Source organism: Sabulicella flocculans, assembly GCF_045449635.1.
In the GTDB taxonomy this organism is placed as follows: domain Bacteria; phylum Pseudomonadota; class Alphaproteobacteria; order Acetobacterales; family Acetobacteraceae; genus Roseococcus.
This window is the reverse complement of record NZ_JBJJBR010000022.1, coordinates 1-53142: the sequence shown is the minus strand read 5'-3', so window position 1 is coordinate 53142 and position 53142 is coordinate 1. Positions and strand designations below refer to the sequence as shown.

Genomic DNA, 53142 nt, shown 5'->3' with positions numbered 1-53142 from the left:
GGCGGAGTTCGGCCTGTGCGACAGCGAGCTGCGCATCCTGCCCCACCGCGACCAGGCGCTGGCCAACATGGCGCGGCGCACCGGGCTGGAGACGATGGCGCGCCTGTCCGTCACCCTCGCGCAGTCGCTGCGCTACGGCACGCCGCTGGTGCAGGCCCTGCGCACCTTGGCGGCGGAACTGCGCGGCGAGCAGCTGACCCGGTTCGAGGAGCGCGCGGCGCGCCTGCCGGTGCTGCTCACCCTGCCGATGATCGGCTTCATCCTGCCGACCCTGGTCATCGTGGCGGCCGGGCCGGCGCTCATCGAGGTGATGAAGCTGTGGCGCTGAGGAGGGACCGCCGGGGCGCCACGCTGGTGGAGCACGCGCTGGTGCTGCCGCTGTTCCTGTTCTTGCTGCTCACCGTCATCGAGGGGGCGTGGCAGGCCGCCACCGCCTTCGCGGTGGAGCATGGCGCGCGCCGCGCCGCGCGCTGGGTGACGCTGGGCAGCGCGCCGCCGGCCGGTTCCACCGCGCAGCAGCACGTGGCGCGGGTGGTGCTGGAATCGGCGGGGCTGCGGCTGGACCCCTCGCGGCTGGGGGTGTCCGCCGTCGCCTATGGCGGCCACGCGGCGATGGCGGCCGGGCAGGGCGGGCGGGCCGGCTTCGGCGGGCCCAACGACCTCGTCGTGCTGCGCGTCACCTACGACAGTCCCCTCGTCACGCCGCTGCTGCGGGCGGGCGCGCCGCGCCCCATCCTGCCGCTGCGGACCCAGGTGGTGGTGCAGAATGAACCTTACCCGGGCCCTTGAGCGCGACCGCCGCGGCATCGCGGCGGCGGAGTTCGCCCTCATCCTCCCGTTCCTGCTGGTGCTGGCGCTGGGCGCGGCGGAGGCGACGGCGCACCTGCGCGCCTGGTACCGGCTGGAGCGCGCGGCCGCCGCCGCCGCCGACGCCGGCGCGCGGGCGGAGGCGATGACGCGCGACGCCGTGGGCAGCCTGTTCGAGGTGGCGCGCCTCACCGCCGCCCCCTATGCCGCCTGGAGCCGGCCCGGCGACGCCACCGCGGCGCGCATGGTGGTGTCCGTCATCGCCGGCAGCGGCGGGCGCAACGTCGTGAGCTGGAGCTGCGGCCGCGGCGCCGCCGCCCCGGCCGCCACGCTCGCCGCCGGCGGTGCGCTGCCCGGCGGCCTGTCCGTGCCCCCGGGCGAATCCCTGCTGGTGGTGGAGGTGGCGAACGCCACCGCGCCCTGGCGCATCCTGTCCGCCCGCGCCTTCTTCGGCACCGCCGGGCCGCCGGTGATCCGCGCCCACGCCGTGGCGCGGCCGCGCACGGCGGAGCTCGCGGTGCTGCAGGGCGGCTGCCCGTGACGCGGCGCGGCACCGTGTCCGTCATGGCGGCGCTGGCCGCCGTGCCGCTGGTCTTCCTGGCCGGCGTGGCGGTGGACGGCGCGCGGGCCTGGACGCTGCAATCGCGCCTCGCCACCGCGCTGGACGCCGCGGCGCTCGCCACCGCGCGCAACATCGGCGCGCCGCCGGCCGAGCGCGACGGGCAGGCGGCCGGGCTGTTCTGGGCGCATTTCGCCGCCGCCGGCCCGGCGCCCGCCGCGCCGGCCATCGGCGGGCGCCGGCCGGGCTTCCTCAACTCGGCGGCGGTGTTCGAGCCGCCGATGCAGGTGGATGAGCGCACGGTGCGCGTCAGCGCCACCGCCACCATCCCTGCCACGCTGACCCGCGTGCTGGGCTACCGCGAGCTGACCGCGCGCGCCAGCGCCGAGGCCCGCCGGGCCGAGATGGGGCTGGAGGTGGCGCTGGTGCTGGACGTCACCGGCTCCATGGACACGCTCTGCCCCAAGCCGAGCGACCGGCGCAACGCCAACTGCCAGTTCACCACGCCGCTGCCGCGCGATTCCACCGCCGCCGTCACCTCGCCCAACGACAACAACCTGAACCTGCTGCGCCTCGCCGCGGCGGACCTGGTGAACCTGCTGTTCGGCAACCGCGAGAGCGTCCCCAACCTGTGGGTGTCGGTGGTGCCCTTCACCACCACGGTCAACATCGGGCCGCAGCGCGCCTCCTGGCTGACGCCGGCGGCGCAGGCCAGCCTGGCGCAGGATTTCGCCCCAGCCACCTGGCGCGGCTGCGTGGAGGCGCGCGTGGGCTACCCCGGCGCGCCGCCGGAAGGCGACACCACCGACCTGCCGCCGCGCGACGCGCCGTTTCGTCCCTTCCTCAACCGCTCCACCCTGGACGACTACACGCTCAACACCCAGCCGATGGCCGGCGACAACGACTGGGCCCGGCGGGCCTGGACGGCGGCGGGCGGCGCCCACGCCATCACCGAGGGGCGGGGCCTCTACCGCGGCGACCACCAGGTGGGGCCCAATGTCGGCTGCCCGGTGAACCAGGTGCTGCCGCTCACCGCCTCGCGCAGCGCCGTGCTGGCCGCCATCGATGCGCTGCGCCCCTCCTTCCGGGGCGGCACCATGTCGCACATCGGGCTGCTGGGCGGCTGGTTCACCCTGTCGCCGCGCTGGCGGGAGGCCTGGGCGCTCGGCCCGCCCCCCGCCGGCCACGCGAGTGCGTTGCCCCTTGACTACAACGCCAGGTTGATGCGCAAGGCTGTGGTGATGATGACGGACGGGGACAACACGTGGAACGACGTGGCGCACGGCCTGCCGGGCAGCTGCACCACCACGGGCACCGATGCCGCCTCCTTTCCCACCGCCGCCGCGGCCGAGCCGCCGCCCGGCCCGGCCATGCCCATCCGCCCGCGCCCCTGCCCGGCCAGCAGCCAGGTCAACAGCGTGGTGCTGGCGCCCGGCGCCGCGCCGGTGCGCAACAACAGCGACTACACCGGCTACGGCCGCCGGCTGGAGAACCGCATCACGGTGAGCGAGCTGAACGCCCGCACCGCGGCGCTGTGCACGCAGCTCAAGGGGCTCGGCATCCAGATCTACACCGTGGTGCTCTCGCCCGGCGGCACCGTCAGCGACGCAACGCGCCAGCTCTACCAGCAATGCGCCACGGTGCCGGGCAACTACTTCCTCGTCTCCCAGCCCACGCAGCTGCGCGCCGCCTTCCGGCAGATCGGCGGCTCGCTGGCCAATGTGAGGCTGACCCAATGAGGACCTGGCTGCTCCTGCTCCTTCCCCTGCTCGCCGCCTGCGCGCAGGACCAGCCCCGGCTGACCCTGGAAGGGCGGCTGCGGCTGGCCGACGCCGTGGGCGGGCCGGCCGGCGCGGCGGAGGCGCGGCTGGCCGTGCTGCAGGCCGAGCCGGGCGCGGCGCGCGACCCGGCGCTGCTGGAGCGCATCGCCGCCGAGGCGGAGCGCGCCGGCCGCCCCGCCGAAGCCCTGGCCGCCCACCGCGCCCTGCTGGAGCGCGAGCGCCCCTCGGAGCGGCGCCTCGTCGCCATCGGGCGGCTGCAGCTGGCGCAGGAGGACGTGGCCGGGGCGGCGGACAGCTTCGCCCAGGCGGCCACGGCCGCGCCGCGCTCCGTCGCCGCCCTGGCCGGGCTCGGCCTGGCACGCGACCTGGGCGGGGACCGCGCGGCGGCGCAGGCGGCCTACCGCCAGGCGCTGGCGGTGATGCCGGGCAACTGGCCCGTGCGCTCCAACCTCGCGGTGTCGCTGGTGGCCTCCGGCCGCGCCCCGGAGGCGCAGGAGGTGCTGGCCGCGGCGGAATGGAGCGCCGAGGCCCCCTCCTACGCGCGGCACAACCTGGCCATGGCCTTCGCGGCGCAGGACCAGACGGACCGCGCGGTGCGGGTGCTGCGCGCCGAGATGGGGCCGGCGGAGGCCCTCGCCCTCGCGGAGGAGCTGGGCGGCTTCGCGCGCACGTTGCGGCCCTGATGCGCCGGGCCGCCGCCGCGCTGCTGGCCCTGTGGCCCGCCTGGGCCGGCGCGAACCCGCTGCGCACGGAAATCCTGCTGGACGCCGCGCCCGTGGCCGTGGAGCCCGCGGGGCGCGAGGTGGTGCTGCGCTTCGCCGCCCCGCTGGGCGCCGCCGACGCCGCCGCCCTGGCCCGCGCCGCGCAGGCCGGCGCTTCCCCGCTGCTCGCCGGGCTGGTGCTGGAAGGCGACCGCGCGCGGCTGGGCCTGGCGCGGCCCGCCGCCGCCCGGCTGGAGGCCCGCCCCGGCGGCACGGCGCTGGTGATCGAGCCGGTGGCCGCGGCCTCCCTGAGCGAGCGGATGGCGGCGGCCGAGCGCCTCGCCGCGCTGCGCGCCGCCGAGGTGCAGGAGGCGCGCGCCCGGCTGGAGGCGCTGCGGGCCGACCCGCCGCCGCCGCCCCCGGCGCCGCGCCCGCTCCACCTGCCCGGGCCGGCCGAGCCGGCCGCGATGGCGCCGCTGGCGCTGGACTACCGCCGCGCCCTGTCCGCCGACATCGCCGCCCCCACCCAGCCGCCCGCGGGCGGCACGGCGCTGCTGGCCGAGGGGTTCATGGCCGCCGGGGCGGGCGCGCGCATGTGGGGCACCCTGCTGTCGGGCGCCGCCGAGCCGCTGCCGGGCTGGCGCGTCGCCTTCGCCGCCGAGGGGCGCGGCGCCGAGGCCGCGGGCGGCTTCCCCGCCCGCATGGCGGCGCGCGGCGAGTTCTCCTTGTCCCACACCTGGAACGGCGCGGCGGCGACGCGGCTGACCCTGCTGGGCGGGCCAGCCGCGGCCGGCGCGGCGCTGGAGCACGCGCAGCGCCTGGGCCCGGCGACGCTGCGCGCCGGCGGCGCCTGGAACGCCCCCTGGTGGGACACCCCGCTGGGCCTGCGGCGGGACGCGGTGCGCGACGGCGCGGAGGCGGCGCTGGATTGGGCCGGCCCGGCGGGGCTCTCGGCGCGGCTGGGCGGCGGCTGGGCGCGCTACGGCCTGTCGGGCGGGCGCACCGCCGCCGAGGGCCCGGTGTGGCGCGCAGGCCTGGCCTGGGCGCCGCCCGAGGCCGCGCTGCCCTGGGGCCTGCGGCCGCGCCTGGCCTACCGGCTGGACGCGGAGAACCTGGGCACCGCCGCCCCCTGGCTGGACGCCCGCCGCCGCGAGATCCACACGGTGGAGGCCGGGCTGGCGCGCGGCCTGGGCCCCTTGCAGGCGGAGGCGGTGGCCGGCTGGGCATGGGACCGCCACGGCGGCTCCGGCCCGGTGGCGCGGCTGCGGCTGGCGGGCGGCGAGGGGCCGTGGCGCGCGGGGCTGGAGGCCGGGGTGGCGCCCTCCCTCGCCACCGCGGCGCGTCCGGTCTGGCGCGGCGGCGGCTTCGTGGCCTGGAGCTTCGGGCCGTGAGGCGCCTCGCCGCGCTGGCCCTGGCGGCGCTGCTGCTGCCAGCCCCGGCGCGGGCGGGCGACGAGACGCTGTGCGAGGCCGCCATCGCCGCGGAGGAAGCGGAGGGGCGGCTGCCGCCCGGCCTGCTGGGGGCCATCGGCGCGGTGGAAAGCGGGCGCTGGTCGCCCGGCCTGCGCCGCGTCACCCCCTGGCCCTGGGCGCTGAACCTGGAGGGCGCCGGGATGCTGGCCCCCAGCCGCGAGGCCGCCGAGGCGGTGCTGCGCGCCGCCCTGGCCGCCGGCCGGCGCTCGGTGGACGTGGGCTGCCTGCAGGTCAACCTGCGGCACCACCCGCACGCCTTCCCCCGCCCGGAGGACGGGCTGGACCCTCGGCTGAACGTGGCCTACGCCGCCCGCTTCCTGCTGTCCCTTAAGGAGCGGCATGGCGGCTGGATGGCGGCCGCCGCGCACTACCACTCCGCCACGCCGGAGCGCGGCGCGGCCTATGCCCAGCGCGTGGCGCGCGCCTGGGGGCAGGGGGGCGGGCCGCCGGTGGCCCTGGCCGCCGCGCCGATGGCGCCCCCGGCGCTGCCGCGGGCGGTGGGCGTGGTGGTGGTGACGCCGGCCGCCCTGCCCGCCGCCGGCCCGCGCATGACGGTGCTGGCCATGGGGCGCGGCCGGCCCTGAGCCGGCGCGGCGCTCAGCGCCGGCCCAGCACCGCCTCCAGCCGCCGCACCGCCTCGTGCGCCAGCGCGGGCGAGATGGCGAAGCAGATGCGCAGGAAGCCCTCGCCCTCCGGTCCGAAGGCGGTGCCGGGGGCGACGCCGACCCGCGCCTCCTCCAGCAGGCGGAAGGCGAGGTCCAGGCTGCGCTCGCCGGTCTCCACCTTCGCCATCAGGTAGAAGGCGCCCTCGGGCGGGAAGACCGTCACGCCCTTCAGGCGGGACAGCCCCTCGACCATGATGGCGCGGCTCTCGGCGCAGCGGGACACCATGGTGCGGATGACCGCGTCGCCCTCGTCCAGCGCGGCGACGCAGGCGTGCTGGATGAAGGTGGGGATGGAGGTGGTGCTGTACTGCCCCAGCTTGCCGAAGCTGTCCGCCAGCCCCTCGGGATAGACCAGCCAGCCGGCGCGCCAGCCGGTCATCGCCCAGTTCTTGGAGAAGGTGGAGGCCACCACCAGCCGGTCCTGCGGCGTGCACACCTGCAGGAAGGACGGCGCGATGGCGTTGCCGTAGGTGAAGTGATTGTACACCTCGTCCGACAGGATCCACAGCCCGCGCTCCCGCGCCGCGTCGCGCAGCGCCTCCATCTCGGCCAGGGACATCACCCAGCCGGTGGGGTTGGACGGCGAGTTGACCACGATGACGCGCGTGTGCGGCGTCACCGCCGCCAGGATGTCCTCCAGCGGCAGGGAGAAGCGGCCATCCGCCCCCTGGCGATAGGGCACCGGCACCGGCACCCCGCCGGCGATGCGCACCGCCTCGCCCAGGTTGGGCCAGGCGGGGGAGGGGATCAGCACCTCCTCGCCCGGGTCCACCAGGGCCTGGATGGCCTGCATGATGGCGTTCATGCCGCCGGCGGTGACGGCGAAGCGCCCGGGGGCCACCTCCACCCCCCAGTGCCGCCGGTGGTAGCGCGCCAGGGCGGCGTGCAGCGCCGGGATTCCGCGCGACCAGGTGTAGCGCGTGTGGCCCTCCAGCATGGCGCGGTGGGCGGCGGCGGTGATGAAGTCCGGCGTCGGCAGGTCGCCCTCGCCGATCCACAGCTTCACCACGTCCGGGTCGTCGCGGCCGCGGTCGGCCACCAGGCCGATCTGGCTGGCGCCCACGCCGAGGATGCGGGCGGGCAGGGCGGGGGCGTCGGGCAGGTCCATGGGCGGGGGTATGCCGTGGCGGGGCGCGCCGGGGAAGGTGCCCTCAGGGCGCGCGGCCACCGATGCGGCGGGTCAGCGCCGCCGCCGCCGCCAGCAGCGCCGGGCGGGCGGCGGCCAGGGCGGCCTCCGTCCAGCGCACCACGGGGGCGGAGACGGCCAGCGCCCCGGCGAGCGCGTCGCCCGGGCCGAAGGCGGGCGCGGCCATGGCGCCGACATGCGGGTCGGTGGCGCCCATGGTCACCACCGGCAGCTCCATGCCCACCGCGTAGGCCGGCAGCGGCCGGGCGCCGAAGGCGCGCAGCACCTGCGCGATGCCGGAGCTGTCCATCGCCCGCGCGTCGCCCGCGCGCACGTGCAGCCGCAGCAGGTGCGGGCTGTCCACCCGGAACAGGCAGAGGCGCTGCTCGCCCTGCCGCACCCAGAAGGAGGCGGTCTCGCCGGTGCGGGCCACCAGCTCCTCCAGCACCGGCATCACCTGCTCCTCCAGCCGGAAGGCGTCGGTGTAGAGGCGGCCCAGGCGCGGCAGCTCGGCGCCGAGGCGGTAGGCGCCCTCCTCCGTGCGGGCCAGGAAGCCCGCCTCCTCCAGCGTGACGGCCAGGCGCATGATGGTGCTCTTCACCAGGCCGGTGCGCTGGGCCAGCTCGGCCAGGCCCAGGGCGCGGTCGCCGGCGCGGAAGGCCGAGAGCACGGCCAGGGCACGCCCGGCGGCGGCGACGCCCTCCAGGGCGGGGCGGTCCTTCATGCATCCTCCGGCGGCAGCGCGGCGCGCAGGATGGTGCCGGTCTCGCTTTCCGTCACCAGCACCGCCCCATCGGGCGCGAGGCAGAGGTTGGTGGTGGAGGCCCCGGCGGGGGAGGCGATGCGCAGCGTCGGCTCGGCGCGGGGCGAGGCGCGCCAGACCGTGCCGATGCCGGTGTGCGCCACCAGCAGGTTGCCGCGCCCGTCCCAGGCCAGTCCGTCCGGCCCGCCGGGGCCGCCGGGCAGCCACAGGAACACCCCGGCCTTGGTCACCGCGCCATCGCCCTGCAGCGGCAGGCGCCACACCTGCTGGGCGCGGGTGGCGGCGACCAGCAGGAAGGACAGGTCGGGCGCCACCACGATGCCGTTGGGGCTGGGCACGGTGGCGATGAGGCATTGCAGCCGCCCGTCCGGCCACAGCCGCCAGACGCGCCCCGTCGGGTCGTGCAGCCCGGTCTGTCCCTGGTCGGTCAGGAACACCGAGCCGTCCGCGCCGAGGCAGAGGTCGTTCAGCCCCTTGAAGCCCTCGGAGCGCGCGGTTTCCAGCAGCGTCTCCACCGCGCCCGTCGCGGGGTCCAGCCGCAGCAGGCCGCGCCGGTAGTCGGTGATGAGCAGCCGCCCGTCCGGCAGCGCCTTCATGCCGTTGGGCCAGCCGTCATACCGCGCCACCAGCGCCCATTCCCCCTGCGGCGAGACGCGGAACACACGGCCGAACGGGATGTCGGTGACGAACAGGTTGCCGGCGGCGTCCAGGCAAGGACCTTCCAGGAAGCTGTCCACCGCGCGGCCGCCGCGGTTCCAGCGCGCCCATTCGCTGGGCCGCGCGTCGCGGAATTGGTCGGGCAGGCGTGTCCAGGCGGCGGCCTCGACGCGCGGCGGCGGGACGTAGAACATCAGCCCTGCTCGATGCCGGCGGTGCGCGCCACCTCGGCCCAGCGCGCCTGCTCCTCGCGCAGCAGGGCGGCGAAGGCGGCCGGCGGCATGCCCCCGGGGCTGGAGGCAAGGCCGTCCAGGAACTCCCGCATGTCGGGCGCCGCCAGGGCGCGCGCCGCCTCGGCGTGCAGGCGCGCCACCACGGCGTCGGGCGTGCCGGCGGGGGCGGCCAGGCCGGACCAGTTCACCACCCCGTCGCCGAAGCCGGGCAGCCCGGCCTCGCGGAAGGTCGGCGCATCGGGCAGGGCGGCGGCGCGGGCGGCGCCGCTCATCGCCAGCGGGCGCAGCAGCCCGGCGCGCACGTGCCCGATGGCCGAGCCCAGCGACACCATCACCAGGTCCACCTGCCGGGCCAGGGTGGCCGTCACCGCCTCGCCGGCGCCGCGGAACGGCACGTGCAGCAGGCGGATGCCGGCGGCCTGGGCGAAGGCGGCGGTGGCGAAGTGCGGGGCGGAGCCGATGCCGCCGGTGCCGTAGGACAGCCGCTCCGGCTCGCGCCGGGCCGCTTCCAGCAGCGCCGGCAGGTCGCGCCAGGGCGCGTCGCGGTGCACCGCCAGCATCACGGGCGAGAAGGCGGACACCGTGACGGGCCGGAAGGCGGCGGCGTGGTCGAAAGGAAGCTGGCGGAACAGCAGGGGCAGCATGGCGTAGGTGTTGTCCATCGCCAGCAGGGTGTGGCCGTCCGGCGCAGCACGCGCGACCTCGGCGGCGCCGATGGTGCCGGTGGCGCCCGAGCGGTTCTCCACCACCACCGGCCGGCCCAGCGCCTCCGCCAGCTTCGGGGCCAGGCGGCGGGCGATGGTGTCCACCGCCCCGCCCGGCGCCCAGGCCACCACCAGGCGGATGGGGCGGGTCGGCCAGTCCTGCGCGCGGGCGGGTGCGGCGAGCGCCGTGGCGGCGAGGGGGAGGAGGGTGCGGCGGGAAAGCATGGACGTGCCCCTTGTTTTTCGAAACGGCGTTGCGTTATACCGATGGCCGAACCGGCCCTGTCAAGCGCCGCGAGGAGGACCGACCCCATGCCCCTGTTCCGCCGCGCCGCCCTGGCCCTGCCGGCCCTGCTCGCCGCCGCGCCCGCGCGCGCCCAGGCCGCCTGGCCGGCCGGTCGGCCCATCGAGCTCATCGTGCCCTTCGCCCCGGGCGGCGGCATGGACGCCATGGCGCGCACCGTCGCGCCCTTCCTGGCCGCGCGCCTGCCCGGCGCGCGGGTGGTCGTCGCCAACCGCGCCGGCGCCGGCGGGCAGGTGGGCACGGAGGCGGTGGCCAACGCCGCGCCGGACGGCTTCGTGCTGGGCGCCTGCGCCACCCCCACCATCCTGTCCCAGCCCATCGAGCGCCCCGTGCGCTGGCGGCCGGAGGAACTGACCTTCCTGGCCCAGCTGGTGGAGGACCCCTGCGGCCTGTTCGTGCGGCGCGATTCCCCGCTGGACGGGCTGCCCGCCTTGCTGGACGCGGCGCGCCGCCGGCCCGGCGACCTGTCCTACGGCACGGCCGGCATCGGTGGCGACGACCACATCGCCACCCTGCTGCTGGAGGAGCGCACCGGGGTGCGGCTGAACCACGTGCCCTTCAACGGCACCTCGCAGCTGCTGGTGCCGCTGCTGGGCGGGCAGCTGGAGGTGGGCGCCTTCAACCTGAGCGAGGCGCTGCCCCTGCTGCGCGAGGGCAGCATCCGCGGCCTGGGCCTGGCGGCGGCGGCGCGTGACCCGGCGGCGCCCGGTCTGCCCACCTACCGCGAGGGCGGGGTGGACCTGGCCTTCTCCGCCGGGCGCGGCATCTTCGGCCCGCCGCGCCTGCCCGCCGCCACCGTGGCGGCGCTGGAGGGCGCCTTCGCCGCCATCCTCGCCGACCCGGCCTGGACGGAGGCCGCCGCCCGCGCCGGCCTGCCGCTGCGCCCGCTGGTCGGCACCGCCTACCGCGACGCCGCGCTGGGCGGCGAGGCGCTGCTGGGCGCCCTCTGGGCCCGCCGGCCCTGGAAAGAATAGAACAGCGTTTCGAGGAAGGACTCCGCCTCCATGCCCATCGGCCTCCGCATCCTGCCGCGCGAACGCGCGGTTCCCGCCGACACGGTGGCGCGCTTCCGCGCCCTGCCGGTGGCCAACATCAGCGACTGCATGGCGCGCCTCACCGCCGGCGGGCCGCGGCTGCGGCCGATGCACCAGGGCGGCGCGATGGCCGGCCCGGCGCTGACGGTGAGGACGCGGCCGGGCGACAACCTGCTGGTCCACAAGGCCATCGCCCTGGCGCAGCCGGGCGACGTCATCGTGGTGGATGCCGGCGGCGACCTGTCCAACGCCATCATCGGCGAGCTGATGCTGGCGCAGATGGTGCGCAAGGGCCTGGCCGGCATCGTCATCCACGGCGCCATCCGCGACAGCGGCGCCATCGCCCGGCAGCCCTTCCCGGTCTACGCGGCAGGGGTGACGCATCGCGGCCCCTACAAGGACGGCCCGGGCGAGATCAACGTCGCCGTCGCGCTGGACGGCATGGTCATCGCGCCCGGCGACCTGATGGTGGGCGACGAGGACGGGCTGCTCTGCGTGCCCTTCGACGCGACGGAGGCGGTGCTGGCCGCCACCGAGGCCAAGCAGGCGGCCGAGGCGAAGCAGATGGCCGCCATCGCCGCCGGCACCCACGCCGCCCCCTGGGTGGACGAGACGCTGCGCCGCCTGGGCTGCGAGGGGCTGTGATGCGCACCGTCCTGGTCACCGCCGCCTTCCTGGCGCCGGAGGCGGTGGCGCTGCTGGAGGGGGCGGGCCTCGCCGTCGCCTGCACCTCCGCCTATCCCGACGAGGCGGAGCTGCTGCGCGGCATCGCCGCCCACCGCCCGGTGGCCCTGCTGCACCGCCAGGGCCTCGTCACCGCCGCGGTGATGGACGCCGCCCTGCCGGAGCTGCGGGTGGTGGCGCGGCACGGCGCCGGGGTGGACGGCATCGACCTCGCCGCCGCCGCCGCGCGCGGCCTGGCGGTGACGCGCGCCGCCGGCGCCAACAGCCGCTCGGTGGCGGAGCACGCGATGGCGCTGATGCTGGCGCTGCTGAAGGACCTGCCGGCCATCGCGCGCGGCATGGCGGACGACCGGTGGGAGAAGACCTCGCGCATGACGCGCGACGTCGAGGGGCTGACCCTGGGGCTGGTGGGGCACGGCGCCATCGGCGCCAGGGTGGCGCGCCTGGGCGCCGCCTTCGGCATGCGCGTGCTGGCGCACGACCCCCTGCTGCCGCCCGGCCCGCTGGACGGCCCGGCGCAGCGGGTGGCGACGCTGGACTCCCTGCTGCCCCAGGCGGAGGTGCTGTCGCTGCACTGCCCGCTGGACGCCACGACGCGCGGCCTGCTCGGCGCGCGGGAGCTGGCGCTGCTGCCGGCCGGCGCGGTGCTGGTGCACACGGCGCGCGGCGGCGTCGCCGACGAGGACGCGCTGCTGGCGGCGCTGGATTCCGGCCACCTGGCCGGCGCCGGGCTGGACGTCTTCGCCACCGAGCCGCTGCCGCCCGGCCACCGGCTGCGCACGCACCCGCGCGTGCTGGCCACGCCGCACATCGCCGCCAACACGCCGCGCGGCGCGGTGGGCATGTCCACCGGCGCGGCGGAAAGCATCGTCGCCGTGCTGGCGGGGCGGGAGCCGGCGCTGCCCGGCGCCGTCGTGCTCCGCGCCGCGGCGTGAAGGAGGAAACGCCATGATCCACCGCCGCCGCCTGCTGGCCGCCCCCGCCGCCCTGCTGGCCGCGCCTGCCCTGGCGCAGGCCCCCGCCTGGCCCGCCGGACGCCCCATCGAGATCGTCGTCGGCTTCGCGCCCGGCGGCGGCACCGACGTGATGGTGCGCGCCCTGGCCCCCTTCCTGCAGGCCGAGCTGCCGGGGGCGAACTTCGTCGTCTCCAACCGCCCGGGCGCGGGGGGCGAGACCGCCTACGTGGCGCTGCAATCGGCGCGTCCGGACGGCTTCACTATCGGCACCATCAACACGCCGGGCTATCTGTCGCTCGGCGTGCAGCGGCGCGTGCGCTACGACGTGGCGCAGATCCGCCTGCTGGCGCGGCTGGTGGACGACCCTTCCGCCTTCGTGGTCCACCGCGAGGCGCCGTGGCGCAACCTGCGCGAGCTGGTGGAGGATGCGCGCCGCCGGCCCGGGCGCATCAGCGTCGCCTCCTCCGGCGTGGGCACCGACGACCACCTGGGGCTTACCCTGCTGGAGGCGGCCGCGGGCGCCGAGTTCATCCACGTGCCCTTCGCCGGGGCGGGTCCGGTGCGCAACGCCCTGCTGGGCCGGCAGATCGACGTGGCCGGGCTGAACCTGGGCGAGCTGGGCACGCTGGGCCAGGAGAGCCCGCCCCTGCGCGCCCTGGCCGCCATGGGCGAGCGCCGCTGGGAGGCGATGCCCGACATCCCCACCTTCCGCGAGGAAGGCTTCGACGTGGTGATGACCAGCGAGCGCGGCCTGGGCCTGCCGCGCGCCGTGCCGGAGGAGATCGCCGCCCGCCTGGAATCCGCCATCCTGCGCGCCCTCGCCACCCCCGGCTGGGCCGAGAAGGCCCGCCAGCTGGAGCTGCCGGTGGCGGTGCTGCCCGGCGCGGCGTGGGAGGCGCTGCTGCCGGCGCAGCTGGCGCGCTACCGCGCCATCTGGGAGCGCACGCCCTGGCAGTAGGGCGGGGCGTCAGCCCGCCAGGGCGTGCTGCTCGCGCACCGCGTGGAACTTCAGCGAGGGGAACTCCTCCTCCGCCCGGCGGCGGCGCCAGTCGGAGGCGAACAGCGCCACCAGCGCGCCGTCATGGTCCTCGGCGCAATCGGCGCGGTGCTGGGTGCGGAAGCGCTCGATGGCGGCGCGGTCCTCGCCCTCCACCCAGCGCAGCACGTCCCAGTGGACGTTCTCGAAGCCCACGGGGACGCCGTATTCCGCCTTGATGCGGCTGGCCAGCACGTCCACCTGCAGCAGCCCCACCACCCCCACCACGGGGGGTGAGCCGTCCAGCGGGCGGAACAGCTGCACCACGCCCTCGTCGGCCAGTTCCTCCAGCGCCTTCTTCAGCTTCTTGGCCAGCATGGGGTCGTCCAGCCGGGGGCGGCGCAGGTGCTCGGGCGCGAAGCTCGGCACGCCGCGGAAGTTGATGGGCTCGCCTTCCGTCAGCGTGTCGCCGATGCGCAGCGTGCCGTGGTTGGCGATGCCCACCACGTCGCCCGGCCAGGCTTCCTCGGCCACCTGGCGGTCCTTGGCGAAGAAGAACAGCGGGGCGTTCACCGGCACCTGCTTGCCGGTGCGCACCTGGGCCAGCCGCATCCCCTTCTCCAGCCGGCCGGAGCAGATGCGCAGGAAGGCCACGCGGTCGCGGTGGTTGGGGTCCATGTTGGCCTGCACTTTGAACACGAAGCCGGTCAGCCTGTCCTCGCCGGGCTCGACGGTGCGGGCATCGGCGGCGCGGGCGCCGGGCGGCGGGGCCATGGCGGCCAGCCCTTCCAGCAGGTGCTCCACCCCGAAGTCGCGCAGGGCGGAGCCGAAGAACACCGGCGTCAGCGTGCCCTCGCGGAAGGCGTCGAGGTCGAATTCCGGGTAGCCCGCCTGGGCCAGCTCCACCTGCTCGCGCAGGGTGGCGGCCTCGGCCGGCACCTCGGCCTCGATGCGCGGGTCGTCCAGCCCGTCCAAGGGGATGCGCACGTCCCCGCCCTCGCGCAGCAGGCGCAGGCTGGGCTCGCGCAGGTCCAGCACGCCGCGGAACTCGCGCCCGCCGCCGATCGGCCAGGCGGCGGGGGTGACGTCCAGCGCAAGGGTCTTCTCGATCTCGTCCAGCAGGTCGAGCGGGTCGCGCCCCTGGCGGTCCATCTTGTTGATGAAGGTGACGATGGGGATGTCGCGCAGGCGGCACACCTCGAACAGCTTGCGGGTCTGGCTCTCGATGCCCTTGGCGGCGTCCAGCACCATCACCGCGGCGTCCACCGCCGACAGCGTGCGGTAGGTGTCCTCGGAGAAGTCCTCGTGGCCCGGCGTGTCCAGCAGGTTGAACACCAGCCCGCCGCGCTCGAAGGTCATCACGGAGGTGGCGACGGAGATGCCGCGCTCCTGCTCGATCTTCATCCAGTCGGAGCGGGTGCGCCGGCCCTCGCCCTTGGCGCGCACCTGCCCGGCGAGCTGGATGGCGCCGCCCTTCAGCAGCAGCTTCTCCGTCAGGGTGGTCTTGCCGGCGTCGGGGTGGGCGATGATGGCGAAGGTGCGGCGGCGGGCGGCCTCGGCGGCGGGGCTGGTCATGGCCAGCCTCCTAGAGCACGATCCGCTTTGATGAAATCGTCAAAGCGGTGAATCGTCCTCTCCGGGAAGGCTGAATCATGATCCGCGTTCGCGGATCATGATTCAGGCGCTGGCGGGGCCGGGGTCCAGTTCGGCGCGGCCGCCGCCGGCTTCCAGCCGCGCGAAGGCCGCCTCCAGGTCCCGCACCGCGTCGGGTTCCGTCAGGCCGTCGCGGCCGGCGGCCAGGGCCAGGGCGGCGTGGCGGTGCAAGGCCGCGCGGCGCGCCGGGTCGCGCTCCACCGCCAGCACGGCCTCCAGCACCTCCATCAGCCGGATCAGCACGGCGGCGCTGCCGCGGCCGTTCTGCCGGATCATGTGCAGCATGGCGTCGAGCAGCCCGTCATGGTCCACCGCGCGGCGGAACAGCACGGCGCGCCCCTGCCGCCACTGCACCGGGCTGCGCAGCGGGCGGTTGGCCAGGCGGCACAGCGCGTCGCCGAAGCGGTCCAGCACGGCGATGGCGGTGAAGGGGTCGTTGATGCCCGGCGACAGCGCCCGCACCGCGATCTCGGCCAGCTGGCGCACGGCGAATTCGGGGTCCTGCGCGGCGGCGCGGCGGTCGCCCAGGGTCATGGCGGCCTCCAGCCGCGGGGTGGCCGCGGCGGCGGCCTCGGGCGGCAGCACCTCGGCCACCGGCACGCCGGGGAACAGGTGGTCGCCGGGGCGGGCGCGCAGCACCAGCGTGGCGCCCGCCTCCGCCGCCCAGTCGGCCAGCGCCTCCTCGTCCAGCGCGCGCAGGTAGCCGCCGCCGGGGATGCAGGCCGGTGCGCCGCCGCGCGGGGCGGGCGGCGGGTCGGGGGAGGGCTCCTGCGCCACCATGCGCTCCACCGTGTCGCGCAGCTCGGCGTGCACCAGGCCGATGACCGTCTCCACGTTGATGCCGGCGGCGACGTGGTGGACGAACCACACCAGCGTGCCGACGCAGAGCAGCGCCAGCGCGATGGCGCCGGTGACCGCCAGGTGCGGCACGAAGGCGCCCTCATCGGTGGCGCGCACGGTCCGCAGCACCAGCAGGGCGTAGACGAAGGTGCCCAGGAAGATGCCCAGCGCCACCTGGTTGCCGCCGTCGCGCACGAAGTTGCGCAGCAGCCGGGGCCCCATCTGCCCCGAGGCGAGGGACAGCGCGGCGACGGTGATGGAGAAGGTGGTGCCCGCCACCCCGATGGTGGAGCTGGCGATGGCGCCCAGCATGGAGCGCGCCCCGGCCTCGCCGCCCTGGAAGATCCAGCCGCCCGGCAGGCTGGCGCCGGTCCAGCCCGCGGCCTCGGCGGCGATGGCGAATTGCGAGAGCACCAGCGCGGCGGCCACCAGCAGCGCCGGGCGCAGCCAGAAGGCGTCGCCCAGCGCTTCCAGCCGCTCGCGCAGGGTGGCCCTCACCGCTCGGCCGCCCGGTCCTCGCGCGCCGCGGCGAAGCGGGAGCGCGGGACCTCGCGGCCGGCGGCGGGCCAGCCCTCGCGCTGGCGGCTCCGGTCGCCGTCCGTCTCCTCCGTCTGGTCGTGGAACAGCACCTGCGAGGTGGGGTAGGGCATGTCCACCCCGGCCTCGGTCAGCGCGGTCTTCACCGCCTCGATGGCGCCGTCCAGCGCGTCCACCGCGTCGCGCCGCCGCGGCGGGTCGATCCAGAAGCGCGCCACCATGTCCACCCCGGCGGCGCCCAGCCCGGTCACCAGCGCCTCCGGCGGCGGGTCGGGCAGCACGCCATGGGCGCGGGACAGGGCGGCGGTGATGGTGCGCCGCGCCAGCGCCACCTCGTCGCCATTGCCGATGGTGACGGGGAATTGCAGGCGCCGCTTCTCGTAGGCGGTGATGACCTCGATCTGGCTGGTGAACAGCGAGGCGTTGGGGATCAGGATGCGCCGGTTGTCGTAGGTGCGCAGCACGGTGGCGCGCACCCAGACATCCTCCACCGTGCCTTCCACCTCGCCCTGGCGGATCTGGTCGCCGATGCGGAAGGGGCGGGTGAGCAGGATCAGGATGCCGGCCAGCAGGTTCTGCAGCACGTCGCGGAAGGCGAAGCCGATGGCCACGCCGCCGATGCCCAGCAGGTTGAACAGGTCTGCCGCCGAGACCGACGGGAACACCACCGAGGCCGCGACCAGGAAGGCCAGCAGCACCGCCACCCCGCCGGCGATGCGCCCCAGCACGCCGGCGACCTCCGCCGAGGCCTGGCGCAGCGCCACCGCGCGGCGCACCCCTGCGCGCACCCCGCGCGCCAGCAGCAGGCCGAGGCCGAACACCACCAGCCCCACCGCCAGCCCGGGCAGGATGGCCAGCGCCGCCGAGAGCAGTTCCCCCAGCCGGTTCGTCGCCTCAGCGAACATGCCCGGCCCGCCCCGTGTGCCTTGCCGCCATGGTCCACCTCCTCATGCTGCCGGCAGGGGGGCAACGGGCCGGCGGCGCGGGGGTTGACCGGGGGCGGCGCGCAGGGAGGGACGGGCGATGCTGTTCGACGGCTGGTGGGGGCTGCTGCGGGTGCTGGTGGTGGGCGGGCTGGCCTATGTGGCGCTGGTGGCGCTGCTGCGCGTCACCGGCAAGCGCACCCTGGCGAAGATGAGCGCCTTCGACCTGGTGGTGACGGTGGCGCTGGGCTCCACCCTCGCCACCGTGCTGCTGAGCGGCGACGTGGCGCTGGCGGAGGGGCTGGCGGGCTTCGTGTTGCTGGCCCTGCTGCAGATGGCCATCGCCTGGGGCTGCGTGCGCTCCGCGCGGCTGCGGCAACTGGTGAAGTCCGAGCCCTGCCTGCTGCTGCGCGAGGGCCAGTTCCTGCACGCGGCGATGCGGCAGGAGCGCGTGACGGAGGACGAAGTGCGCGCCGCCCTGCGCGGCGCCGGCCTGTCGCGGCTGGAGGATGCGGCGGCCGTGGTGCTGGAAACCGATGGCAGCTTCTCGGTGCTGCGCGCCCCGGCCGGGGGCGGGCGTTCGACGCTGGAGGGCGTCAGGGGGGCGTGAGGGCGGCCAGCCGGGCGCGCACCCGGGCGGACGTGGGGATCGGCGCCACCGCGCCGTAGCCTTCGGTGGACAGCGCGGCGGCGAGGTTGGCGTAGCGCGCGGCGGCCTGCAGGTCATCGCCGGCCGACAGGCGCGCCAGCAGGGCGCCGGCGAAGCAATCACCCGCCCCGGTGGCGTCCTTCGCCGCCACCGCGATGCCGGGGATGCGCCAGGAGCGTTCCCGCGTCGCGGCGATGGCGCCTTCCGCGCCCAGCTTCAGCACCACCATCGGCGCCAGCGCGAGGTAGAAGCGCAGGATGGCCTCGGGGTCGTCCAGCCCGGTCAGCGCCGTGGCGTCCTCGAAGGAGGGCAGGGCGAGGTCGCTCATGCCGATGGCGGCGTGCATGGTGGCCGCCGCCCGCGCGGCGGGCCACAGGCGCAGGCGCAGGTTGGTGTCGAAGCTCACCTTGCAGCCGGCGGCGCGGGCCAGCGCGATGGCGCGGAACACCGCATCCGCCGCGCTGGCGCTGATGGCCATGGAGATGCCCGAGACGTGCAGCCAGGACGCGCCGGCGCAGAGGTCGTCGGGGATGTCGGCGGGCGTCATCCGCGCCGCGGCGCTGCCGGTGCGGTAGAAGGTGAAGTGGTGGCCGCGCCCGTCATGGGTGACGAAGTAGATGCCGGTGAAGGCCGAGGCGTCGGTGCGGACGTGGCGCGCATCCACGCCCTCCCTCTCCCACAGCGCGCGGAAGGCGGCGCCGGCGGCATCGTCGCCCAGCGCGGTGACGTAGCCGGCGCGCGCGCCCTGGCGGGCGGCGGCGATGGCGGCGTTGGAGGTGTCGCCGCCATGGCCTTCCAGGTAGAGCACGCGCCCCTCGGCGTCGGGCGGAAGCTGGTTGAACTCCAGCATCGGCTCGCCCATGAACAGCAGCATGGGGCTAGATTCGCCCATACTTCGCCAGGCCCTGGCGCAGCGACTTCGCCTCCACGATCAGCTTGGCCTGCTCGGCCTCGCGCGCGTCGATCTCCTGCGCCAGGCGCAGCACCTCCTCCGCCGCGTCGGGCGGGACGACGCAGACGCCGTCGATGTCGCCCACGATGAGGTCGCCCGGATGCACCAGCAGCCCGCCGACCATGACCGGCACCTGCGCCGCGATGGTGGCGGTGCGCCCCAGCGTGGTGCCGGGCGAGACGGTGCGCGCGAAGACCGGCAGGTCGTAGTCGCGGCGGATCTCGGGGATGTCGCGCACGCCGGCATCCAGCACGGCGCCGGCATGGCCGTTGGCGAAGGCGCCGGCCGTCATCAGCCCGCCCCACACCGCCACGTCCACGTCGCCGTGCATGCCGATGCAGATCACCGAGCCGGCAGGGGATTCGTCGATCAGGTCCAGCGCCTTGGCGGGCGGCAGGAACTCGCGCGTCGGCGCGTGCAGCACGGTGGCGGCGGGGCCGACCATGCGCTTGTCGTTGATGCGGTTCTTGATCTCGTGTGCCATGTAGCCGCGCCGCCCGGTGGCCTTGTCCAGGGCGTCGGCGATGGAGGCGATGGCGGCGGTGCGGAAGCCTTCGATGATGCGGGGGTCCATGGGTGTCCTCAGGCGGTGATGGCCAGCGCCTCGCGGGCGGCGGCCTGGATGGTGGCGCGGTCGTTGCCGGCCAGGGCGTGCGGGTCGGCCAGCTTGCCGCCGATGCCGACGAAGGCGGCGCCGGCGCGCAGGTAGAGGGCGGCGTTGCCGGGCTCGACGCCGCCGGTCGGGCAGAAGGGCACGCCGGGGAAGACGGCGCCCAGGGCCTTGAGGTGCGCGGGGCCGCCGGCGGTGCTGGCGGGGAACAGCTTCACCACCCCGGCGCCGGCGCGCTGGGCGGCGCGCACCTCGGTGGGCGTCATCGCGCCCAGCATGCACAGCGTGTCCATCTCCCGGCAGCATTGCGCCACCTCGGGGTCCACCCAGGGCGTCACCAGGAAGCGGGCGCCGGCGTGGATGGCGGCCTGGGCGTGCCAGGCATCGGGCACCGTGCCCATGCCGAAGCGCAGCGCCGGGTCGCGCGCCAGCTCGCCCAGCAGCTCCAGCGCGCCGGGGGTGGTCATGGTCAGCTCGAAGGTGCGGAAGCCCTCGGCGGCCAGCCATTCGACGGCCAGGCGCGACTGCGCGGCGGTGGCGGTGCGGATGACGGGAAGGATGCGCGCGGCGCGCAGCGCCTCGATCACGGGTTCACCCGGTGCAGCGGCGCCTCGCCGCGCAGCACGCGCGCGACCTCCTGGGCCGACATGGATTGCAGGTCGCGGATGCTGTCCTCCGAATACCAGGCGGCGTGGTCGGTGAGGATGGCGGTGTCCAGGGCGCGCAGGGGGTGGTCCATCGGCGGCGGCTCGCGCTCGAACACGTCCAGCGCGGCGCCGCCGATGCGGCCTTCGCGCAGGGCGGCCGCCAGCGCGGCCTCGTCCACCAGGGCGCCGCGGGCGGTGTTCACCAGGATGGCGTGCGGGCGCATGGCGGCGAGGAAGGCGGCGTTGACGATGTGCCGCGTGGCCGGCAGCAGCGGCGCGTGCAGGGAGATGGCGTCGGCCTCGCGCGCCACGGCCATGGCGTCGGCCAGTTCGCAGCCCTCGGGCGGCGCCGCCAGGCCGGGGTCGTGGACCAGGATGCGCGCCCAGCCGAAGGGCCTCGCCTTGCGGAGAAAGGCCGCGCCGATGCGCCCCAGCCCGATCAGGCCCAGGGTGCGGCCGCGGATGCGGAACTGCGGCGGGGTGCGCGGCACGCCCCATTGCCCCCCATCCAGCCGCGCGCGGGCGGCGGGCAGGCGGCGCCACAGCGCCAGCAGCAGCGCCATGGCGTGGTCCGACACCTCCTCCGTGCCGTAGTCGGGCGTGTTGCACACGGCGATGCCCCGCGCCCGCGCGGCGTCCAGCGCGATGTTGTCCACCCCCACCCCGGCGCGGGCGATGACGCGCAGCAGCGGCGCCTGGGCGATGGCCGCCGCCGTCACTGGGCTCTCGCGGACGATGGCGGCGGTGGCGTCGCGCAGGGCCTCGGCCACCCGCGCCGCGTCGCCGCGGCAGGGGCGCAGTTCGACCGCCACGCCGAGAGGCGACAGGATCGCCCGCTCGGTTTCGTAGCTGCCGTAGCCATCATCGAGGATGGCGCAGATCATCACCCTTGCGCCGCGCGCGTCGCGGCCAGCAGCTTCTCCACCCAGTCGCGGCCGATGTCGCGCTCGGCCTCCAGCCATTGGCGCACGGCGGGCTGGGCGATGCGGCGGAAGGCGTCCACCTGCGGGGCGCTCAGGCGCTGCACCGTCATGCCGCGCTCGCGAAGGATGGTCTCGGCATTGGCGTCCTGCGCGGTGGTCATGCCGCGATGGATCACCTTGGCGATCTCCGTGGCCTGGAGGACGGCGGCGCGCTCCTCGTTGCCCAGGCGGGCGAAGAAGCGCTCGCTCATCAGGTAGGCGTGCAGCGAATAGACGTGGCCGTTCAGCGTGATGTGGCGCTGGTGCTGGAACAGGGAGCCGGCGAGGATGTTGGTGACGCCGTTCTCCTGCCCGTCCACCGTGCCCTGGGCCAGCGCGGCCGGCAGCTCGCCCCAGTCAATCGCGGAGGCCGAGGCGCCCAGGCTCTCGATCAGGCGCACGAAGACCGGCGAGGGCTGCACGCGGATCTTCAGCCCGCGCATGTCCTCGGGCGTCACGATGGGGCGGCGGTTGTTGGTGATGTGGCGCACGCCGTTGTCGGCATGGGCCAGCAGGCGGATGCTGGCGCGGCGCTGCATGTCGGCCGCCATCTCGGCGCCGAAGGGGCCGTCCAGCACCTTCCAGGCGATGGCCTGGTTCTCCCACAGGAAGGGCATGGAGAAGACCTGGTAGGGGGCATAGGTGCCGGCGATGCCGCCGTCATGCACCACCGCCATCTCCAGGCTGCCCAGGCGCAGCTGCTCCATCACCTGCGGCGCAGGGCCGAGCTGGCCGGCGGGGAAGATCTCCACCCGCAGGCGGTTGTTGGTCAGCCCCTCCACCGTGCTCTTGAAGGCCAGCGCGGCGGCATGCTTGGGCTGGTCCAGCCGGCCGGGCTGGAAATGCGTGTAGCGGATGGTGCGCGCCGCCTGCGCCGAGGCGACGGCGGGCGCGGCGAGGGCGGCGGCGGCGCCCATCAGCAGGAGGTGACGGCGGTTCATCTGGGACGTTCCTTTCTTCACTTGCTGTAGCCCAGGAGGTTGGGCAGCCAGGTGGACAGCGCCGGCACAAAGGTGAGCAGCAGCAGCACCGCCACCTGCGCGCCGAGGAAGGGCCAGAGCTCGCGCACGATGGCGCCCATGCGCTCGCGCGAGACGACCTGGGTGACGAAGAGCAGCCCGCCCACCGGCGGCGTGATCATCCCCAGGGTGAGGTTCACGATGACGATGATGGCGAAGTGCAGCGGGTCCACCCCCATGGAGCCGGCCAGCGGCGCCAGGATGGGCACCAGGATCATCACGCCGGGCAGCGGCTCGATGAAGATGCCGAACAGCAGCAGGAACAGGTTCACCACCAGCAGGAACAGGATGACGGACAGCCCCAGCGAGCCGATCCATTCCCCCACCGCCTGCGGCACCTGCAGCACCGTCAGCACGTAGCCGAAGATGTTGCTCATCGCGATGATGAGCATGACGGAGGCCGTCATCACCGCCGTGCGCGTCAGGATGGCCGGGATGTGGCCGGGCCTGAGCGTGCGGTAGACGAGCATGCCCACCAGCGCGGCGTAGAACACCGCGACCGCGCTGGCCTCGGTGGGCGTGAAGGCGCCGCCGTGGATGCCGCCGATGATCAGCACGGGCAGGAACAGCGCGGGGGCGGCCTGCACCGCCAGCCTGAGGAACTCGCGCGGCGCCGGGCGGGCGTCCACGCCGCGGTAGCCGCGGCGGACGCTGATGACGTGGTTCACCGCCAGCAGCGCGGCCGAGATCAGCAGGCCGGGCACGATGCCGGCCAGGAACAGGCCGTTGATGGTCACGCTGTTGTCCGTCAGCGCGTAGACCACCATGATGATGGAGGGCGGGATGATCGGCCCGACGATGGCGGTGGCCGCGGTCAGCGCCGCGCCGTAGGGGCCGGCATAGCCCGCATCCTTCATCATCCGCTGGATCACGGCGCCCGGCCCCGCGGCATCGGCCAGCGCGGAGCCGCTGATGCCGCTGAACAGCGTCAGCGTCACGATGTTGGTGTGGCCCAGCCCGCCACGCGCGCGGCCGACGCAGGCGGCGGCGAAGCGCAGCAGCACGTCGGTCAGCCGCCCGCCGGTCATCAGCTCGGCGGCCAGGATGAAGAAGGGAATGGCCAGCAAGGGGAAGCTGTCCAGGCCGGCGAAGGCCTGCTGCGGCACCAGCATCAGATCTGCCAGGTCCTCCTGCCAGATCACGAAGGCGCCGGCCATGCCCATGGTGAGCGCGATGGGCACGCCCAGCGCCATGGTGGCGAGGAAGACCAGGACCAGCGCGCTCACAGCGCCGAGCCCAGCTCGGCCGCGCGCACCCTGGCGGCGTCGTCCTTGGGGCGGAACACGTAGTCGCGCGCCACCAGCAGCAGGTGCAGCAGCATCAGGCCCATGCCGATGGGGATGGCGAGGTAGACCTGCCCCACCGGCCAGCGCATCACCGGCGTGCGCTGCATCATGGCGAATTGCGCGTAGGTCCAGCCCAGCCAGCCGACCAGGGCGATGAAGCCCGCCATCAGCAGCAGCGCCGCCAGCCGCACCGCGACGGCGAGCGGTTCGGGCAGGGCATCGGGCAGGTTTTCCACCGCGATGTGCGCGCCCTCGCGCAGCGCCAGCCCGGCGGCGAGGAAGGCGAGCCAGATCATCATGTAGCGGCTCACCTCCTCCGCCCAGGCGAAGGAGGTGCCGAAGGCGTAGCGCCCCACCACGTTGACGAAGACCAGCGTGCAGGAGGCCGCCAGCAACACCCCGCAGGCGAGGCGGTTGAGGAACAGGAAGCCGCGCAGCATCACGCCACCCGCCGCGGCCTGAGCGCCGCCTTCATCCGCCCCAGCCGCTCCTCCGCCGCCGGGGGCGAGAGCAGGGCGACGCTGACCGCCAGCGCGTCGCCCAGCGCCAGGTGCACCAGGCGCGACACCATGGGGACGTGCAGCGCCGTGTCCTCGTCCACCGCGGCCGGCAGCAGGATGTCGGCCTCGCCGGCCAGGGGGGAGGCAGGCGCCGTCAGCGCGATGATTGTAGCGCCACTACATTTTGCCAGCCGCGCCGCCTCGATCAGCTCGCGGGTGCGCCCGGTGTGGGAGATGCAGAGCACCACCGAATCGCCGTCCAGCGTGGCGGCGGCCATGGCCTGCATGTGCGGGTCGTGCCGGGCGATGACGCCGCGGCAGACGCGGAACAGCTTGTGCGCCAGGTCTTCCGCCACCGCGGCCGAGGCGCCGAAGCCCCACAGCTCCACCCGCGCGGCGCGCAGAAGGGCGACGGCGGCACGCTCCACCCCCTCGGGGTCCAGGGTGGCGCGGGCGGATTCCAGCGCGGCGGCCGCGTTCTCCAGCACCGCGCCGGCGGCCTGGGCCACCGACATGCCGCGGCTGATGCGCCGGTGCATGGAGGCCGGCGCGCCGGAGGCCAGCGCCAGCCGCAGCTCGGGCAGGGAATCGAAGCCGACGGAGCGGCAGAAGCGGATCACCGTGGGCTCGCTGACGCCGGCCTGGCGGGCGAGCTGGGCGGTGGTGGCGCGGGCGGCGGCGGAGGGGTCGGCGGCGACGGCCTCCGCCACCCGGCGCTCGGCCGGGGACAGGCTGGGCATGGCCGCCAGGAGGCGCTCCTGCATCACCGTTGGTTTCCTCCGTGGTGATGTAGTGTTACTACATCGGCGGCGCCTCCGCAAGCGCCGCCTCGATGGCGTCGCGGGCGGCGCGCAGCGGCTCCAGGCATTGCCGCAGCCCTTCGGCGGGCGTCACCGCGCGCGCCATCCAGATGGCGTTGACGCAGCCCAGCAGCCGCCCGCCCGCGCGCACCGGCAGCGCGACGGAGCCGGTGTGCGGCCAGGGCGTGCCCGTGCCTTCGCGCAGGGCGTGGCCGCGGCGGCGGATGGCGGCGAGGTCCCGCAGCAGCGCCGCGCGGTCGAACCCGCCATGGAGCAGGCCCAGCACGCCGTCGCGCTCCGCCGCCGGGGCGAAGGCCAGCCAGCAGCGGCCCAGCGAGGAATGGAGGATGGGCAGCCGGTGGCCCGCCATGCCGTGGTCGATCGAGAAGCGCGCCCGGCGGTGCGTCGTCTCGCGGATCACCATCTCGGTGCCGTGGCGCGTCGCCAGGTCGCTGGGCCAGCCGATGCGCTCCGTCAGCGCGAACAGCATCGGCGCCGCCACCTGCGTCACCCAGGCCTCGTCCTGGAAGCCGTCGCCCAGGGCGCGCACCGCCGGGCGCAGCACCCAGCGCTCGTCGGAGGGGGAGCGCGCCACGTAGCCCTCCTGGCGCAGCGTCTCCAGCAGGCGGTGCACGCTGGGGCGCGGCAGGCCGGTGGCGCGCGCCAGCGCCAGCGTGCTGGCGCCGGGCGTGCGGTTCAGCGCCGCCAGCACCGCCAGGCCACGGGACAGGGCGCGGGTGGTCTCGGGCATGTGTCCGCCTGGTGGACGTTTCCGCCGGAACCATGGACACGCCCCGCCCCGCCGCGCAAGCGTGGCGGCAAGGGAGGACATGCATGCACGACGTCGCGGTCATCGGCCTCGGCCCGGTGGGGGCCACGCTGGCGCGCCTGCTGCGGCAGGAAGGGCTGGACGTGCTGGCGCTGGAGCGCGAGGCCGCCATCTATCCCCTGCCGCGCGCCGTGCATTTCGACGCCGAGGCGATGCGCGTCTTCCAGGGCCTGGGCCTGGCGGACGCCATCCTGCCGCTCACCCACGTCTCGCCCGGGATGCGCTTCGTGGCGCCCGACGGCGCGCTGCTGCTGGACTGGCCGCGGCCGACGGGCATCGGCCCGCTGGGTTGGCACGCCTCCTACCGCTTCCACCAGCCGGAGCTGGAGGCGGTGCTGCGCGACGGCCTGGCCTGGGAGCAGGCGGAGGTCACCGGCATCGAGGAGGGCGCGGCGGGCGTGGTGCTGCACACCCCCGCCGGCCCGCGCCGGGCGCGCTTCGCCGTGGGCTGCGACGGCGCCAACAGCCCGACCCGCGCCGCCATCGGCGGCGGCACGGAGGACCTGGGCTTCGCCGAGCGCTGGCTGGTGGTGGACCTGCTGCTGTCGCGCCCCGCGCCGCACCTGCCGGACCACAGCATCCAGTTCTGCGACCCCCGCCGCCCGGCCACCTACGTGCGCGGCACCGGCGCGCGCCGCCGCTTCGAGATCCGGCTGGAGGAGGGCGAGGCGCCCACCGACCCCTGGCCGCTGCTGGCGCGCTGGCTGACCCCCGCGGACGCGGTGCTGGAGCGGCAGGCCATCTACACCTTCCGCTCGGTGGTGGCGCGGCGCTGGCGGGCGGGGCGGCTGCTGATCGCGGGCGACGCCGCGCACCTGACGCCGCCCTTCCTGGGCCAGGGCCTCTGCGCCGGCATCCGCGACGCCGCGAACCTGGCCTGGCGCCTGGGGCGCGTGCTGCGCGGCGCCGCGCCGGATGCGCTGCTGGACGCCTACGGCGCGGAGCGCGCGCCGCATGTGCGCGAGTTCATCGCCACCGCGGTGCGGCTGGGCGGGCTGATCAACACCCGCGCCATGGCGGCGGCGCTGGCCGGCGCGCCGGAGGAGGGGCCGGCGCTGATGGCCACGCCCGCGCCGCGGCTGGGCGGCTTCGCCCCGCCGCTGGGCGTGCCGGCGCCGCAGCCGGTGCTGGCCAATGGCCGGCGCCACGACGACCATGTCGGCCCCCGCTTCGCCGCCTGGCTGCATGGCGGCCGCGACGTCGCGCCGGCCGTGCTGGACGCGCTGGCGGCGCGCGGCTGCGTGCTGGTGCAGGACCCGGCGCTGGACGCCATCCTGGACGGGCACGGCGCCGCCTGCGCGCTGGTCCGGCCCGACCGCATCCTCTGCGCGCTGGGCGACGACCCGGCCGCCCTGCTCGACCACCTGTGAAGGACCTCCGATGAAGCTGCTCTCCTTCCTGCGCCCCGATGGAACCGCCGCCTGCGGGGTGGTGGTGGAGGGCGGCGTGGCCGACCTGTCGCGCCGCCTCGGCGTGCCCAGCCTGCGCGCGCTGCTGGAGGCCGGGCGGCTGGAGGAGGCGCGCGGCGTCACCCAGCCCGACCTGCCGCTGGAAGGGCTGCGCTTCCTGCCCGTCATCCCGGAGCCGTCCAAGATCGTCTGCGTCGGGCTGAACTACCGCGACCACGTGGCCGAGACCGGGCGCACGGTGACGGAGAAGCCGGCGCTGTTCGTGCGCTTCCCGGAATCCCAGGTGGGGCACGCGGAGCCGATCATCCGCCCGCGCGTGAGCGAGCGCTTCGACTACGAGGGAGAGCTGGCCGTCATCATCGGCACCGGCGGCCGGCACATCCCGCGGGCGCGCGCGCTGGCGCACGTGGCGGGGTATTCCTGCTACAACGAGGGCTCGGTGCGCGACTGGCAGCTGCACACCTCCCAGTTCCTGCCGGGCAAGAGCTTCGACCGCTCCGGTTCCTTCGGCCCCTGGATGGTGACGGCGGACGAGATCCCCGACCCCGCGGCGCTGACGCTGGAAACGCGGCTGAACGGGCAGGTGGTGCAGCACACCACCACCGACCTGATGATCACCGACGTGCCCGGCGTCATCGAATACCTGTCCACCGTGCTGCCGCTGCGGCCGGGCGACGTCATCGTCTCCGGCACGCCGGGCGGGGTGGGGGCCAAGCGCAACCCGCCGCTGTGGATGAAGCCCGGCGACGTGGCGGAGGTGGAGATCAGCGGCATCGGCGTGCTGCGCAACGTGGTGGAGGACGAGGGATGATCCAGGCGCTGGGCTACATGGTGATCGGGTCCGACCACGGGGCCGGCTGGGGCGACTTCGCGACGCGGCTGCTGGGCATGCAGCGCGTGGACCAGGGCGGCGGCCTGCAGCACTTCCGCATGGACGACCGCGCGCAACGCCTGATCGTGGCGCCCGGCGACGCGCCCGCCACCATCGGCTGGGAGGTGGCGGACGCCGCGGCGCTGGACGCGCTGGCGGCGCGGCTGGAGGCGCGCAGCACCCGCGTGCGCCGCGCCAACCCGCGCGAGCGCGCGGTGACGGACCTCATCGCCTTCGAGGACCCGCAGGGCACCCGGCTGGAAGCCTTCCACGGCGCCGAGCGCGCCCCGGCGCCCTTCGTGCCGGGCCGGCCCATCACCGGCTTCCGCACCGGCCCGCTGGGCATGGGCCACGCCGTGCTGCACGTGGCCGACGCCAAGGCGCTGCTGCCCTTCTACACCGAGGTGCTGGGCTTCCGCGTCACCGACTGGGGCGAGACGCCCTATCCGCTCTACTTCTTCCACATGAACCCGCGGCACCATTCCTTCGCCATGGTGGGCTCGGGCCGCGCCGGGCTGCATCACTTCATGGTGGAGCTTGGTGCATTGGACGACGTGGGGCAGGGGCTGGACATCGCGCGGACGGAGCAAGGCCGCCTGGCCTATGGGCTGGGTCGCCACACCAACGACCACATGACCAGCTTCTACGCGCAGACGCCGGACGACTTCTTCGTGGAATACGGCTGGGGCGCCCGCACCGTGGACCCCGCCACCTGGGTCCCGCACGAGACCTTCGACGGCCCGAGCCTGTGGGGCCACGAGCGCCACCACATGCCCGAGGACCAGCGCGCCCGGATGCGCGCCATGGCGATGGACGCGGCGGCGCGCGGCGTGCGCGCGCCCGACCCCAATCCCGGCCCGGTGCGGACCGGCTGCGCCTGGGCGGACGCCGTCATCCGCGCCGAATGAACCATATCAAGGGGAGGAACCAGGCCATGACCATCACCCGCCGCGCCGCGCTCGGCGCGCTGCTCGCGACGCCGTCGCTGGCGATCGCGCAGGAGATGCCGCGCACGATCAGCCTGGTCGTGCCCTTCTCGGCCGGCAGCGTCGTGGACATCATGGCGCGCCCCTTCGCCGATGGGCTGCGCCAGGCGCTGGGCGGCGGCACCAGCGTGGTGGTGCTGAACCGCGACGGCGGGGGCGGCAGCGTCGGCGCCCAGGCGGTGGCCAGCGCGCGGCCGGACGGCGCGACGCTGTTCTTCGGCCCCTCCGGCATGCTGACGGTGCGGCCCTTCCTGCAGGCCGGGCTGCCCTACGAGTTCGGCGCGCTGGACCCGGTGTGCCAGACCTTCGAGAACATCTTCGTGATGCTCGCCGCCGCGAACTCCCCGCTGCGCACCCTGCGCGACGTGGTGGAGGCGGCGCGCGCCCGGCCGGAGGCGCTGAACTGGGGCGACGCCGGGGTGGGCACGGTGGGCTTCCTCATCATGAAGGCGCTGGAGAGGCAGGAGGGCATCCGCATGACCCACGTGCCCTACCGCAACTCGCCGCAGCAGATGCTGGACACGGTGACCGGCGCGCTCAGCGTCTCGCTCACCACCTGGGCGACGGCGCGCGGGCAGGACGTGCGCGTGCTGGGGGTGGCGGCGGATGCGCGCCAGCCGCTCATCCCCGACGGCCCCACCTTCAAGGAGCAGGGCTTCGACGTGAGCTGGCGCGGCTTCGGCGGCATCATGGTGCCGCGCGGCACGCCCGCCGCGCTGGTGCGCCGGCTGGAAGCCGCCTGCGCCGAGGCGGTGCGCTGGCCGGGCCACGTGCAGGTGGCGGAAAGCACGGGGCAGGTGATCCCCTTCCTGGGCGCGGAGGATTTCGGCGCGCGGCTGCGGCGCGAGCACGAGGCGGCGCGGGACTTCCTCGCCGAGCTGGGGCTGCGCCCGCAATGAGGCGGCGCGCCCTGCTGGCCGGCCTGGCGCTGCCCGCCGTCGCTGCCGCGCAATCCTGGCCGGACCGGCCGGTGACGGTCGTGCTGCCCTACCAGCCCGGCGGCGCCACCGACACCATGCTGCGGGCGCTGGCCGGCGGCTTGCAGGCGCGGCTGGGGCAGCCGGTGGTGGTGGTGAACCGCGACGGCGCCGCCGGGGCGGTGGGCACGCTGTCCGTGATGCGCGCGCCGGCGGATGGCTACACCCTGGCCTTCGTGCCGGCGGTCGTGCTGTCCGTGCTGCCGGTGACGCGGCCGGAAAGCGGGCTGCGGGCCGATGGGCTGGTGCCGGTGTGCCAGGCCTTCTCCAACGCGCAGGCGGTGGTGGTGCGGCCCGACAGCCCCCTGCGCGACCTGCGCGACCTGCAACGGGCGGCGCAGGCGGCGCCGGGGCGGATCAACTACGGCTCGCTCGGCACCGCCTCCGTCCCGCACCTCGCCATGGTGGAGTGGCTGGCGGCGGCCGGCGCCGAGATGACCCACGTGCCCTATCGCGGCGACGGCCCGGTGATGACGGAGGTGCTGGCCGGGCGGCTGGAGGTGGGCGCGGTGGTGCTGGCCTCCCTGGGCGGGCGCACCGACCTGCGGGTGCTGGGCGTGTTCGACGGGCAGCGCAACCCGGGCTTCCCGGAGGTGCCGACGGCGATGGAGCAGGGCTTCGACGTGGCCCCCGCCTCCTTCGGCGGGCTGATGGCGCCGCGCGGCACGCCGGAGGAGCGCATCCGCCGCCTGGAGGCCGCCTGCCTGGAAGCCCTGGGCGACGAGGCCTACCGGCAGGCGGCGCGCCGCTCCCTGCAGCCGGAGCGCTTCTGGGACGACCGCGCCGGCTTCGCGCGGCGGCTGGAGCGCGAGGTGGCGGAGAAGGCGGCGGTGCTGCGCCGCGTCACCTTGGAATAGACAGGGCGAACACCCGCAGGCGCGAGGCCAGCGGGCGCTCGCCGCGCGCCTCGTCCTGCTCGGCCACCAGCGCGGCGAGCGAGACGCCGCGCCGCGCCGCCTCCGCCTCCAGCACCGCCCAGAACTCGGGCTCCAGCGCGATGGAGGTGGCGTGGCCCTGCAGGCTGAGGGAGCGCTTCCTCAGCACCTCAGCCCGCGGGGCCGAGCATCTGGTCGGGGCGCACCCAGCGGTCGAACTCCTCGCCGGTGCACACGCCCAGGGTGATGGCGGCGACGCGCAGCGTCAGGTCCTCGTGCAGGGCCTTCTTGGCCACCGCCACCGCCTTGTCGTAGCCCAGGTGGGGGTTCAGCGCCGTGGCCAGCATCAGCGACTTCGCCAGGTTGTCGGCGATGCGGCCCAGGTTGGGCTCCAGCTTGTCCACCATGTGGCGGGCGAAGGACTCCGCGGCGTCGGCCAGCAGCAGCGCCGATTGCAGCACGGCCTGGATGATGACCGGCTTGAAGGTGTTCAGCTGCAGGTGGCCGTGGCTGTTGGCCACGGTGACGGTGGTGTGGTTGCCCATCACCTGGGCGCAGGCCATGGCCAGCGCCTCGCTCTGCGTCGGGTTGGTCTTGCCGGGCATGATGCTGCTGGACAGCCCGTCCTCCGGGATCACCAGCTCGGACAGGCCGGCGCGCGGGCCGGAGCCCAGCAGGCGGATGTCGTTGGCCACCTTCATCAGGCTGGTGGCCAGCACGTTCAGCGCGCCGTGCAGCTCCAGCAGGGCGTCGTGGCTGGCCATGCCCTCGGCCTTGTCCTCGTTGGGCGCGAAGGGCAGGCCGGTGCGCTGGGCCGCCACCTCGCAGAACACGCGGTCGAAGTCGGGGTGGCGGTTCAGGCCGGTGCCGGCGGCGGTGCCGCCCTGCGGCAGGCGCAGCAGCCGCGGCATGGCGGCGTCCAGCCGGTCCTGGCCCAGGCGCACCTGCCGCGCCCAGGTGGCGAACTCGCCGCCCAGCGTCACCGGCACCGCGTCCATCAGGTGGGTGCGGCCCAGCTTCACCACGCCGGCCCACTGCTCGGCCCGGGCGGCCAGGGCGGCCCCCAGCACGTCCAGCGCCGGCTTCAGGCGGTGCGCCACCGCCTGGGCGGCCGCCAGGTGCATCACGGTGGGGAAGCTGTCGTTGGAGGACTGGCCGCGGTTGACGTGGTCGTTCGGGTGCACCGGGTTCCGCGAGCCCAGCGGGTGGCCGAGGATCTGGTTGGCGCGGTTGGCGATGACCTCGTTGGCGTTCATGTTGGTCTGGGTGCCGGAGCCGGTCTGCCACACCGGCAGGGGGAAGTCGGCGTCGCGCTCGCCGCGGATGATCTCCTCCGCCGCCTGGCGGATGGGGTCGGCCAGGTGCTGCGGCAACTCGCCCAGGCGGCAATTCGCCTCGGCGGCGGCCCATTTCTGCTGGCCCAGGGCGCGCAGCAGCAGGGGCGGGAAGCGCTCGGCGCCGATGGCGAAGAGGCGCCGCGCGCGCTCCGTCTGCGGGCCCCAGAGGCGCTCCGCCGGGACCTCGATGGTGCCGAGGCTGTCGGTTTCTGTGCGGGTGGTCATGGCCCCACCCTAACGCAGCGCGCGGCCTATCGGGCGACCGAGCCGGCGGCGAGGCCGGGCCCGCCGCCCGGGCTGCCGGCGGCGCCGGTGCCGCCAGGGCTGGCGCCGAAGCGGCCGATGTTGCCGAACAGCGCCTGCAGCAGGGTGCGCTCGTTGCCCGGGGTCGGCGTCTCGCGGCTCACGAAGTCCACCCGCGGCATCTCGGCCTGGCCGATGCGGCGCACCGCGGCGACGGTGCCGGAGGGGGCGAAGTCCACCACCACCACCTGCTGGTCGCGCACCGCCAGCGTGCGGGCCGGGCGCTGCTGGGTGCGGCTGCTGATGTAGTACCAGGAATCGTCGCTGAACGTCCCGGAATGGGAGGGCGAGCCGAGCAGCGCCTGCACGTCCTGCCGCGTGGAGACGTTGGGGGTGATCTGCGCCAGCGTCTCCTCCGGCACGGCGTGGCCGCGCGGGATGACGGGGGTGGTGAAGACGTCGCGCGGCCGCTCGGGCAGGGGCGGCAGGTAGGCGCATCCGGCGAGCGCGGCCCCGGCGGACAGGCAGGCGAGGATGTTGACGAGGTGGGGTGCGCGGGCCATCTGCGCGTTCCTAACGACACACCGGCCGGGCGGTCAATCGCGCGGCCCGACGCCAGGGTCTCCATGGGCCTCGCCTCACTGTTCCGCCGCAAGCCCTTCGAACGGACCGGCTTCCTCCTCTATGGCCGGGCCGTGGCCGCGGCACGGGAGCCCGCGCCCTTCGCCGAGTGGGGCGTGCCCGACACCCCGGCCGGCCGGTTCGAGATGGTGTGCCTGCACGCCGCCCTGCTGATCCGCCGCCTGCGCGCCGAGCGCACGGCGGAGGGCGACGCGCTGGCCCAGGCCGCCTTCGACGCCATGTTCAGCGACATGGACCTGAACCTGCGCGAGATGGGCATCGGCGACCTGTCCGTGGGCAAGAAGGTGCGCAACCTGTGGGAAGGCTTCCACGGCCGCGCCGAGGCCTATGGCGCGGCGCTGGAGGCGGGCGACGCCGCCGCCCTGGCCGGGGCGCTGGCGCGCAACGTCTGGGCTGGGGGCGCGCCGCCGCCAGGCGGGGCCGAGGCGCTGGCCGCCCGCGCCCTGGCCGCCGCCCAGGCCCTGGCGGGCCAGGGGCTGGAGCAGTTCAAGGCCGGGGAGGCGCGCTTCGCATGACCGAATGGACCCACCCCGTGGTGCTGGCCAACATCCCCGCCGGCGGGCAGCGCCTGCGGCTGGCGGCGCCGGAGGCCGCGCTGCCGGCCATCGCCGCCCGGCTGGGCCTGCCCGCCGTCGCCGCCCTGTCGGCCGAGGTGGCGCTGTCGCCCGGCCGCGGCGGGCGGGTGGAGGCGCGCGGCACCCTGCGCGCCCGGGTGACGCAGGAATGCGTCGTCACCCTGGCCCCCCTGCCGGCCGAGGTGGCGGAGGAGATCGCCTGGCGCCTGCTGCCCCCCGGCGAGGAGCCGAGCGACGGCGACGACGACCCGGACGACATCCCCAGCGACGAGGCCGGCGTGGTGGACCTGGGCGAGGAGCTGGTGCAGCAGCTTTCCCTCGCGCTGGACCCCTATCCGCGCGCGCCGGGCGCCGAGATCCCGCCCGAGCATGCGGGCGGCGCGCATGGCCCCTTCGCGGCGCTGGCAAGGCTCAAGCGCGAGTAGCCGGTTGCCGCGCCCGCGCGGGGGTGCTATCCGCCCCGCTCCCTGCCGGGGGCGCGCGCCTGCGGTGGAATCCGCTTGGGCTTCCGCCCGCCCGAACCGAACGAGTTGAAAGGCAGCCGACCATGGCCGTCCCCAAGAAGAAGTCCTCCCCCTCCCGCATCGGCATGCGCCGCTCGCACCACGCGCTGGAGAAGGTGACGGGCATGGAGTGCTCCAACTGCGGCGAGCTGAAGCGCCCGCACCACGTCTGCGCTTCCTGCGGCCACTACGACGGCAAGGAGGTCGTCGCGGCCGATGCGGTGAAGGGCGTCGTCCGCCTCTGACGGCGATGGGTCGGCGGGGGGTCTGCGCGCCTTGGACATGACGGCCCCTGCCGAAGCCAACCGGCACCGGTTCTCCCTGGCGGTGGACGCCATGGGCGGCGACCGCGCGCCGGAATCGGTGCTGGACGGGCTGGCCCTGGCCGCCGAGCGGCACCCGGGCGCCTCCATCCTGCTGGTGGGCGACGAGGCGCGGCTGCGGCCGCTGCTGGACGCCCGGCCGGCGGCCGCGCGCCTGTGCACCCTGCGCCACGCGCCCGACGCCATCCCCGGCGACATGAAGCCCACCCAGGCGCTGCGGCTGCGCAACTCCTCCATGCGCATGGCCATCGACGCCGTCGCGCAGGGCGAGGCCTCGGCCGTCGTCTCGGCCGGCAACACCGGGGCGCTGATGGCGCTGGCCAAGATCGTCATCAAGACCATGCCGGAGATCTCCCGCCCGGCGCTGGCCGCCATCACCCCCTCGGCGCGCGGCGACGTGGTGATGCTGGACCTGGGCGCGAACGTGGCGTGCGACGCGCGCAACCTGGTGGAGTTCGCCATCATGGGCGACGCCTTCGCCCGCGCCGTGCTCGGCCTGCCCGCCCCCACCCTGGGCCTGCTCAACGTCGGCTCGGAGGAGCTGAAGGGCGACGACCGGGTGAAGGAGGCCGCCGAGGTGCTGAAGCTGCAGCCCGGCCTGGCCTTCCACGGCTTCGTCGAGGGGCACGACATCGCCGCCGGCACGGTGGACGTGGTGGTGACCGACGGCTTCACCGGCAACGTCGCGCTCAAGACCGGCGAGGGCGCGCTGAAGCTGATGCGCGACCTGCTGCGCCAGGTGTTCACCAGCAGCATCCCCGCCCGCGCCGGCTACCTGCTGGCCCGCCCGGCGCTGGACCGCCTGCGCGAGTGGATGGACCCGCGCCGCTACAACGGCGCCATCCTGCTGGGGCTGAACGGCGTCGTCGTGAAGTCGCACGGCGGGACGGACGCCACCGGCTTCGCCCATGCCGTGGACGTGGCGATGGACATGGTCACCCACGGCTTCACCCACACCATCCGCGACGGCCTGGCCCGCCTGGCCGAGGCGCGCGTGGCCACGGACTGAACGCGCCCATGCTGCGATCCCGCATCCTCGGCTGCGGCGCCGCCCTGCCGGCGCAGGCGCTCTCCAACGACGAGCTGGCCGCGCGCTTCGGCCTCGACACCACCGACGAGTGGATCCGCGAGCGCTCGGGCATCACCCGCCGCCACCTGGCCGGGCCGGGCGACACCGCCACCAGCCTGGGCGCCGCCGCGGCGCGCGAGGCGCTGGCCCGCGCCGGGCTGGAGGCCGCTGAGGTGGACGCCGTGATCGTCGCCACCGCCACGCCCGACAGCGCCTTCCCGGCCACCGCCGTGCGCATCCAGGCGGAACTCGGCATGGCGCGCGGCTTCGGCTTCGACGTCTCGGCCGCCTGCACCGGATTCGTCTACGCCCTGTCCATCGCCGACGCGCTGCTGCGCGGCGGCAACGCCCGCACCGTGCTGGTGATCGGCACCGAGGTGTACTCGCGCATCCTCGACTGGACCGACCGCGCTTCCTGCGTGCTGTTCGGCGACGGCGCGGGGGCGGTGGTGCTGCGCGCCGAGGAAGGCGAGCGCGGCGTCCTGTCCACCCACCTGCACGCCGATGGCCGCCACGCCGGCATCCTGCACGTGGAGGGCACCACCGGCCCGCTGCGCATGGCCGGGCGCGAGGTGTTCAAGCACGCCGTCACCAAGCTGGCCGCCGTGGTGGAGGAGGCGTTGGCCGCCAACGGCCTGGGGCGCGGCGACGTGCAGTGGCTGGTGCCGCACCAGGCCAACATCCGCATCATCGAGGCGATGGGCCGCAAGCTGGGCCTGCCGGCGGAGCGCGTGGTGGTGACGGTGGACCGCCACGCCAACACCTCCGCCGCCTCCATCCCGCTGGCCCTGGCCGAGGCGGTGAACGACGGCCGCATCCAGCCCGGCGACCTGGTGCTGCTGGAGGCCATCGGCGGCGGGCTGACCTGGGGCGCGGCGCTGCTGCGGTTCTGAGGGGCCCGGGAGGGGCGCTTGGAGCATCTGGAGGCGCTGGTGGTCGGGGCCGGGCCGGCCGGGCTGATGGCGGCGGAAGCGCTGGCCGGGGCCGGGTGGCGCGTGGTGGTGTGCGACGCCATGCCCTCGCCGGCGCGCAAGTTCCTCATGGCCGGGCGCGGCGGGCTGAACCTGACCCACGCCACCCCGATGCCGCGCTTCCTGGACGCCTACGGCGCCGCCGCCGCGCCCCTGCGCCCCTTCCTGGAAGCCTTCGGCCCGGAGGAGGTGCGCGCTTGGTGCGAGGGGCTGGGGCAGGAAAGCTTCACCGGCTCCTCTGGCCGGGTCTTCCCGCGCGCCATGAAGGCCTCGCCGCTGCTGCGCGCCTGGCTGGCGCGGCTGGCCGGGCTGGGGGTGGAACTGCGCCCGCGCCACCGCTGGCTGGGCTGGGAGGGCGCGGCTCTGCGCTTCGCCACCCCGGCGGGCGAGAGGCTGCTGGCGCCGCGCGCCACCGTGCTGGCCTGCGGCGGCGCCTCCTGGCCGCGGCTGGGCTCGGACGGCGCCTGGGCGGGCTGGGTGGGCGGCACCGCGCCGTTCCGGCCGGCCAACATGGGCGTGCGCGTGGCCTGGAGCGAGCCCTTCCGCACCCGCTTCGCCGGCACGCCGCTGAAGCGGGTGCGCCTGCGCGCCCCGGGCTTCGACGCGATGGGCGAAGCGATGGTGACCGCCGCCGGGCTGGAGGGCGGGCTGGTCTACGCCGCCTCCGCCCGCCTGCGCGACGCCGCGCCGCTGACCGTCACGCTGGACCTGCGGCCGGACCTGGACCGCGCGGCGCTGGCGCGCCGGCTGGGCGGGGCCGGGCTGTCGCTGGCCAACCGGCTGCGCCGCGCCGGACTGCCGCCGGTCGCCGCCGCCCTGGTGCGCGAGGCCGCGGCGCCGCGCGACGACCTCCCGGCCTTGCTGAAGGCGCTGCCGCTGCGGGTGGAGGGGGTGATGGGGCTGGAGCGCGCCATCTCCTCCGCCGGCGGGCTGCACTGGGCGGAGGTGGACGCGGCGCTGATGCTACGCGCCCGCCCCGGCACCTTCGCCGCCGGCGAGATGCTGGACTGGGAGGCGCCGACCGGCGGCTGGCTGCTCACCGCCTGCCTGGCGACCGGCCGCGCCGCGGGGCTTGCGGCGGCGCGCCGGCTGGCCGCACCCTCCGGGGATGGCTGACCTTCCCCTGCTCTGGGCCGAGCGCACCGCCGCCGAGGTGCGGCAGGCCGCCGCCGCCGACGCGCTGCTGATCCTGCCCGTCGCCTCCCTGGAGCAGCACGGGCCGCACCTGATGACCGGCACGGACATCGCCCTGGCCGGGGCGGTGGCGCTGGAGGTGGCGCGGCGGCTGGAGGGGCGCGGCTGCCCGGCACTGGTGCTGCCCACGGTCTGGACCGGGCTGGCCGAGCACCACATGGCCTTCGGCGGCACCGTCACGCTGGACAGCGGCGTGTTCCTGGCCCTGCTGCGCGGCATCGTCGCCTCGGCGGCGCGGGGCGGCTTCCGGCGGGTGCTGCTGCTGAACGGGCATGGCGGCAACAGCGAGGCCATCGGCACCGCCGCCACCGAATTGGCGGTGGAACTGGGCCTGCACGTCGCCGGCTGCACCTACTGGCAGATGGTGCCGGAGGCCATCGCGCCGCTGCTGGAGCGGCAGGACACGCTGATGCACGCCTGCGAGGCCGAGACCAGCCTGGTCTGGCACCTGGCGCCGCAGGGCGTGCGGCCGGAACGGCTGGCGGAGGCGCATGGGCCGATGAGCACGCGCGGCCCCGGCCACCCGCCCGGGCTGCTGATGCGCCGCAGCTTCCGGGAAGCGACGGCGAGCGGCGTGATCGGCGATGCCCGCCTCGCCGGCCCGGAGAAGGGCGCGGCGCTGCTGGCGGCGGTGGCGGAGGCGATGGCGGGGGTGCTGGCGAACCCTGCCCTGTGGGATCAGCGGCGCGCGGAGGCCTGAGCCACCTGCATCCGCCGCGCCGGCTGGGCCTGGCGGGCGGCGGTGGCGGGGCGGGTGTTGCGCGCCTGCTGCGGCCGGGCGGCGTCGCGGCGCGTGGTGTAGGAGACGGGACGCACCATGTCCTCCACCGCGGCGTAGGCGGTGGCGGGGCGGTTGTGGATGAAGCCGTGCGTCGGGTACTCGCGCCCGTAGGTGCTGCCATCCCAGCCCACCTGCACGCGCACCCGCGTCCAGGAATTGTCGTCGGAGACGTCGATCACGTTGATGCCGCGCATCACCGTGCCCCGGCGGATGCCGGGCCCGCCCCAGTTGGCGTGGTCGATCTCGATCATGCGGGCGTGCACGATGCGCGACACCACGGCGACGTGGCCGGACGCCATGCCACCCGAGCCGGGGAAGGACAGGATGGAGCCGGTCTCCGGCCGCTGGCCGCGGGCGTAGCGGCCGGCGGCGTTGTGCCACCAGTCCCGCCCGTTGCCCGAGATCGCCATGCCGGTGATGGAGCGCGCATAGGGCACGCAGGAGATGCCGCCGGCGAAGGAACGCTGCACGGCGGGACGCAACCCGGGCCGCATCGCGGCGTTGGAGCGGACGGAGGCGCTGCGCGCGTCCTGCCGGCTGTCGCTCCGCGCCGCCTGCGCCTGCGGCGCGGGCATTAGGGTGGCAAAGCCAAGGCACATGGTCATCAGCGCAGCCGGAAGCCGCATCCGGTATCCCTCCTGGAAACTCGCGCCAGGAGGGCCCCCCCCGACTGGCGTGCCCGGAGTAAGCCCAGAGGGTTGGAGCCGGGCAATGCGGGAAACCGACACAAGCCGCAATATGGCGTGATTCGACGAGGCGACCCTCATGGGAGGCTCTGTATCAGGAAGATCATCCTGTGATCTGCCTCACACGCAGCCGATGCCACAGTGTTGCGGCAGGAATGTCACATGCGATAGTGACAAGTCGGGAATGTCAGGGGTGCATGCGAATCACGAAAAAGGCGCCCGGCCGGGAAGCCGAAGCGCCTGATTCTGCGTAACTTTACTTACGGATGGTTAGCGGCAGGCGGTGACCATGATCTCCACCAGGTGGCGGGGGTCGGCCATGTTGGCCTGCACGCAGGCGCGCGCCGGGCGGCCGTGCTCGCCCAGCCATTCCACCCACACCTTGTTCATGGCGTCGCGGTCGCGGATGTCCTTCAGCCAGATCTGCGCCTGCATCAGGCGCGTCTTGTCCGTGCCGAAATGCTCCAGCGCCTCGTCCAGCTTGGCGATGACCTGGCGCGTCTGGCCGGTGACGTCCTGGCTGAGGTCGTCGGCGGTCATGCCGGCGGTGAAGACGAAGTTGTGGTACTCGACGGCGCCCGAAAGGATCGGGTTCTCGTTGAAGCGGGTGATCTTGCCCATGAACGGGGCCTCCGTGCGGGTTGCGGGGTCGGGATAGCGGAAATTCAGCGGACGCGGCAGACGCTGCGCGAGGACGCGGCCCAGATCATCGCCTCGAACACGGCGACACCGTGGATGGCCTCTTCCACCGGCAGGGGATAGGCCGGGCCGCCGGCCACCGCGGCGGCGAAGGCCTCCAGCTCGGCGCGCTCGATGTCCACCGGCTCGAAGGCGCGGGTGGCGGGCTCGCCCTCCAGGGTGGCCACCGTCAGGTGCTCGTGCCCGTGCAGCGCCGCCCAGCCCCCGGAGCCGAACAGCGCCACCCGCCAGAAGCGCGGGGCGGCGGCCAGGGTGGCGAAGCCCACGGTGGGGCCGGATTCCAGCGTGGCCAGCATGGCCGTGGTGTCGTCGATGGTGCCTTCCAGCACGGCGGCCTGGCTGACCACCCGCACGTCGCGGAAGCGCCCGGCCAAGTGGATGATCATGTCCACCATGTGGATGCCCATGCCGCCCATGCCGCCCAGGGGCGATTCGGCGCGGTCGGCGCGCCAGAAGCCGGGCTTGTAGGCGAAGCCGCCGGGGCCGCTGAACTGGCCTTCCACGTGCAGCAGCGTGCCCAGCGCGCCGGTGTCCAGCAGGCGCTTCATCTCGGCCACGGCGGGCAGGAAGCGGCGGTTGTGGCCCAGGGCCAGCACCACCCCGGCCCGGCGGCAGGCATCCACCGCGGCCTCGGCGTCCGCCCGGCTCAGGGTGAAGGGCTTCTCCACGAACACATGCTTGCCGGCGCGGGCGGCGGCGATGACCTGCCCCGCGTGCTGGGCGTGCGGCGTGGCCAGCGCCACCGCCTGCACGCGCGGGTCGGCCAGCGCGGCGTCCAGGTCGGGCAGCACCTCGATGCCCTGCCGGGCCGCCCATTCCCGCGCCTTGTCCGGCGAGCGGGTGGCGCCGGCCACGAAGCGCAGGCCGGCGCCGTTGCGGCCCTGCACGCTGTCCACCAGCTTCCGCCCCCAGGCGCCCATCCCGACGATCGCGCAGCCCAGCATCAGTTCCCCTCCAGGTGCGCCGCCCATCGCCGGAGTCGCAGGGCGGCGACGGCGGCGACCATGAGGGCCAGGGCCACCGCCAGCAAGGTGGGCAGGCGCATGCCCCAGGCCTCGCCCGCCATGCCCAGCACCAGCGCGCCCAGCGCCGGGCAGGCGCGGGTGATGAGGCCCCACAGCGACAGGGTGCGCCCGCGCATCCTGGTCAGCGCCGCCGACTGCGCCAGCGTCTGCACCGAGATGCCGTGGATGGAGGCGCAGGCGCCGAACACCGCGGCGCAGAGCACGGCGAAGGGGAACCAGCCGGTGGCGACGAAGCCGCCGATGGCCACCGCCTGCGCCGCCACCCCCGCCACCGCCAGCGCGGTGACGCCGGCCAGCCGCCCGCGCGAGGCCACCCACAGCCCGCCGCACAGCGCCCCGGCGCCGATGGCCGCCGTCAGCACCGCCAGCCCGGGCGCGCCCTGGCCGAACAGGCGCTCCACGTAGGGCGGCAGGATCTCCTGCACGCCGCGCAGCAGCACGGCGGTGACGCCGGCGAACAGGAACAGCGGGCCGATGCCCGGGTGGCGCGCGGCGTAGCGGATGCCGTCCCAGGTCTCGGACAGCAGGGAGGCCTCGGGCGCGTGGCCGCGGCGGTGCTCCTCGGCCGGGCGCAGCAGCGGCATGGTGGCGCAGGCCAGCACGTAGGCCAGGGCGTTGGCGGCGATGGCCGGCACCACGCCGAAGCCGGCGATCAGCGGCCCGGCCAGCCCTGGGCCCAGGAAGCGCGCCACGTTGAAGGTGAGCGAGTTGCACGCCACCGCCGCCGGCAGGTCGGCGCGCGGCACCAGCCCGGGCATCAGCGCCTGCCGCGCCGGCTGCACGAAGGAGGCGGCGATGCCGCCCAGCACCTCCAGCGCCAGCAGCGGGCCGATGGAGATCCAGCCCGCCGCCGTCAGGGCGGCGATGGCGGCGGCCTGGGCGGCGATGGCGGCCTGGCCCCACATGGTCAGGCGCACGCGGTCCACCCGGTCGGCCACCGCGCCGGCGATGGGCGAGAACACCACGGCCGGCGCCAGGTCGCAGAAGGCGACCATGCCGACCCAGAAGGCGCTGCCCGTCAGCTCCCAGGCCAGCCAGGCCACCGCGATGCGGTGCATCCACAGCCCGGTCCAGGCGGTGAGCGAGGCGCCGAAGAACACGCGCGCGTCGCGGTGCGACAGCGCGCGGGCCAGCGCCCCCTGGACGGCCAGCTCAGCGGCCCCGGCGGGTGGGGGCGGCGGGCACCGTCTCCACGGCCGGGGCGGCCGCGGCGGCGGGCTGGGCGCCCTGCATCCGGCTGCGGGTGTTGTCGCGCACGCAGTCGTCGATCATGCGCTGCTGCGAGAAGGCGCGGCCCATGCGGTCCTGCGGGGCGCGCTGGGTGAAGGGCGTGGCCTCGGCGCCCAGCCGGGCGTCGCGCTCGTCCTCGCGGATGAGCTGGGAGCGGTCCTGGCGGCGGAGGATGTCCGTCACCTGCTCGCGGCAGGCGGCCACCACGGCGGGGTTGGTGTCCGGCGCGCCGGGGCGCGGCTGGATCAGGGGCTCCGTGCGGGGCGCGCAGGCGGCGAGGGCGAGAAGCGGAAGCAGGAGCAGGCGCACGGGGTCATCCTCGGGAGGGCAATCTCCCGCCCAGCATGCCACGGAGCGCGGCCTCCGCGAACCGCCCCTCGGCGTCCAGCGGCGCCTGGCCGGCGGCGGCCAGCAGGGCGGGGTGGAACTCGGCTCCCGCCGGGCCCAGGGTGAACAGGCCGCGCAGCCAGGGCAGGCGGCCCATCGCCTCCACCAGCGCCAGCAGGCGCAGCGTCACCGCCCAGCCGGCCAGGGTGTCGAGCCCGACGTGGCGGGCCATCGCCTCCGTCCAGCAGGCGGCGTCGGGGTCGGTCAGCGCCAGGGGGGCGCCGCCGCGCGGCTCCAGCCAGCGCGGCGGGCCCCACAGGCCGCGGTCCGCCGCCTCGCGCGCGGCTTCCCACGCCGCCTCCAGCGCCTGGGGCGGGACGGGGGGCAGGGCGGGCAGGGCCACCGGCAGGGCGTGCCGCAGGGCGCCGCCCGGCAGGGGCTGGGCTTCGATCATCCGCCGGGGCAGATGGCCCCGCCGGCCCCTGGTTCCCAGCGCCGATGCCGCATGGTTAGGCTGCGCCGATGACCGGGCTGCACCTGTTGACCGCCACCGAAACCCTGGCGCGCCTCGCCGCCGGCACCCTGCGCGCCGCGGAGGTGGCCGAGGCGCTGGACGCCCAGGTGCGCGCGCGCGAGGGCGAGGTCCGCGCCTTCGCCTGGCGCGAGGGGCCGCCCGCGCCGGGGCGCGACGGCCCGCTGGCCGGGCTGCACCTGGGCGTGAAGGACGTGCTGGACACGGCGGACATGCCCTCGCAGTACGGCTCGCCCATCTGGGCCGGGCACCGGCCGCGGGCGGACGCCGCCTGCGTGGCGCTGGCCCGGCGCGCCGGGCTGGCGGTGGCCGGCAAGACGGTGACCACCGAGTTCGCCACCCGCCACCCGGGGCCGACGGCCAACCCGTGGAACCCGCTGCACACGCCCGGCGGCTCCTCCTCCGGGTCGGCGGCCGGCGTGGCGGCGGGGTTCTTCCACCTGGCCTTCGCCACGCAGACGGCGGGCTCCATCATCCGCCCGGCCGCCTATTGCGGGGTGCACGGGTTCAAGCCCTCCTTCGGCACGCTGCACCGGGCGGGCATGAAGGTGATGAGCGAATCGCTGGACACCATCGGCCTGCTGGCGCGCTCGCTGGACGACATCGCCCTGGCGATGCGCGCCCTGGCCGGCTGGGACGACGCCCCGCCCTCGCGCCGGCCCGGCCGCGCGCCGCGGCTGGCGCTGGTGACCGGGCCGGACGACGCCGCCATGGCGCCGGAGACGGCGGCCTTGATGCAGCGCGCCGCCGAGGCCTGCCGCCGCGCCGGCGGCACGGTGGAGGCGCTGGCCCTGCCGGCCGGCTGCCGCGCCGCCTTCGACGCCCAGCCCCACGTGATGAACCGCGAGGCCGCCGACGCCCTGGCCTGGGAATGGGACCACGCCCGCGCCCAGCTCAGCCCCGTGCTGCGGGAAAGCCTGGACGCCGCGCTGGCCCGGCCCCCGGCGGCGCTGGAGCAGGGGCGCCATGCCTTCGCCGCCGCCCGGGCCGCGCTGGGCGCGGTGCTGGAGGGCTTCGACGCCATCCTCACCCCCGCCGCGCCGGGCGAGGCGCCGGAAGGGCTGGGCTGGACGGGCGACCCGGTGTTCAACAAGCTGTGGACCGCGCTGCACTGGCCCTGCGCCGTGGTGCCGGCAGGGCGCGGACCGAAGGGATTGCCCCTGGGGCTGCAGGTGGTCGCGCGGCGCGACGCCGCCTGCCTGGCCTGGGCGGCCTGGGTGGAGGCGGCTGTGGCATGATCATCATCGCGGGTGGCGGCATCGGGGGGCTGGCGGCGGCGCTGTCGCTGCAGGCGGCGGGCATCCCCTGCCGGGTGCTGGAGGGGGTGGACGAGATCCGCCCGCTGGGCGTGGGCATCAACCTGCTGCCCCACGCGGTGCGCGAGCTGACGGAACTCGGCCTGGCCGAGCGCCTGGCCGGCATCGGCGTGGCGACGGCGGAGCTGCGCTACGTCTCGGCGCATGGGCAGTTGATCTGGGCCGAGCCGCGCGGCATGGCGGCGGGCTACCGCTGGCCGCAGTATTCCGTCCATCGCGGCCTGCTGCAGATGATGCTGCTGGAGGTGGCGCGCGAGCGCGGCATCCCGGTGGAGTGCGGCCGCCGCGTCACCGGCTTCGCGCAGGACGCCGAGGGGGTGATCGTGCAGGCCGAGGGCGGCGCGCTGCGCGGCACGGCGCTGGTGGGCGCGGACGGCATCCATTCCGCCATCCGCCGCCACTTCGCCCCCGGCGAGGGCGCGCCGTCCTGGCAGGGCGCCATCCTGTGGCGCGGCACCACCGTGGCCGCGCCCTTCCTCGGCGGGCGGACCATGGTGCAGGCCGGCCACCACGACCAGAAGTTCGTCTGCTACCCGATCCGCCACCTGCCGGACGGCACGGTGCTGACCAACTGGATCGCCGAGATGAAGGTGGACACCTCCGCCGGCTTCGCGCGGGAGGACTGGAACCGCGAGGCCGACCGCGGGAAGTTCCTGCCGCACTACGAATCCTGGGACTGGGGCTGGCTGGACGTGCCCGGCCTGATCCGCCGCGGCGACAAGGTGCTGGAATACCCCATGGTGGACCGCGACCCGCTGCCCCGCTGGACCGAGGGCCGGGTGACCCTGCTGGGGGACGCCGCGCACCCGATGTACCCCATCGGCTCCAACGGCGCCTCGCAGGCGGTGCTGGACGCCCGGCTGCTGGCGCGCGAGCTGGCGCGCCACCCGCGGGTGGAGGACGGGCTGGCCGCCTACGAGGCCGCCCGCCGCCCGCCCACGGCGCAGCTGTGCCTGGCGAACCGCGAGCTGGGCCCCGACCTGGTGCTGGAGGAGGTGCACCGCCGCGCCCCCGGCGGCTTCACCGACCTGGAATCCGTGATCTCGCGCGAGGAGCTGGAGGGGGTGGCGGCCAACTACAAGAAGCTGGCCGGCTTCGACCCCGCCGCCCTGAACGCCCGCGAATCCTGGAGCGTGCCGGCGTGAGGTGCGCCGTCATCGGCCTGGGCAGCATGGGCGGCGGCGCGGCCGCCAGCGCGTTGCGGGCGGGGCTGGAGGTGACGGGCGTCGACCCCAGCGAGCGCGCGCGCCTCGCCTTCGGCAACCGCGCGGTGGCGCGCGGGGCGGACCTGGAGGCCGGGCAGGACGCCGTGCTGGTGCTGACGGTGAACGCGGCCCAGGCCCGCACCGCCCTGTTCGGCGCGGAGGGCGCGGCGCCGCGGATGGCGCCCGGCGGCGTGCTGGTGGTCAGCGCCACCATGGCGCCGGCCGAGGCGAAGGCGCTGGCGGCCGAGGCCGCGGCGCAGGGCCTCCTCTACCTCGACGCGCCGGTTTCCGGCGGCGCGGTGGCGGCGCGCGAGGGGCGGATGACGGTGATGGCCAGCGGCAGCGACGCCGCCTTCGCCGCCGCGAAGCCGCTGCTGGAGGCGGTGGCCGGCAAGGTGTGGCGCGTGGGTGCGGCGCCGGGGCAGGGCGCGGCGATGAAGGTGGTGCACCAGCTGCTGGCCGGGGTGCACATCGCCGCCGCCGCCGAGGCGATGGCGCTGGGCATCCGCGCCGGGCTGGCGCCGCAGATGGTCCACGACGTCGTCACCAGCGCGGCGGGCAATTCCTGGATGTTCGCCAACCGCGTGCCGCACATCCTGGCTGGCGACGACACCCCGCTCTCAGCCGGGGACATTTTCGTGAAGGACCTCGGGCTGGTGGAGGCGATGGCGCGCGAGGCCAGCCTGCCGGTGCCGCTGGCCGCGCAGGCCTTGCAGCTGTTCGTGGCGCAGCGCGGGCTGGGCCATGGCGGACGCGACGACGCCTTCGTGATCCGCGTGTGGCAGCGCTTCGCCGGCTTCGCCTTGCCAGGGGAAATCGCCGCGAACGATGGGTGAACAAACCCCTTGCGTTCAGTCTTCGTTCACGATTAGATCGCCTCATGGACGACGACCTGCGCATCCCGCCGAAGCCGCTGCGGATCACGCTCCAGGCATCCCCCAGGCTGGCCTCCTGGCAGGGGCTGCCGCTGGCGGCGGGGATGGGGCTGACGCTGGGCCTGCTTTGCGCCGGGCTGCTGGCCTGACGTCGTTTCGGAAGGGTCCGGCCACCGCGGCGTTCCTTCCGGGCACCGGCGGATGGCGGGCCTTACCAGCCTCGGCCGGCGGCTGGTCCGTCAGGTGAGGTCCACCATCACCGGCGCGTGGTCCGAGGGGGTGTCCTCGCTGCGGGCCAGCGTGTCCACCGTGCCGGCCACCAGGCGCTCGGCCAGCTCGGCCGAAAGCAGGGCGTGGTCGATGCGCAGGCCGCGGTTCTGCTCGAAGGCGGCGCCGTAGTCCCAGTAGGTGAAGGGGGCGTCCTGCGGGTGCAGGGCGCGCAGCGCGTCGGTCAGCCCCAGGTGCTCCAGCGCGCGGAAGCGGGCGCGGCTGCCGGGGTGCACCAGCGCGTCGGCCGGCCCCAGGGCGCCGGGCGCCAGGTCGGCGGCGGTGGGGCAGACGTTGAAGTCGCCCAGGATGGCCAGCGGCTCGAAATGGTCCAGCCGGGCGGCGGCCCATTCGCGCAGCCGCTCCATCCAGCGCCACTTGTAGTGCAGCCCGGCCTCGCCGCCGCTGTTGCCGTTGGGCAGGTAGATGCCGGCCAGGGTGAGGCCGGCGAGCCGCGCGGCCAGGAAGCGGGCGTGGTCGTCCTCCGCCTCGCCCGGCAGCGACTCGGCGATCACCTCGAAGGGGTGGCGGGACAGCAGGGCGACGCCGTTGCGCCCGCCCGGCTGGCCGACGACGTGCAGCTTCCAGCCCGCGGCCTCGAACTCCAGGCGGGGGAACTCCTCCGTGCGGCATTTCAACTCCTGCAGCACCACGGCGTCGGGCGCGTGGCGCTCCAGGAAGCGCAGCAGGTGCGGCGCGCGGCGGCGCGCGGAGTTCACGTTGAAGCTGGCGAGGCGCAAGGTCAGGCCACGGCGAAGCTGGTGCCGCAGCCGCAGCCGCTGACCGCCTGCGGGTTCACCACCTTGAAGTGCGCGCCCATCAGGCTGTCGTGCCAGTCCAGCACCGCCCCGCCGAGGAAATCCAGCGAGACGCTGTCCACCAGCACCCTGGCCGGTCCCTGCGCCACCACCAGGTCGTCGGCCTCCGGCGCCTCGGCCAGGTCGAAGCCGTATTGCAGGCCCGAGCAGCCGCCGGCCGAGACGGACAGGCGCAGCAGCGGCGCGCGGCCCTGGCGGGCGGCGATGGCGGCGATCTCCTCCGCCGCGCGGGGCGTGACGGCGAAGGCGGGGATGGCGGCGGCGTCCATGCCTGCCAATCTAGGGGCGATGGACCAGGATTTCCACACGGCCGCCAAAGCCCCCTGGGCGGTGCAGGCCAGCCGCGGCCGCCTGCACCCCGAGGCCGAGGACCCCGCGCGCACCCCCTGGCAGCGCGACCGCGACCGCATCATCCATTCCCGCGCCTTCCGCCGCCTGCAGTACAAGACGCAGGTCTTCGTGTTCCACGAGGGCGACCACTTCCGCACCCGCCTGACCCATTCCATCGAGGTGGCGCAGATCGCGCGCTCGCTGGCGCGGATGCTGCGGCTGGACGAGGACCTGGCCGAGGCGCTGGCCCTGGCGCACGACCTGGGCCACCCCCCCTTCGGCCATGCGGGGGAGGAGGCGCTGAACGCCTGCATGCGCCCGCATGGCGGCTTCGACCACAACGCCCAGAGCCTGAAGCAGGTGACCGCGCTTGAGCGCCGCTACGCCGGCTTCGACGGGCTGAACCTGAGCTGGGAGACGCTGGAGGGCCTGGCCAAGCACAACGGCCCCGTGCGCCGCCCCCAGGGCTGGATCGCCGAGTACGACGCCCGGCACGGGCTGGAACTGGGCAGCCACGCCAGCGCCGAGGCCCAGGTGGCCGCCCTGGCCGACGACATCGCCTACAACAACCACGACCTGGAGGACGGGCTGCGCGCCGGCTTCTTCACGCTGGAGGAGGCCGCCGCGCTGCCCCTGTGCGGCGAGGCGCTGGAGCGCGCCCGCCGCGCCAACCCCGGCCTGCCCGAGGACCGCGCGGCGCCGGAGGTGGTGCGCCGCGTCATCGCCGCCATGATCGCCGACGTGGCGGCCGAGGCGCGGGCGCGCATCGCCGCCCTGGCGCCGGCCGATGCCGCGTCCATCCGCGCCGCCGCCGCCCCGGTGGTGGCGTTCAGCCCGCGCATGGCCGCGCTGAACGAGGAGACGCGCGCCTTCCTGCGCGAGCGCATGTACCGCCACTTCCGCGTCAACCGCTCCATGGGCAAGAGCAAGCGCGCCCTGCAGGTGCTGTTCCAGCTGCTGCACGGCGCGCCGCAGATGCTGCCGGACCGCTGGCGGCAGGAGGCGGGCGAGGCCGGCACCCCGCACGCCGCGCGGGTGGTGTGCGACTACCTGGCCGGCATGACCGACCGCTTCGCGCTGGAGGAGTACCGGCGCCTGACCGACCCGCACGTGGGCGGGTGAGGCGATGCCCCGGGGATGCGCGCGCCGGCGGGCGATGCGCGCCGGTGGCCGCCGCGCGGCGGCGGGCGGGGGAAGGCTTGCGCGCCGGGCTCACCGGAAGTCGCGCGTCGGCACCCGCAGCGTGCGCACGTCCGGCCCCGATCCGGTCCGCGCCTCGTCGCCGCGGCCGTGCGGCAGGGTGAAGGCGCCCAGCCCGCCGACGGCGTCCAGCAGCGGCGTCAGGTCGCTCAGGTGCTCGGCGATGAGGTGGGTGACGCCGTTCTCGGACTGCACCCGCCCGCGCACCGCGACCATGCCGGCCGACAGGATCAGCGGGCGCTGCCGCTCGAACAGCTTCGGCCAGACGATGACGTTGGCGATGCCCGTCTCGTCCTCCATCGTCAGGAACATCACGCCCTTGGCGCTGCCGGGCTTCTGGCGCACCAGCACCAGCCCCGCGGCGGTGACGCGCCGCCCGTCGCGGGTGCGCGGGAGGTCGGCGCAGGGGATGGCGCCCATCGCCGCCAGGTCGGTGCGCAGGAAGGCCAGCGGGTGCCTGCGCAGGGACAGGCCCAGGCTGCGGTAGTCGGCCACCACCTCGCCGCCCTCGGGCAGCGGCGGCAGCGCCGCGGCGGGTTCCGTGGCCTCGGGCTGGGGATGGTTCCAACTGCGGTCGGCCGCCGCGAACAGGGGCAGCGCGGCCCGCATGCCGCGCACCGTCCACAGCGCGTCCCGGCGCCCCAGGCCCAGGGCGGCGAAGGCATCCGCCGCGGCCAGCGCCTCCAGGGCCTGGTCGCCGATGCCGCTCCGCCGCTGCACCTCCTCGACGGAGCGATAGGGAAAGACGCCGCGCGCCATCGCCACGGCCTGCCCATCCGCCGCCCCCAGCCCCTTGGCCAGGCGCAGGCCCAGCCGCACGGCGGCGCCTTCCATCGTGCAGTCCCATCCGCTGGCGTTCACGCATGGCGGCCGGACCTCCACCCCGTGCTCCTTCGCGTCGCGCACCAATTGCGCGGGGGCGTAGAAGCCCATGGGCTGGGAGTTCAGCAGGGCGCACAGGAAGGCGTCCGGGTGGTGGCGCTTCACCCAGCACGAGGCGTAGGCGATCAGCGCGAAGCTTGCGGCGTGGCTTTCGGGGAAGCCGTAGGAGCCGAAGCCCTCGATCTGGCTGAAGGTCTTCTCCGCGAAGTCGCGCGCGTAGCCGCGGGCCACCATGCCGCCCACCAGCTTGTCCTTGAAGACGCTGACGCCGCCGGTCAGCTTGAAGGTGGCCATGGCGCGGCGCAGCTGGTCGGCCTCGCCCGGGGTGAAGCCGGCGCAGGCGATGGCGACCTGCATCGCCTGCTCCTGGAACAGCGGCACGCCCAGCGTCTTGCCCAGCACGCGCTCCAGCTCCGGCGTGGGGAAGGTGACGGGCTCCAGCCCCTCGCGGCGGCGCAGGTAGGGGTGGACCATGTCGCCCTGGATGGGGCCGGGGCGCACCACCGCCACCTGGATCACCAGGTCGTAGAAGGTGCGCGGCTTGTGGCGCGGCAGCATGGCCATCTGCGCCCGGCTTTCCACCTGGAAGGTGCCGACCGTGTCGGCCTGCTGGATCATGGCGTAGGTGAGGGGGTCCTCGGCCGGGATGGAGGCGAGGTCCAGCTTCAGGCCCTTGTGCGCGGCCAGCAGGTCGAAGGCGCGGCGCAGGCAGCCCAGCATCCCCAGCCCCAGCACGTCCACCTTCATGAAGCCCAGCGTGTCGGCGTCGTCCTTGTCCCATTCGATCACCTGGCGGCCGGCCATCGCCGCCGGGCGCAGCGGCACCAGGGCGTCCAGCCGGTGCTTCGCGAGCACGAAGCCGCCGGGGTGGGTGCCGAGCTGGCGGGGAAAGCCGACCAGCTCCTTCGCCAGTTCCAGCGTCAGGCGCAGGCGGCGGTCTTCGGCGTTGAGGTTCAGCGCCGCCACGTGCTCCTCGCCCACATCCTCGCCGCCCCAGCCCCAGACCTGGGCGGCCAGCGCGCCGGTCACGTCCTCCGGCAGGCCCAGCGCCTTGCCGACGTCGCGCACCGCGCCGCGGGGCCGGTAGCGCATGACGGTGGCGCACAGCGCCGCGCGCTCGCGCCCGTAATGGGAGTACACCCACTGGATCACCTCCTCGCGCCGCTCGTGCTCGAAATCCACGTCGATGTCCGGCGGCTCGCGCCGCTCGGCGGAAACGAAGCGCTCGAACAGCAGGCCGGAGCGCACGGGGTCGATCGAGGTGATGCCCAGCACGTAGCAGACGGCGGAATTGGCCGCCGAGCCGCGCCCCTGGCACAGGATGCCCATGTCGCGCGCCCGGCGCACGATGGTGTTCACCGTGAGGAAATAAGGCGCGTAGTCCAGCGAGGCGATCAGCGCGAGTTCGTGCCGCAGCTGCGCCGCCACGTCCTCGGGCACGCCGTGGGGGTAGCGCAGCCTCGCCCCGGCCCAGGTCAGGCGCTCCAGGGCCTGTTGCGCCGTCTCGCCCGGCCGTTCCGTCTCGTCGGGGTACTGGTAGCGCAGCTCGCCCAGGTCGAAGCGGCACATCCGCGCCACCTCCGCCGCGCGCGCCACCGCCTCCGGATGGCGGCGCAGCAGGCGGGCGGCCTCGGCGGGCGCGCGCAGGTGGCGGTCGGCCTCGCGGTGCAGGCGAAGGCCCGCGGCGTCCACCGTGCAGCCCTCGCGGATGCAGGTCAGCACGTCCTGCAGGATGCGGCGCCCCGGCACGTGGTGCAGCACGTCGCCGGTGGCCAGCGTCGCCACGCGCGCGGCGCGGGCGGCGGCGGCCAGGGCGTGCAGGCGCGCGGCGTTGCCGGGCTGGCGGCGCGCGGTCAGCACCAGGTGGGCGCGGTCGCGGAAGCTGTCGCGGCCGCGCGCCAGCGCCTCGTGCAGGTCGCGGGCGGTTTCCGGCAGCAGGGCGGCCACCATGCCTTCGGCCTGCGCCGCCACGTCCTCCCAGCCCAGGTCGAAGTCGCGGTGCCCGCCGCGCGAGCGCGCCAGCGACAGCAGGCGCGTCAGCCGCGACCAGGCGGGCAGGTCGGTGGGGTACAGCAGCAGGGCGGTGCCGCAGCGCAGCTCCACCCGGCAGCCGGGGATCAGCCGCACCCCGGTCTGCCGCGCCGCGTCCCAGGCCCGCACCAGCCCGGCCACCGTGTTCCAGTCGGTGATGGCCAGCGCGCCGATGCCCAGGGCGCGCGCGGCGGCGAACATCTCCCCCGGGTGGCTGGCGCCCCGCAGGAAGGAGAAGTTGGTGATGGCCTGGAGCTCGACGTCAGAACACGCCATGCAGGAACCACGACAGGTCGCCGGTCACCGCCTCCTCGCCGTCGCCGCGGCGGAACAGCCAGTAGCGGCGGCCCGCCTCGTCCTCCACCGCCCAGTAGTCGCGCAGGGCGCGCCATTCGGCGTCGCGCCGCCACCATTCGCCGGCGATGCGCTCCGGCCCGTCGGCGCGGTGGACGCGGCGGCGCACCCGGCGCCAGGTGAAGGCGGCCGGCGGGTGGTCGGGCAGGGCGGCGATGGCCTCGATGGGCTCGGGCGGGTGCAGCAGGCGCACCGGGCGCGGCGCGCCGATGGGCCAGGCGGCGCTGCCCGCCAGCGGCGGGGCGCGGCGCGCGGCGCGCTCGGGCACCCGGCTTTCCACCGGCCGCACGGCGAAGACCCGCGCCCCCTCGAAGCGCGCCGCCAGCCGGTCCACCAGGGCGGCGAGGTCGGGCTCCGCCGCCAGGGCGCCGCCCTGCTCCGGCGCCAGGGGCTCGGCCTGCACGTGCAGGCGCATGGCCTCGATGCCCCAGCCGGGCTCCAGCTGCTCCAGCCGGGCGCGCAGCATGGCCCCCAGGTGGTCGCGCCCGCGCGAGGGGCGGGCGGTGCCGATGCGGATGGCCTGCAGCGAGCCGTCCACGCGCTCGGCCAGCAGGTCCAGCCGGCGCGCGCCCAGGCCGCGCGCCTCCAGCGCCTCGCAGGCCAGGGCGACCAGCCGGTCCAGCGCGGTGCCCAGCGCCTCGGCGGTGAACAGGGGCTCGGCGAAGGCCAGGCGGGGCTGGATGGCCGCGGGCGGGGTCCAGGGCCGCACCGGCTCGGGCAGGCGGCCCAGGGCGCGGTCCAGCCGCAGCAGCGCCTCGGCCCCGAAGCGGCGCGCCAGCGGGCCGCGCGGCAGGGCCGCGAGGTCGCGCACCGTCTCCACCCCCAGGGCGCGCAGGGCCAGGGCGGTGCCGGGCGGGATGCCCAGCGCGGCGGCGGGCAGCGGGTCCAGGGCGGCGGCCTCCCCGCCCGGCGGCACCACGCCGTCCTTCCCGAAGCGCGCCACCGCCCGCGCCGCGCCGGGGGTGCCGGCCACGGCGGCG

At 75.7% G+C, this 53142-nt stretch carries 58 protein-coding genes (1 of these 58 only partly in view); 29 read left to right on the top strand and 29 right to left on the bottom strand.

What is annotated here, in order from left to right; translation table 11 throughout:
* The 7 genes in view from ACI6QG_RS16490 to ACI6QG_RS16460 are tightly spaced (each overlapping or abutting the next) and all read left to right on the top strand, a layout consistent with a single transcriptional unit that may run on beyond the window.
* Positions 1-328, top strand: the 3' end of a protein-coding gene (locus ACI6QG_RS16490; protein WP_407025680.1) for a type II secretion system F family protein. It extends 593 nt beyond the left edge of the window; the window shows 328 of its 921 coding nt (coding positions 594-921); the start codon falls outside the window, past its left edge; the stop codon is at positions 326-328.
* Complete coding sequence (locus tag ACI6QG_RS16485) at positions 319-789, top strand: TadE/TadG family type IV pilus assembly protein (RefSeq protein ID WP_407025679.1); 471 nt, start codon at positions 319-321, stop codon at positions 787-789. The genes ACI6QG_RS16490 and ACI6QG_RS16485 overlap by 10 nt, the downstream gene beginning before the upstream one ends.
* Positions 767-1348: a TadE/TadG family type IV pilus assembly protein gene (locus ACI6QG_RS16480; RefSeq protein WP_407025678.1), complete on the top strand. Its 582-nt coding sequence runs from the start codon at positions 767-769 to the stop codon at positions 1346-1348. Before ACI6QG_RS16485 ends, ACI6QG_RS16480 begins: the two co-directional genes overlap by 23 nt.
* On the top strand, positions 1345-3105 hold the full coding sequence (locus ACI6QG_RS16475) for a pilus assembly protein TadG-related protein (protein ID WP_407025677.1): 1761 nt from the start codon (positions 1345-1347) through the stop codon (positions 3103-3105). The genes ACI6QG_RS16480 and ACI6QG_RS16475 overlap by 4 nt, the downstream gene beginning before the upstream one ends.
* Positions 3102-3830 (top strand): tetratricopeptide repeat protein, encoded by a 729-nt coding sequence (locus ACI6QG_RS16470; protein ID WP_407025676.1) that lies wholly within the window; start codon positions 3102-3104, stop codon positions 3828-3830. The genes ACI6QG_RS16475 and ACI6QG_RS16470 overlap by 4 nt, the downstream gene beginning before the upstream one ends.
* Positions 3830-5239 (top strand): hypothetical protein, encoded by a 1410-nt coding sequence (locus ACI6QG_RS16465; RefSeq protein ID WP_407025675.1) that lies wholly within the window; start codon positions 3830-3832, stop codon positions 5237-5239. Before ACI6QG_RS16470 ends, ACI6QG_RS16465 begins: the two co-directional genes overlap by 1 nt.
* Positions 5236-5904 (top strand): lytic transglycosylase domain-containing protein, encoded by a 669-nt coding sequence (locus tag ACI6QG_RS16460; protein ID WP_407025674.1) that lies wholly within the window; start codon positions 5236-5238, stop codon positions 5902-5904. The genes ACI6QG_RS16465 and ACI6QG_RS16460 overlap by 4 nt, the downstream gene beginning before the upstream one ends.
* A gap of 13 nt (positions 5905-5917) precedes the next feature.
* Here the strand turns inward: ACI6QG_RS16460 and ACI6QG_RS16455 are convergent, their stop codons facing one another.
* The 4 genes from ACI6QG_RS16455 to ACI6QG_RS16440 are packed head-to-tail and all read right to left on the bottom strand — an operon-like array spanning position 5918 to position 9693.
* Positions 5918-7093: a pyridoxal phosphate-dependent aminotransferase gene (locus tag ACI6QG_RS16455; RefSeq protein ID WP_407025673.1), complete on the bottom strand. Its 1176-nt coding sequence runs from the start codon at positions 7091-7093 to the stop codon at positions 5918-5920.
* Positions 7094-7136: 43 nt separating this feature from the next.
* On the bottom strand, positions 7137-7835 hold the full coding sequence (locus tag ACI6QG_RS16450) for an IclR family transcriptional regulator (RefSeq protein WP_407025672.1): 699 nt from the start codon (positions 7833-7835) through the stop codon (positions 7137-7139).
* Positions 7832-8725 (bottom strand): SMP-30/gluconolactonase/LRE family protein, encoded by an 894-nt coding sequence (locus ACI6QG_RS16445; protein WP_407025671.1) that lies wholly within the window; start codon positions 8723-8725, stop codon positions 7832-7834. Before ACI6QG_RS16445 ends, ACI6QG_RS16450 begins: the two co-directional genes overlap by 4 nt.
* Positions 8725-9693, bottom strand: coding sequence for a Bug family tripartite tricarboxylate transporter substrate binding protein (locus tag ACI6QG_RS16440; RefSeq protein ID WP_407025670.1), 969 nt, complete (start codon positions 9691-9693; stop codon positions 8725-8727). The genes ACI6QG_RS16445 and ACI6QG_RS16440 overlap by 1 nt, the downstream gene beginning before the upstream one ends.
* A gap of 87 nt (positions 9694-9780) precedes the next feature.
* Between ACI6QG_RS16440 and ACI6QG_RS16435 the strand changes: the two genes are divergently transcribed.
* The 4 genes from ACI6QG_RS16435 to ACI6QG_RS16420 are packed head-to-tail and all read left to right on the top strand — an operon-like array spanning position 9781 to position 13404.
* Positions 9781-10746, top strand: coding sequence for a tripartite tricarboxylate transporter substrate binding protein (locus ACI6QG_RS16435; RefSeq protein WP_407025669.1), 966 nt, complete (start codon positions 9781-9783; stop codon positions 10744-10746).
* A 30-nt stretch (positions 10747-10776) separates the two neighbouring features.
* Positions 10777-11451 carry an RraA family protein gene (locus ACI6QG_RS16430; RefSeq protein WP_407025668.1) on the top strand — a complete coding sequence of 225 codons (675 nt, stop codon included), beginning with the start codon at positions 10777-10779 and terminating at the stop codon, positions 11449-11451.
* Complete coding sequence (locus tag ACI6QG_RS16425; protein WP_407025667.1) at positions 11451-12425, top strand: NAD(P)-dependent oxidoreductase; 975 nt, start codon at positions 11451-11453, stop codon at positions 12423-12425. Before ACI6QG_RS16430 ends, ACI6QG_RS16425 begins: the two co-directional genes overlap by 1 nt.
* Positions 12426-12438: 13 nt before the next feature.
* Entirely contained in the window at positions 12439-13404 is a 966-nt protein-coding gene (locus ACI6QG_RS16420) for a tripartite tricarboxylate transporter substrate binding protein (protein ID WP_407025666.1), read from the top strand.
* 9 nt (positions 13405-13413) lie between these two features.
* On the opposite strand, the gene ACI6QG_RS16415 is transcribed toward ACI6QG_RS16420, so the two are convergent.
* The 3 genes from ACI6QG_RS16415 to ACI6QG_RS16405 form a co-directional block, all read right to left on the bottom strand.
* A complete protein-coding gene (locus ACI6QG_RS16415; protein ID WP_407025665.1) occupies positions 13414-14997 on the bottom strand; it encodes a peptide chain release factor 3 in 1584 nt (527 codons plus the stop codon).
* Positions 14998-15099: 102 nt separating this feature from the next.
* A complete protein-coding gene (locus tag ACI6QG_RS16410; RefSeq protein WP_407025664.1) occupies positions 15100-16413 on the bottom strand; it encodes a DUF2254 domain-containing protein in 1314 nt (437 codons plus the stop codon).
* Complete coding sequence (locus ACI6QG_RS16405; RefSeq protein WP_407025663.1) at positions 16410-17357, bottom strand: mechanosensitive ion channel family protein; 948 nt, start codon at positions 17355-17357, stop codon at positions 16410-16412. Before ACI6QG_RS16405 ends, ACI6QG_RS16410 begins: the two co-directional genes overlap by 4 nt.
* Before the next feature lie 118 nt (positions 17358-17475).
* Here ACI6QG_RS16405 and ACI6QG_RS16400 point away from each other — a divergent pair, with 118 nt between their 5' ends.
* Positions 17476-17985, top strand: coding sequence for a DUF421 domain-containing protein (locus ACI6QG_RS16400; RefSeq protein WP_407025662.1), 510 nt, complete (start codon positions 17476-17478; stop codon positions 17983-17985).
* Here the strand turns inward: ACI6QG_RS16400 and ACI6QG_RS16395 are convergent.
* Genes ACI6QG_RS16395 through ACI6QG_RS16355 form a run of 9 tightly spaced genes read right to left on the bottom strand, consistent with a single transcriptional unit; the run spans position 17972 to position 25551 of the window.
* Positions 17972-18898, bottom strand: coding sequence for a sugar kinase (locus ACI6QG_RS16395; RefSeq protein ID WP_407025661.1), 927 nt, complete (start codon positions 18896-18898; stop codon positions 17972-17974). The genes ACI6QG_RS16400 and ACI6QG_RS16395 overlap by 14 nt on opposite strands.
* Positions 18899-18902: 4 nt before the next feature.
* A complete protein-coding gene (locus ACI6QG_RS16390) occupies positions 18903-19550 on the bottom strand; it encodes an RraA family protein (RefSeq protein WP_407025660.1) in 648 nt (215 codons plus the stop codon).
* 8 nt (positions 19551-19558) lie between these two features.
* Positions 19559-20173, bottom strand: coding sequence for a bifunctional 4-hydroxy-2-oxoglutarate aldolase/2-dehydro-3-deoxy-phosphogluconate aldolase (locus ACI6QG_RS16385; protein ID WP_407025659.1), 615 nt, complete (start codon positions 20171-20173; stop codon positions 19559-19561).
* Entirely contained in the window at positions 20170-21117 is a 948-nt protein-coding gene (locus ACI6QG_RS16380) for a C-terminal binding protein (RefSeq protein WP_407025658.1), read from the bottom strand. The genes ACI6QG_RS16385 and ACI6QG_RS16380 overlap by 4 nt, the downstream gene beginning before the upstream one ends.
* Positions 21117-22136 (bottom strand): DctP family TRAP transporter solute-binding subunit, encoded by a 1020-nt coding sequence (locus ACI6QG_RS16375; RefSeq protein WP_407025657.1) that lies wholly within the window; start codon positions 22134-22136, stop codon positions 21117-21119. The genes ACI6QG_RS16380 and ACI6QG_RS16375 overlap by 1 nt, the downstream gene beginning before the upstream one ends.
* Positions 22137-22153: 17 nt before the next feature.
* Positions 22154-23440 carry a TRAP transporter large permease gene (locus ACI6QG_RS16370; RefSeq protein ID WP_407025656.1) on the bottom strand — a complete coding sequence of 429 codons (1287 nt, stop codon included), beginning with the start codon at positions 23438-23440 and terminating at the stop codon, positions 22154-22156.
* Positions 23437-23940, bottom strand: a complete 504-nt coding sequence (locus ACI6QG_RS16365; RefSeq protein WP_407025655.1) for a TRAP transporter small permease — start codon at positions 23938-23940, stop codon at positions 23437-23439. The genes ACI6QG_RS16370 and ACI6QG_RS16365 overlap by 4 nt, the downstream gene beginning before the upstream one ends.
* Positions 23940-24764: a MurR/RpiR family transcriptional regulator gene (locus ACI6QG_RS16360; RefSeq protein ID WP_407025654.1), complete on the bottom strand. Its 825-nt coding sequence runs from the start codon at positions 24762-24764 to the stop codon at positions 23940-23942. The genes ACI6QG_RS16365 and ACI6QG_RS16360 overlap by 1 nt, the downstream gene beginning before the upstream one ends.
* A 34-nt stretch (positions 24765-24798) precedes the next feature.
* On the bottom strand, positions 24799-25551 hold the full coding sequence (locus ACI6QG_RS16355) for a helix-turn-helix domain-containing protein (protein ID WP_407025653.1): 753 nt from the start codon (positions 25549-25551) through the stop codon (positions 24799-24801).
* 83 nt (positions 25552-25634) lie between these two features.
* Between ACI6QG_RS16355 and ACI6QG_RS16350 the strand changes: the two genes are divergently transcribed.
* The 5 genes from ACI6QG_RS16350 to ACI6QG_RS16330 are packed head-to-tail and all read left to right on the top strand — an operon-like array spanning position 25635 to position 30729.
* The gene (locus ACI6QG_RS16350) at positions 25635-26999 is read left to right on the top strand and encodes a bifunctional 3-(3-hydroxy-phenyl)propionate/3-hydroxycinnamic acid hydroxylase (RefSeq protein WP_407025652.1); all 1365 of its coding nucleotides are present in this window, start codon (positions 25635-25637) and stop codon (positions 26997-26999) included.
* Between the two features lie 10 nt (positions 27000-27009).
* On the top strand, positions 27010-27849 hold the full coding sequence (locus ACI6QG_RS16345; protein ID WP_407025651.1) for a fumarylacetoacetate hydrolase family protein: 840 nt from the start codon (positions 27010-27012) through the stop codon (positions 27847-27849).
* Entirely contained in the window at positions 27846-28817 is a 972-nt protein-coding gene (locus tag ACI6QG_RS16340; RefSeq protein ID WP_407025650.1) for a VOC family protein, read from the top strand. The genes ACI6QG_RS16345 and ACI6QG_RS16340 overlap by 4 nt, the downstream gene beginning before the upstream one ends.
* A gap of 26 nt (positions 28818-28843) precedes the next feature.
* Positions 28844-29794: a Bug family tripartite tricarboxylate transporter substrate binding protein gene (locus ACI6QG_RS16335; RefSeq protein ID WP_407025649.1), complete on the top strand. Its 951-nt coding sequence runs from the start codon at positions 28844-28846 to the stop codon at positions 29792-29794.
* Complete coding sequence (locus ACI6QG_RS16330; protein ID WP_407025648.1) at positions 29791-30729, top strand: tripartite tricarboxylate transporter substrate binding protein; 939 nt, start codon at positions 29791-29793, stop codon at positions 30727-30729. The genes ACI6QG_RS16335 and ACI6QG_RS16330 overlap by 4 nt, the downstream gene beginning before the upstream one ends.
* Here the strand turns inward: ACI6QG_RS16330 and ACI6QG_RS16325 are convergent.
* The 3 genes from ACI6QG_RS16325 to ACI6QG_RS16315 are packed head-to-tail and all read right to left on the bottom strand — an operon-like array spanning position 30716 to position 32890.
* Positions 30716-30916, bottom strand: coding sequence for a ribbon-helix-helix domain-containing protein (locus tag ACI6QG_RS16325; protein WP_407025647.1), 201 nt, complete (start codon positions 30914-30916; stop codon positions 30716-30718). The genes ACI6QG_RS16330 and ACI6QG_RS16325 overlap by 14 nt on opposite strands.
* Before the next feature lies 1 nt (position 30917).
* Positions 30918-32309, bottom strand: a complete 1392-nt coding sequence (locus ACI6QG_RS16320; protein WP_407025646.1) for a class II fumarate hydratase — start codon at positions 32307-32309, stop codon at positions 30918-30920.
* A gap of 26 nt (positions 32310-32335) precedes the next feature.
* On the bottom strand, positions 32336-32890 hold the full coding sequence (locus ACI6QG_RS16315) for an outer membrane protein assembly factor BamE (protein WP_407025645.1): 555 nt from the start codon (positions 32888-32890) through the stop codon (positions 32336-32338).
* 63 nt (positions 32891-32953) lie between these two features.
* On the opposite strand from ACI6QG_RS16315, the gene ACI6QG_RS16310 reads away from it, so the two are divergent.
* The 7 genes from ACI6QG_RS16310 to ACI6QG_RS16280 all read left to right on the top strand — a co-directional run bounded on the left by ACI6QG_RS16310 (position 32954) and on the right by ACI6QG_RS16280 (position 38304).
* Positions 32954-33484: a ubiquinol-cytochrome C chaperone family protein gene (locus tag ACI6QG_RS16310; RefSeq protein WP_407025644.1), complete on the top strand. Its 531-nt coding sequence runs from the start codon at positions 32954-32956 to the stop codon at positions 33482-33484.
* On the top strand, positions 33481-33969 hold the full coding sequence (locus tag ACI6QG_RS16305; RefSeq protein ID WP_407025643.1) for a YceD family protein: 489 nt from the start codon (positions 33481-33483) through the stop codon (positions 33967-33969). The genes ACI6QG_RS16310 and ACI6QG_RS16305 overlap by 4 nt, the downstream gene beginning before the upstream one ends.
* A gap of 122 nt (positions 33970-34091) precedes the next feature.
* Positions 34092-34292 carry a 50S ribosomal protein L32 gene (gene rpmF / locus ACI6QG_RS16300; RefSeq protein WP_407025642.1) on the top strand — a complete coding sequence of 67 codons (201 nt, stop codon included), beginning with the start codon at positions 34092-34094 and terminating at the stop codon, positions 34290-34292.
* A gap of 37 nt (positions 34293-34329) precedes the next feature.
* Positions 34330-35379 (top strand): phosphate acyltransferase PlsX, encoded by a 1050-nt coding sequence (gene plsX / locus ACI6QG_RS16295; protein WP_407025641.1) that lies wholly within the window; start codon positions 34330-34332, stop codon positions 35377-35379.
* Positions 35380-35387: 8 nt separating this feature from the next.
* On the top strand, positions 35388-36332 hold the full coding sequence (locus tag ACI6QG_RS16290; protein ID WP_407025640.1) for a beta-ketoacyl-ACP synthase III: 945 nt from the start codon (positions 35388-35390) through the stop codon (positions 36330-36332).
* A gap of 18 nt (positions 36333-36350) precedes the next feature.
* On the top strand, positions 36351-37526 hold the full coding sequence (locus tag ACI6QG_RS16285; protein WP_491630745.1) for a BaiN/RdsA family NAD(P)/FAD-dependent oxidoreductase: 1176 nt from the start codon (positions 36351-36353) through the stop codon (positions 37524-37526).
* Positions 37519-38304, top strand: a complete 786-nt coding sequence (locus tag ACI6QG_RS16280; RefSeq protein ID WP_407025639.1) for a creatininase family protein — start codon at positions 37519-37521, stop codon at positions 38302-38304. The genes ACI6QG_RS16285 and ACI6QG_RS16280 overlap by 8 nt, the downstream gene beginning before the upstream one ends.
* On the opposite strand, the gene ACI6QG_RS16275 is transcribed toward ACI6QG_RS16280, so the two are convergent.
* The 6 genes from ACI6QG_RS16275 to ACI6QG_RS16250 form a co-directional block, all read right to left on the bottom strand.
* Positions 38283-38960, bottom strand: a complete 678-nt coding sequence (locus tag ACI6QG_RS16275; protein WP_407025638.1) for a CHAP domain-containing protein — start codon at positions 38958-38960, stop codon at positions 38283-38285. The genes ACI6QG_RS16280 and ACI6QG_RS16275 overlap by 22 nt on opposite strands.
* A 381-nt stretch (positions 38961-39341) precedes the next feature.
* Positions 39342-39692 (bottom strand): RidA family protein, encoded by a 351-nt coding sequence (locus ACI6QG_RS16270; RefSeq protein WP_407025637.1) that lies wholly within the window; start codon positions 39690-39692, stop codon positions 39342-39344.
* 44 nt (positions 39693-39736) lie between these two features.
* Positions 39737-40714 (bottom strand): Gfo/Idh/MocA family protein, encoded by a 978-nt coding sequence (locus tag ACI6QG_RS16265; protein WP_407025636.1) that lies wholly within the window; start codon positions 40712-40714, stop codon positions 39737-39739.
* The gene (locus ACI6QG_RS16260) at positions 40714-41946 is read right to left on the bottom strand and encodes an MFS transporter (protein ID WP_407025683.1); all 1233 of its coding nucleotides are present in this window, start codon (positions 41944-41946) and stop codon (positions 40714-40716) included. The genes ACI6QG_RS16265 and ACI6QG_RS16260 overlap by 1 nt, the downstream gene beginning before the upstream one ends.
* Before the next feature lies 1 nt (position 41947).
* A complete protein-coding gene (locus tag ACI6QG_RS16255) occupies positions 41948-42334 on the bottom strand; it encodes a hypothetical protein (RefSeq protein ID WP_407025635.1) in 387 nt (128 codons plus the stop codon).
* A gap of 4 nt (positions 42335-42338) precedes the next feature.
* Complete coding sequence (locus tag ACI6QG_RS16250) at positions 42339-42806, bottom strand: hypothetical protein (protein WP_407025634.1); 468 nt, start codon at positions 42804-42806, stop codon at positions 42339-42341.
* Between the two features lie 68 nt (positions 42807-42874).
* Here ACI6QG_RS16250 and ACI6QG_RS16245 point away from each other — a divergent pair, with 68 nt between their 5' ends.
* Genes ACI6QG_RS16245 through ACI6QG_RS16230 form a run of 4 tightly spaced genes read left to right on the top strand, consistent with a single transcriptional unit; the run spans position 42875 to position 46429 of the window.
* Positions 42875-44122: an amidase gene (locus ACI6QG_RS16245; RefSeq protein ID WP_407025633.1), complete on the top strand. Its 1248-nt coding sequence runs from the start codon at positions 42875-42877 to the stop codon at positions 44120-44122.
* Positions 44119-45345, top strand: coding sequence for a flavin-dependent oxidoreductase (locus ACI6QG_RS16240; RefSeq protein ID WP_407025632.1), 1227 nt, complete (start codon positions 44119-44121; stop codon positions 45343-45345). Before ACI6QG_RS16245 ends, ACI6QG_RS16240 begins: the two co-directional genes overlap by 4 nt.
* The gene (gene ltnD / locus ACI6QG_RS16235) at positions 45342-46241 is read left to right on the top strand and encodes an L-threonate dehydrogenase (RefSeq protein ID WP_407025631.1); all 900 of its coding nucleotides are present in this window, start codon (positions 45342-45344) and stop codon (positions 46239-46241) included. The genes ACI6QG_RS16240 and ltnD overlap by 4 nt, the downstream gene beginning before the upstream one ends.
* A 44-nt stretch (positions 46242-46285) precedes the next feature.
* Positions 46286-46429: a hypothetical protein gene (locus tag ACI6QG_RS16230; protein WP_407025630.1), complete on the top strand. Its 144-nt coding sequence runs from the start codon at positions 46286-46288 to the stop codon at positions 46427-46429.
* A gap of 90 nt (positions 46430-46519) precedes the next feature.
* On the opposite strand, the gene ACI6QG_RS16225 is transcribed toward ACI6QG_RS16230, so the two are convergent.
* Positions 46520-47287 (bottom strand): exodeoxyribonuclease III, encoded by a 768-nt coding sequence (locus ACI6QG_RS16225; RefSeq protein WP_407025629.1) that lies wholly within the window; start codon positions 47285-47287, stop codon positions 46520-46522.
* Between the two features lie 2 nt (positions 47288-47289).
* Positions 47290-47634, bottom strand: a complete 345-nt coding sequence (locus tag ACI6QG_RS16220) for a HesB/IscA family protein (protein ID WP_407025628.1) — start codon at positions 47632-47634, stop codon at positions 47290-47292.
* A gap of 19 nt (positions 47635-47653) precedes the next feature.
* On the opposite strand from ACI6QG_RS16220, the gene ACI6QG_RS16215 reads away from it, so the two are divergent.
* On the top strand, positions 47654-48817 hold the full coding sequence (locus ACI6QG_RS16215) for a deoxyguanosinetriphosphate triphosphohydrolase (RefSeq protein WP_407025627.1): 1164 nt from the start codon (positions 47654-47656) through the stop codon (positions 48815-48817).
* A 90-nt stretch (positions 48818-48907) separates the two neighbouring features.
* On the opposite strand, the gene ACI6QG_RS16210 is transcribed toward ACI6QG_RS16215, so the two are convergent.
* Both ACI6QG_RS16210 and ACI6QG_RS16205 read right to left on the bottom strand, forming a co-directional pair.
* A complete protein-coding gene (locus ACI6QG_RS16210) occupies positions 48908-52084 on the bottom strand; it encodes an error-prone DNA polymerase (RefSeq protein ID WP_407025626.1) in 3177 nt (1058 codons plus the stop codon).
* The coding region (locus tag ACI6QG_RS16205) for a DNA polymerase Y family protein (RefSeq protein ID WP_407025625.1) at positions 52071-53142 on the bottom strand (1072 nt) is incomplete at its 5' end. The genes ACI6QG_RS16205 and ACI6QG_RS16210, both read right to left, overlap by 14 nt.

What these genes read in the sequence shown, in the direction of transcription:
- ACI6QG_RS16480 (WP_407025678.1), top strand. Translation starts at nt 767, where the DNA reads ATGAACCTTACCCGGGCCCTTGAGCGCGACCGCCGCGGCATCGCGGCG.
- ACI6QG_RS16470 (WP_407025676.1), top strand. Translation starts at nt 3,102, where the DNA reads ATGAGGACCTGGCTGCTCCTGCTCCTTCCCCTGCTCGCCGCCTGCGCG.
- ACI6QG_RS16465 (WP_407025675.1), top strand. Translation starts at nt 3,830, where the DNA reads ATGCGCCGGGCCGCCGCCGCGCTGCTGGCCCTGTGGCCCGCCTGGGCC.
- ACI6QG_RS16455 (WP_407025673.1), bottom strand. Translation starts at nt 7,093, where the DNA reads ATGGACCTGCCCGACGCCCCCGCCCTGCCCGCCCGCATCCTCGGCGTG.
- ACI6QG_RS16450 (WP_407025672.1), bottom strand. Translation starts at nt 7,835, where the DNA reads ATGAAGGACCGCCCCGCCCTGGAGGGCGTCGCCGCCGCCGGGCGTGCC.
- ACI6QG_RS16445 (WP_407025671.1), bottom strand. Translation starts at nt 8,725, where the DNA reads ATGTTCTACGTCCCGCCGCCGCGCGTCGAGGCCGCCGCCTGGACACGC.
- ACI6QG_RS16440 (WP_407025670.1), bottom strand. Translation starts at nt 9,693, where the DNA reads ATGCTTTCCCGCCGCACCCTCCTCCCCCTCGCCGCCACGGCGCTCGCC.
- ACI6QG_RS16435 (WP_407025669.1), top strand. Translation starts at nt 9,781, where the DNA reads ATGCCCCTGTTCCGCCGCGCCGCCCTGGCCCTGCCGGCCCTGCTCGCC.
- ACI6QG_RS16430 (WP_407025668.1), top strand. Translation starts at nt 10,777, where the DNA reads ATGCCCATCGGCCTCCGCATCCTGCCGCGCGAACGCGCGGTTCCCGCC.
- ACI6QG_RS16425 (WP_407025667.1), top strand. Translation starts at nt 11,451, where the DNA reads ATGCGCACCGTCCTGGTCACCGCCGCCTTCCTGGCGCCGGAGGCGGTG.
- ACI6QG_RS16420 (WP_407025666.1), top strand. Translation starts at nt 12,439, where the DNA reads ATGATCCACCGCCGCCGCCTGCTGGCCGCCCCCGCCGCCCTGCTGGCC.
- ACI6QG_RS16415 (WP_407025665.1), bottom strand. Translation starts at nt 14,997, where the DNA reads ATGACCAGCCCCGCCGCCGAGGCCGCCCGCCGCCGCACCTTCGCCATC.
- ACI6QG_RS16405 (WP_407025663.1), bottom strand. Translation starts at nt 17,357, where the DNA reads ATGTTCGCTGAGGCGACGAACCGGCTGGGGGAACTGCTCTCGGCGGCG.
- ACI6QG_RS16400 (WP_407025662.1), top strand. Translation starts at nt 17,476, where the DNA reads ATGCTGTTCGACGGCTGGTGGGGGCTGCTGCGGGTGCTGGTGGTGGGC.
- ACI6QG_RS16395 (WP_407025661.1), bottom strand. Translation starts at nt 18,898, where the DNA reads ATGCTGCTGTTCATGGGCGAGCCGATGCTGGAGTTCAACCAGCTTCCG.
- ACI6QG_RS16390 (WP_407025660.1), bottom strand. Translation starts at nt 19,550, where the DNA reads ATGGACCCCCGCATCATCGAAGGCTTCCGCACCGCCGCCATCGCCTCC.
- ACI6QG_RS16380 (WP_407025658.1), bottom strand. Translation starts at nt 21,117, where the DNA reads ATGATCTGCGCCATCCTCGATGATGGCTACGGCAGCTACGAAACCGAG.
- ACI6QG_RS16375 (WP_407025657.1), bottom strand. Translation starts at nt 22,136, where the DNA reads ATGAACCGCCGTCACCTCCTGCTGATGGGCGCCGCCGCCGCCCTCGCC.
- ACI6QG_RS16365 (WP_407025655.1), bottom strand. Translation starts at nt 23,940, where the DNA reads ATGCTGCGCGGCTTCCTGTTCCTCAACCGCCTCGCCTGCGGGGTGTTG.
- ACI6QG_RS16360 (WP_407025654.1), bottom strand. Translation starts at nt 24,764, where the DNA reads ATGCAGGAGCGCCTCCTGGCGGCCATGCCCAGCCTGTCCCCGGCCGAG.
- ACI6QG_RS16355 (WP_407025653.1), bottom strand. Translation starts at nt 25,551, where the DNA reads ATGCCCGAGACCACCCGCGCCCTGTCCCGTGGCCTGGCGGTGCTGGCG.
- ACI6QG_RS16350 (WP_407025652.1), top strand. Translation starts at nt 25,635, where the DNA reads ATGCACGACGTCGCGGTCATCGGCCTCGGCCCGGTGGGGGCCACGCTG.
- ACI6QG_RS16345 (WP_407025651.1), top strand. Translation starts at nt 27,010, where the DNA reads ATGAAGCTGCTCTCCTTCCTGCGCCCCGATGGAACCGCCGCCTGCGGG.
- ACI6QG_RS16340 (WP_407025650.1), top strand. Translation starts at nt 27,846, where the DNA reads ATGATCCAGGCGCTGGGCTACATGGTGATCGGGTCCGACCACGGGGCC.
- ACI6QG_RS16335 (WP_407025649.1), top strand. Translation starts at nt 28,844, where the DNA reads ATGACCATCACCCGCCGCGCCGCGCTCGGCGCGCTGCTCGCGACGCCG.
- ACI6QG_RS16330 (WP_407025648.1), top strand. Translation starts at nt 29,791, where the DNA reads ATGAGGCGGCGCGCCCTGCTGGCCGGCCTGGCGCTGCCCGCCGTCGCT.
- ACI6QG_RS16320 (WP_407025646.1), bottom strand. Translation starts at nt 32,309, where the DNA reads ATGACCACCCGCACAGAAACCGACAGCCTCGGCACCATCGAGGTCCCG.
- ACI6QG_RS16315 (WP_407025645.1), bottom strand. Translation starts at nt 32,890, where the DNA reads ATGGCCCGCGCACCCCACCTCGTCAACATCCTCGCCTGCCTGTCCGCC.
- ACI6QG_RS16310 (WP_407025644.1), top strand. Translation starts at nt 32,954, where the DNA reads ATGGGCCTCGCCTCACTGTTCCGCCGCAAGCCCTTCGAACGGACCGGC.
- ACI6QG_RS16305 (WP_407025643.1), top strand. Translation starts at nt 33,481, where the DNA reads ATGACCGAATGGACCCACCCCGTGGTGCTGGCCAACATCCCCGCCGGC.
- rpmF (WP_407025642.1), top strand. Translation starts at nt 34,092, where the DNA reads ATGGCCGTCCCCAAGAAGAAGTCCTCCCCCTCCCGCATCGGCATGCGC.
- plsX (WP_407025641.1), top strand. Translation starts at nt 34,330, where the DNA reads ATGACGGCCCCTGCCGAAGCCAACCGGCACCGGTTCTCCCTGGCGGTG.
- ACI6QG_RS16290 (WP_407025640.1), top strand. Translation starts at nt 35,388, where the DNA reads ATGCTGCGATCCCGCATCCTCGGCTGCGGCGCCGCCCTGCCGGCGCAG.
- ACI6QG_RS16280 (WP_407025639.1), top strand. Translation starts at nt 37,519, where the DNA reads ATGGCTGACCTTCCCCTGCTCTGGGCCGAGCGCACCGCCGCCGAGGTG.
- ACI6QG_RS16275 (WP_407025638.1), bottom strand. Translation starts at nt 38,960, where the DNA reads ATGCCCGCGCCGCAGGCGCAGGCGGCGCGGAGCGACAGCCGGCAGGAC.
- ACI6QG_RS16270 (WP_407025637.1), bottom strand. Translation starts at nt 39,692, where the DNA reads ATGGGCAAGATCACCCGCTTCAACGAGAACCCGATCCTTTCGGGCGCC.
- ACI6QG_RS16265 (WP_407025636.1), bottom strand. Translation starts at nt 40,714, where the DNA reads ATGCTGGGCTGCGCGATCGTCGGGATGGGCGCCTGGGGGCGGAAGCTG.
- ACI6QG_RS16250 (WP_407025634.1), bottom strand. Translation starts at nt 42,806, where the DNA reads ATGATCGAAGCCCAGCCCCTGCCGGGCGGCGCCCTGCGGCACGCCCTG.
- ACI6QG_RS16245 (WP_407025633.1), top strand. Translation starts at nt 42,875, where the DNA reads ATGACCGGGCTGCACCTGTTGACCGCCACCGAAACCCTGGCGCGCCTC.
- ACI6QG_RS16240 (WP_407025632.1), top strand. Translation starts at nt 44,119, where the DNA reads ATGATCATCATCGCGGGTGGCGGCATCGGGGGGCTGGCGGCGGCGCTG.
- ACI6QG_RS16230 (WP_407025630.1), top strand. Translation starts at nt 46,286, where the DNA reads ATGGACGACGACCTGCGCATCCCGCCGAAGCCGCTGCGGATCACGCTC.
- ACI6QG_RS16220 (WP_407025628.1), bottom strand. Translation starts at nt 47,634, where the DNA reads ATGGACGCCGCCGCCATCCCCGCCTTCGCCGTCACGCCCCGCGCGGCG.
- ACI6QG_RS16215 (WP_407025627.1), top strand. Translation starts at nt 47,654, where the DNA reads ATGGACCAGGATTTCCACACGGCCGCCAAAGCCCCCTGGGCGGTGCAG.
- ACI6QG_RS16210 (WP_407025626.1), bottom strand. Translation starts at nt 52,084, where the DNA reads ATGGCGTGTTCTGACGTCGAGCTCCAGGCCATCACCAACTTCTCCTTC.